General features: G+C 71.7%; 44 protein-coding genes and 1 riboswitch. Of the genes, 15 read left to right on the forward strand and 29 right to left on the reverse strand.

What is annotated here, in order from left to right; genetic code table 11:
• Positions 1 to 129: 129 nt before the first annotated feature.
• Both tuf and AC0666_RS26420 read right to left on the reverse strand, forming a co-directional pair.
• Complete coding sequence (gene tuf, locus AC0666_RS26415) at positions 130 to 1,308, reverse strand: elongation factor Tu (RefSeq protein ID WP_468972044.1); 1,179 nt, start codon at positions 1,306 to 1,308, stop codon at positions 130 to 132.
• A gap of 90 nt (positions 1,309 to 1,398) precedes the next feature.
• Complete coding sequence (locus AC0666_RS26420) at positions 1,399 to 1,521, reverse strand: hypothetical protein (RefSeq protein WP_468972046.1); 123 nt, start codon at positions 1,519 to 1,521, stop codon at positions 1,399 to 1,401.
• 284 nt (positions 1,522 to 1,805) lie between these two features.
• Between AC0666_RS26420 and AC0666_RS26425 the strand changes: the two genes are divergently transcribed.
• From AC0666_RS26425 to lnt, 5 genes are all read left to right on the forward strand, one after another.
• Positions 1,806 to 2,555 carry a TVP38/TMEM64 family protein gene (locus AC0666_RS26425; RefSeq protein WP_468972048.1) on the forward strand — a complete coding sequence of 250 codons (750 nt, stop codon included), beginning with the start codon at positions 1,806 to 1,808 and terminating at the stop codon, positions 2,553 to 2,555.
• A 47-nt stretch (positions 2,556 to 2,602) separates the two neighbouring features.
• Entirely contained in the window at positions 2,603 to 3,475 is an 873-nt protein-coding gene (locus AC0666_RS26430; RefSeq protein WP_361722841.1) for an undecaprenyl-diphosphate phosphatase, read from the forward strand.
• A gap of 134 nt (positions 3,476 to 3,609) precedes the next feature.
• The gene (locus AC0666_RS26435; protein ID WP_468586318.1) at positions 3,610 to 3,786 is read left to right on the forward strand and encodes a hypothetical protein; all 177 of its coding nucleotides are present in this window, start codon (positions 3,610 to 3,612) and stop codon (positions 3,784 to 3,786) included.
• A 67-nt stretch (positions 3,787 to 3,853) separates the two neighbouring features.
• Positions 3,854 to 4,324 (forward strand): nuclear transport factor 2 family protein, encoded by a 471-nt coding sequence (locus AC0666_RS26440; protein WP_478708407.1) that lies wholly within the window; start codon positions 3,854 to 3,856, stop codon positions 4,322 to 4,324.
• A gap of 48 nt (positions 4,325 to 4,372) precedes the next feature.
• On the forward strand, positions 4,373 to 5,998 hold the full coding sequence (gene lnt, locus AC0666_RS26445; RefSeq protein WP_478708408.1) for an apolipoprotein N-acyltransferase: 1,626 nt from the start codon (positions 4,373 to 4,375) through the stop codon (positions 5,996 to 5,998).
• On the opposite strand, the gene AC0666_RS26450 is transcribed toward lnt, so the two are convergent.
• Positions 5,943 to 6,848: a Gfo/Idh/MocA family protein gene (locus AC0666_RS26450; protein ID WP_468972053.1), complete on the reverse strand. Its 906-nt coding sequence runs from the start codon at positions 6,846 to 6,848 to the stop codon at positions 5,943 to 5,945. The two genes, lnt and AC0666_RS26450, sit on opposite strands and share 56 nt — an antisense overlap.
• 84 nt (positions 6,849 to 6,932) lie before the next feature.
• Between AC0666_RS26450 and AC0666_RS26455 the strand changes: the two genes are divergently transcribed.
• Together AC0666_RS26455 and AC0666_RS26460 are read left to right on the forward strand one after the other, a co-directional pair.
• Positions 6,933 to 7,454: a DinB family protein gene (locus AC0666_RS26455; protein WP_468972054.1), complete on the forward strand. Its 522-nt coding sequence runs from the start codon at positions 6,933 to 6,935 to the stop codon at positions 7,452 to 7,454.
• A gap of 116 nt (positions 7,455 to 7,570) precedes the next feature.
• Complete coding sequence (locus AC0666_RS26460; RefSeq protein ID WP_468972056.1) at positions 7,571 to 8,125, forward strand: hypothetical protein; 555 nt, start codon at positions 7,571 to 7,573, stop codon at positions 8,123 to 8,125.
• Between the two features lie 92 nt (positions 8,126 to 8,217).
• Here the strand turns inward: AC0666_RS26460 and AC0666_RS26465 are convergent, their stop codons facing one another.
• From AC0666_RS26465 to AC0666_RS26500, 8 genes are all read right to left on the reverse strand, one after another.
• Positions 8,218 to 8,787, reverse strand: coding sequence for a hypothetical protein (locus AC0666_RS26465; RefSeq protein ID WP_468972058.1), 570 nt, complete (start codon positions 8,785 to 8,787; stop codon positions 8,218 to 8,220).
• A gap of 49 nt (positions 8,788 to 8,836) precedes the next feature.
• Positions 8,837 to 9,505: a uracil-DNA glycosylase gene (locus AC0666_RS26470; RefSeq protein WP_468972110.1), complete on the reverse strand. Its 669-nt coding sequence runs from the start codon at positions 9,503 to 9,505 to the stop codon at positions 8,837 to 8,839.
• A 112-nt stretch (positions 9,506 to 9,617) separates the two neighbouring features.
• Positions 9,618 to 11,201 (reverse strand): ABC transporter substrate-binding protein, encoded by a 1,584-nt coding sequence (locus AC0666_RS26475; RefSeq protein WP_468972060.1) that lies wholly within the window; start codon positions 11,199 to 11,201, stop codon positions 9,618 to 9,620.
• Positions 11,202 to 11,353: 152 nt separating this feature from the next.
• Positions 11,354 to 12,115 (reverse strand): SDR family oxidoreductase, encoded by a 762-nt coding sequence (locus AC0666_RS26480; RefSeq protein WP_468586334.1) that lies wholly within the window; start codon positions 12,113 to 12,115, stop codon positions 11,354 to 11,356.
• Between the two features lie 20 nt (positions 12,116 to 12,135).
• The gene (gene fabG, locus AC0666_RS26485; protein WP_361722871.1) at positions 12,136 to 12,897 is read right to left on the reverse strand and encodes a 3-oxoacyl-ACP reductase FabG; all 762 of its coding nucleotides are present in this window, start codon (positions 12,895 to 12,897) and stop codon (positions 12,136 to 12,138) included.
• Between the two features lie 144 nt (positions 12,898 to 13,041).
• The gene (locus AC0666_RS26490; RefSeq protein ID WP_361722873.1) at positions 13,042 to 13,425 is read right to left on the reverse strand and encodes a DUF3037 domain-containing protein; all 384 of its coding nucleotides are present in this window, start codon (positions 13,423 to 13,425) and stop codon (positions 13,042 to 13,044) included.
• Positions 13,422 to 14,261 carry a HipA family kinase gene (locus tag AC0666_RS26495; RefSeq protein ID WP_468586338.1) on the reverse strand — a complete coding sequence of 280 codons (840 nt, stop codon included), beginning with the start codon at positions 14,259 to 14,261 and terminating at the stop codon, positions 13,422 to 13,424. Before AC0666_RS26495 ends, AC0666_RS26490 begins: the two co-directional genes overlap by 4 nt.
• A gap of 18 nt (positions 14,262 to 14,279) precedes the next feature.
• Positions 14,280 to 14,894 (reverse strand): cysteine hydrolase family protein, encoded by a 615-nt coding sequence (locus tag AC0666_RS26500; RefSeq protein WP_478708409.1) that lies wholly within the window; start codon positions 14,892 to 14,894, stop codon positions 14,280 to 14,282.
• A gap of 75 nt (positions 14,895 to 14,969) precedes the next feature.
• On the opposite strand from AC0666_RS26500, the gene AC0666_RS26505 reads away from it, so the two are divergent.
• Entirely contained in the window at positions 14,970 to 15,428 is a 459-nt protein-coding gene (locus AC0666_RS26505) for a pyridoxamine 5'-phosphate oxidase family protein (protein ID WP_468972065.1), read from the forward strand.
• Positions 15,429 to 15,443: 15 nt separating this feature from the next.
• On the opposite strand, the gene AC0666_RS26510 is transcribed toward AC0666_RS26505, so the two are convergent.
• A complete protein-coding gene (locus tag AC0666_RS26510; RefSeq protein ID WP_478708410.1) occupies positions 15,444 to 16,343 on the reverse strand; it encodes a LysR family transcriptional regulator in 900 nt (299 codons plus the stop codon).
• 74 nt (positions 16,344 to 16,417) lie between these two features.
• On the opposite strand from AC0666_RS26510, the gene AC0666_RS26515 reads away from it, so the two are divergent.
• Entirely contained in the window at positions 16,418 to 17,419 is a 1,002-nt protein-coding gene (locus AC0666_RS26515) for a DMT family transporter (protein ID WP_468972069.1), read from the forward strand.
• Positions 17,420 to 17,483: 64 nt separating this feature from the next.
• Here the strand turns inward: AC0666_RS26515 and AC0666_RS26520 are convergent, their stop codons facing one another.
• A complete protein-coding gene (locus AC0666_RS26520) occupies positions 17,484 to 18,815 on the reverse strand; it encodes an aminotransferase class I/II-fold pyridoxal phosphate-dependent enzyme (protein WP_478708411.1) in 1,332 nt (443 codons plus the stop codon).
• A gap of 37 nt (positions 18,816 to 18,852) precedes the next feature.
• Between AC0666_RS26520 and AC0666_RS26525 the strand changes: the two genes are divergently transcribed.
• On the forward strand, positions 18,853 to 19,563 hold the full coding sequence (locus AC0666_RS26525; RefSeq protein ID WP_468972071.1) for a pyridoxamine 5'-phosphate oxidase family protein: 711 nt from the start codon (positions 18,853 to 18,855) through the stop codon (positions 19,561 to 19,563).
• Here the strand turns inward: AC0666_RS26525 and AC0666_RS26530 are convergent.
• Complete coding sequence (locus AC0666_RS26530; protein WP_478708412.1) at positions 19,545 to 20,603, reverse strand: DMT family transporter; 1,059 nt, start codon at positions 20,601 to 20,603, stop codon at positions 19,545 to 19,547. The two genes, AC0666_RS26525 and AC0666_RS26530, sit on opposite strands and share 19 nt — an antisense overlap.
• 152 nt (positions 20,604 to 20,755) lie before the next feature.
• On the reverse strand, positions 20,756 to 21,715 hold the full coding sequence (locus tag AC0666_RS26535) for an EamA family transporter (RefSeq protein ID WP_468972075.1): 960 nt from the start codon (positions 21,713 to 21,715) through the stop codon (positions 20,756 to 20,758).
• A gap of 171 nt (positions 21,716 to 21,886) precedes the next feature.
• On the opposite strand from AC0666_RS26535, the gene AC0666_RS26540 reads away from it, so the two are divergent.
• On the forward strand, positions 21,887 to 22,315 hold the full coding sequence (locus AC0666_RS26540; RefSeq protein ID WP_468972076.1) for a type II toxin-antitoxin system Rv0910 family toxin: 429 nt from the start codon (positions 21,887 to 21,889) through the stop codon (positions 22,313 to 22,315).
• Positions 22,316 to 22,398: 83 nt separating this feature from the next.
• On the opposite strand, the gene AC0666_RS26545 is transcribed toward AC0666_RS26540, so the two are convergent.
• On the reverse strand, positions 22,399 to 23,019 hold the full coding sequence (locus AC0666_RS26545; protein ID WP_468972077.1) for a PadR family transcriptional regulator: 621 nt from the start codon (positions 23,017 to 23,019) through the stop codon (positions 22,399 to 22,401).
• Positions 23,020 to 23,220: 201 nt separating this feature from the next.
• Here AC0666_RS26545 and AC0666_RS26550 point away from each other — a divergent pair, with 201 nt between their 5' ends.
• Entirely contained in the window at positions 23,221 to 24,039 is an 819-nt protein-coding gene (locus AC0666_RS26550; protein WP_478708413.1) for a PhzF family phenazine biosynthesis protein, read from the forward strand.
• A 16-nt stretch (positions 24,040 to 24,055) separates the two neighbouring features.
• Here AC0666_RS26550 and AC0666_RS26555 read toward each other — a convergent pair whose 3' ends face one another.
• Both AC0666_RS26555 and AC0666_RS26560 read right to left on the reverse strand, forming a co-directional pair.
• Complete coding sequence (locus AC0666_RS26555) at positions 24,056 to 24,874, reverse strand: CPBP family intramembrane glutamic endopeptidase (protein ID WP_468586360.1); 819 nt, start codon at positions 24,872 to 24,874, stop codon at positions 24,056 to 24,058.
• Positions 24,875 to 24,950: 76 nt separating this feature from the next.
• Positions 24,951 to 26,486: a glutamate-cysteine ligase family protein gene (locus AC0666_RS26560; RefSeq protein WP_478708414.1), complete on the reverse strand. Its 1,536-nt coding sequence runs from the start codon at positions 26,484 to 26,486 to the stop codon at positions 24,951 to 24,953.
• Positions 26,487 to 26,981: 495 nt separating this feature from the next.
• On the opposite strand from AC0666_RS26560, the gene AC0666_RS26565 reads away from it, so the two are divergent.
• Both AC0666_RS26565 and AC0666_RS26570 read left to right on the forward strand, forming a co-directional pair.
• Positions 26,982 to 27,602 carry a hypothetical protein gene (locus AC0666_RS26565; protein ID WP_361722916.1) on the forward strand — a complete coding sequence of 207 codons (621 nt, stop codon included), beginning with the start codon at positions 26,982 to 26,984 and terminating at the stop codon, positions 27,600 to 27,602.
• Between the two features lie 279 nt (positions 27,603 to 27,881).
• Positions 27,882 to 28,088, forward strand: coding sequence for a DUF5999 family protein (locus tag AC0666_RS26570; RefSeq protein ID WP_356852505.1), 207 nt, complete (start codon positions 27,882 to 27,884; stop codon positions 28,086 to 28,088).
• A 160-nt stretch (positions 28,089 to 28,248) separates the two neighbouring features.
• Here the strand turns inward: AC0666_RS26570 and gcvP are convergent, their stop codons facing one another.
• Positions 28,249 to 31,134 (reverse strand): aminomethyl-transferring glycine dehydrogenase, encoded by a 2,886-nt coding sequence (gcvP, locus tag AC0666_RS26575; RefSeq protein WP_468972081.1) that lies wholly within the window; start codon positions 31,132 to 31,134, stop codon positions 28,249 to 28,251.
• Positions 31,135 to 31,333: 199 nt separating this feature from the next.
• A riboswitch (glycine riboswitch) is annotated at positions 31,334 to 31,432 on the reverse strand.
• Between the two features lie 113 nt (positions 31,433 to 31,545).
• On the opposite strand from gcvP, the gene AC0666_RS26580 reads away from it, so the two are divergent.
• Entirely contained in the window at positions 31,546 to 31,950 is a 405-nt protein-coding gene (locus tag AC0666_RS26580; RefSeq protein WP_468972083.1) for a PRC-barrel domain-containing protein, read from the forward strand.
• On the opposite strand, the gene AC0666_RS26585 is transcribed toward AC0666_RS26580, so the two are convergent.
• The 10 genes from AC0666_RS26585 to clsA form a co-directional block, all read right to left on the reverse strand.
• Entirely contained in the window at positions 31,947 to 33,344 is a 1,398-nt protein-coding gene (locus AC0666_RS26585) for a DNA polymerase IV (protein ID WP_478708415.1), read from the reverse strand. The two genes, AC0666_RS26580 and AC0666_RS26585, sit on opposite strands and share 4 nt — an antisense overlap.
• A gap of 79 nt (positions 33,345 to 33,423) precedes the next feature.
• Positions 33,424 to 34,062 (reverse strand): MerR family transcriptional regulator, encoded by a 639-nt coding sequence (locus tag AC0666_RS26590; RefSeq protein ID WP_468586369.1) that lies wholly within the window; start codon positions 34,060 to 34,062, stop codon positions 33,424 to 33,426.
• A 191-nt stretch (positions 34,063 to 34,253) separates the two neighbouring features.
• A complete protein-coding gene (locus AC0666_RS26595; protein WP_030009777.1) occupies positions 34,254 to 34,727 on the reverse strand; it encodes a bifunctional nuclease family protein in 474 nt (157 codons plus the stop codon).
• A 52-nt stretch (positions 34,728 to 34,779) separates the two neighbouring features.
• The gene (ftsR, locus tag AC0666_RS26600) at positions 34,780 to 35,544 is read right to left on the reverse strand and encodes a transcriptional regulator FtsR (protein ID WP_468972087.1); all 765 of its coding nucleotides are present in this window, start codon (positions 35,542 to 35,544) and stop codon (positions 34,780 to 34,782) included.
• 68 nt (positions 35,545 to 35,612) lie between these two features.
• Positions 35,613 to 36,554: an FHA domain-containing protein gene (locus AC0666_RS26605; protein WP_361722949.1), complete on the reverse strand. Its 942-nt coding sequence runs from the start codon at positions 36,552 to 36,554 to the stop codon at positions 35,613 to 35,615.
• A gap of 82 nt (positions 36,555 to 36,636) precedes the next feature.
• The gene (locus AC0666_RS26610; RefSeq protein WP_468586373.1) at positions 36,637 to 37,446 is read right to left on the reverse strand and encodes a DUF881 domain-containing protein; all 810 of its coding nucleotides are present in this window, start codon (positions 37,444 to 37,446) and stop codon (positions 36,637 to 36,639) included.
• Positions 37,447 to 37,451: 5 nt separating this feature from the next.
• Complete coding sequence (locus tag AC0666_RS26615; RefSeq protein WP_030158423.1) at positions 37,452 to 37,784, reverse strand: small basic family protein; 333 nt, start codon at positions 37,782 to 37,784, stop codon at positions 37,452 to 37,454.
• Complete coding sequence (locus AC0666_RS26620) at positions 37,781 to 38,686, reverse strand: DUF881 domain-containing protein (protein WP_468972091.1); 906 nt, start codon at positions 38,684 to 38,686, stop codon at positions 37,781 to 37,783. The genes AC0666_RS26615 and AC0666_RS26620 overlap by 4 nt, the downstream gene beginning before the upstream one ends.
• A 112-nt stretch (positions 38,687 to 38,798) precedes the next feature.
• On the reverse strand, positions 38,799 to 41,294 hold the full coding sequence (locus AC0666_RS26625; protein ID WP_468586377.1) for a sugar phosphate nucleotidyltransferase: 2,496 nt from the start codon (positions 41,292 to 41,294) through the stop codon (positions 38,799 to 38,801).
• A 100-nt stretch (positions 41,295 to 41,394) separates the two neighbouring features.
• Positions 41,395 to 41,985, reverse strand: coding sequence for a cardiolipin synthase ClsA (gene clsA, locus AC0666_RS26630; protein WP_468972093.1), 591 nt, complete (start codon positions 41,983 to 41,985; stop codon positions 41,395 to 41,397).
• Positions 41,986 to 42,148 lie beyond the last annotated feature (163 nt).

Consider the following 42,148-nt stretch of genomic DNA (forward strand, 5'->3'; position numbering starts at 1 on the left):
CGCGGCGGGTCTGGGGTGGGGGGGCCCCCGCGGCGCGGGGGGGGTTGGGGGGGGGGGGGGGGGGGCGCCGCCCCCCCCCCCCCCCCCCCCCCCCCCACGGCGGGGTGCGTCCGGCGACCCGGCGGGGGCTCAGTCGAGCACGGTCGTCACCGTTCCCGCGCCGACGGTCCGGCCGCCCTCGCGGATCGCGAAGCCGAGCCCCGCCTCCAGCGGGACGTCCCGGCCGAGCTCCACGGTCATGGTGACCGTCTCCCCCGGCCGGGCCATCCCGGCCCCGCCCAGGTCCACGTCACCCACCACGTCGGCGGTACGGATGTAGAACTGCGGCCGGTAGCCCGACGCGACCGGTGTGCTGCGCCCGCCCTCCCGCGCGGCCAGCACGTAGACCTGCGCCGTGAAGCGCCGCCTGGGCACGACGCTGCCGGGCGCGGCGACGACGTGGCCGCGGCGGACCCCGTCGCGCGGCACCCCGCGCAGCAGCAGCGCCACGTTGTCCCCGGCCTCGGCGGACTCCATCGGCTTGCCGAAGGTCTCCAGGCCGGTCACCACGGTCTCCGCGGCCTCGTCGCAGCCGAGCAGGCAGACCCGGTCGCCCAGCCGGACGCTGCCGCGCTCGACCGCGCCGGTCACGACGGTCCCGCGTCCGGTGATGGTGAGCACGTTCTCCACCGGCAGCAGGAACGGCGCGTCCGTGTACCGCACCGGCATCGGGACGTACGTGTCCACCGCGTCGAGCAGCGCCTCGATCGCCGCGGTCCACCGCGGGTCGCCCTCCAGCGCCCCGAGCCCGGAGACCCGTACGACCGGCGCGGCGTCACCGCCGTAGCCGTGGGCGGTGAGCAGCTCGCGCACCTCCAGCTCGACCAGGTCGGTCAGTTCCGGGTCCCCCGCGTCAGCCTTGTTCAGGGCCACAACGATGTGGTCGACGCCGACCTGCCGGGCGAGGAGCACGTGCTCGGCGGTCTGCGGCATGACCCCGTCGAGCGCGGAGACGACGAGGATGGCCCCATCGAGCTGCGCGGCTCCCGTGACCATGTTCTTGATGTAGTCGGCGTGGCCCGGCATGTCCACGTGGGCGTAGTGCCGGGTGTCGGTCTCGTACTCGACGTGCGTGAGGTTGATGGTGATGCCGCGCCGGGCCTCCTCGGGGGCCCGGTCGATGCGGTCGAACGGCACGAAGGAGGCGCCGCCGCGCTCGGCGAGGACCTTGGTGATGGCGGCGGTAAGGGTGGTCTTGCCGTGGTCGACGTGACCCATGGTGCCGATGTTGAGGTGCGGCTTGGTCCGCACGAAGGCCGTCTTGGCCATGATGTCTTTTCCCGTGGCTCGAAGCAGATCGGGACCCCTGGAACGAGCCGACCCTCCCCCTGCGGGGTCCGCCGGACTGTCCGGGAAGGGTCAGCTTCGTGCGCCGTCGAATGCGGCGGAGGCGTATGCCTCGAAGAGCTCGAAGGGCAGGACGGCAGCCTTCGGCGCGTCCGCGACTGCGGACGGCGCTGCGGGGAAGGCGTACCAGGACATGCCGACGATCCTGCCGGACGGGCCGCCGGGCGTCGACCGGATTTCCTTCCGGGCCGGGCCTCTTGACTCCCCCGGCCACCGCGGGAGGTGCCGCGGCCGGCGGACGGGGCGTCCGCTGCGCTGCGCTCAGGGCGCCGGCCGCGCCCGGGTCCGCCTCGGCAGTGCCACGGCACCTGGACCGCTGCCCGCGGCCGCCGGCGACCCGGCGGCCGGCCCGCACGCCGTGCGGCTGGGCGAGGCAGGCATCACGGCACGCGTGCGCCTGCGTCGGTTAGTCTCCCTAAATGTCCCTCCTCCTCGCGCCGTGGACCCGGCTGTCGCTGCTGGCCGTGCTGCTCGCGGCGGCCGGCGTCTGCGTGCTGCTGTACGAGCCGCAGCGCATCCTCTCGGAGGGCCGGCCCCCGGGCCTTCCCGTGGGCACGGCGGCCTTGCTCTTCGCCGCCGCGTACGGGCTCTGCACGGCCGCGCTGGTGCCCCGCCCGCTGCTGAACCTCGCGGCGGGGGCCCTGTTCGGTGCCCCGCTCGGGCTGGCCGCGGCGGTGGCGGGCTCGGTCCTCGGCGCCGGTATCTCCTTCGGCCTGGGCCGGCTGATGGGCCGGGACGCGCTGCGGCCCCTGATGCGGGGCCGCTGGCTGCAGGCCGCGGACAACCAGCTGGCCCGGCACGGGTTCCGCTCGATGCTGGCGGTGCGGATCTTCCCCGGCCTGCCCTTCGCGGTGGCCAACTACGGCGCCGCGGTGTCGCGCTGCCGCTGGGTGCCCTTCCTGCTCGCCACCGCGATCGGCATCGTCCCGAACACGGCCGCGTACGTCGTCGCGGGTTCCAGCGCCGCCTCCCCCGGCTCCCCCGCGTTCTTGGTGTCGTTCGGGTTCATCGCCGTCTCGGCGGTGGCGGCCGCGGTGGTCGGATGGCGCAAACGGCACCGGCTGGCGCCTGCGCCGGAGCCCGTACACGCGCTCGAACCGGCGCCTGACATGCGCCGGGCGACCCCTCAGCACCCCCCTGTGGTCAGCGCCGCTTCCCACGGGCCCTAGCATCGGAGCGAACTGCCCGACGATCACAAGGACGAGCGCACCCCGACATGAGCTGGTTCGAATCCCTAATCCTCGGTCTCGTCCAGGGGCTTACGGAGTTCCTCCCGATCTCCTCCAGCGCCCACCTCCGGCTGACCGCGGCATTCGCCGGCTGGGAGGACCCGGGCGCGGCCTTCACCGCGATCACCCAGATCGGCACCGAGGCGGCCGTGCTGATCTACTTCCGCAAGGACATCGCGCGGATCATCTCCACCTGGTTCCGCTCCCTCTACACCAAGGCGCTGCGTTCCGACCAGGACGCGAAGATGGGCTGGCTGGTCATCGTCGGCTCGATCCCGATCGGTGTGCTGGGCATCACGCTCAAGGACCAGATCGAGGGCCCGTTCCGGGATCTGCGGCTGACCGCCACCATGCTCGTCGTGATGGGCGTCGTGCTCGGCATCGCCGACCGTCTGGCCGCGCGCGACGAGGAGGGCGGCCGGCACCGCGCCATCCGCGAGCGCAAGACGCTCAGGGAACTGGGCGTCAAGGACGGTCTGATCTTCGGTCTGTGCCAGGCGATGGCGCTGGTCCCGGGCGTCTCCCGGTCCGGTGCGACGATCTCCGGCGGTCTGCTGATGGGCTTCACCCGCGAGGCGGCGGCCCGTTACTCCTTCCTGCTCGCCATTCCGGCCGTACTGGCCTCGGGCGGCATGGAGTTGAAGGACCTGGGCGAGGGCCACGTCTCCTGGGGCCCGACGATCTTCGCCACGGTCATCGCCTTCGTGGTCGGCTACGTGGTGATCGCCTGGTTCATGAAGTTCATTTCCAGCAAGAGCTTCATGCCCTTCGTGGTCTACCGGATCCTGCTCGGCATCCTGCTGTTCGTCCTGGTCGGCATGGGTGTGCTCAGCCCCCACGCCGCCGAGTCGGCCGGGTAGCCGCGCCGCCGTCACCGCTTCGCGTGAATCGGAGGCCGTTCGGGAACGTTCCCGGGCGGCCTCGGCGTCGTTGTGGCTGAAGAGACCTGTATGAGACCTGAAGAGACCTGAAGGCGAGCAGCAGGGGGTGTCCCATGGGCCGAGTGGTGTTGGAGCGGTTCCCGGCCGGGAGTCCGAGGGGAAGCTGGCCGGCCGAGGAGTACGCCGCCCAGCAGATGCGCGAGGGCGTGCCGGCCGAGGTGGTGATGGATCTGGCCACCGACGCGTTCCTGGTCGTGGTCAGACAGCGGGAGGCGCATTCCGGTTACTGACGTCCTCCGGTGGATCCGGCCGCGCACGCCCCTTGGCCTGGCGGCCCGGCGCCCCCACACTGTCCCGATGACGCAGCGTGTGGATCTCGCGACGGTCACGGACCGGATGGCGATCGACGAGGTGGTCTCGGGGTACGCGGTGGCCGTGGACGACGGTGACTGGGCGGCCTACCGCGCGCTCTTCACCGCGTCCGGGCGCGCCGACTACCGCTCGGCGGGCGGCATCGAGGGCCCGGCGGCCGAGGTCGCGGACTGGCTCGCGCAGACCATGGCGCTGTTCCCCGTGCGCCAGCACCTCATCGTCAACCGGCTGGTCCGGCTGGAGGCCCGGTCCGGCTGGCCCGCCGAATCCGCGGAGGTCCGGGCGGACTTCCTGAATCCCATGCGCCTCGCGGGCCCCGAGTTCGACGGGTCGGTCACCGCGCCCAACTTCGTCGCGGCCGGGCGCTACACCTTCGCGCTCGCCCGCACCGCCCGGGACGGCTGGCGGCTGAGCCGGGTCACGGTGCACGAGAAGTGGCGGCACGTGTCCGCCTGAGCGAGCCGGTGGTCCGGCCCTGTCCCACACTGGAAGCGGAGGCGCGTCATGCTGCTCGCGAAGCGGACCCCGTGGTGGCGTGCGGCGGCGGCGGTCGCCGCGGGAACTCTGCCCTGCCTGGCCTTCCCCGCCCCCGCCCTGTGGTGGTTCGCGTACGCCGCGCTCGTGCCCTGGATGCTGCTGCTGAGGTCGGCCCCCACCGGGCGGCGGGCCGCTCTGGAGGGCTGGCTCGGCGGCTGCGGGCTCATCCTCGCCGTCCACCACTGGCTGCTGCCCAGCCTGCACGTGTTCCTGGTGCCGCTGGCGGCGCTGCTGGGTCTGCTGTGGATCCCCTGGGCGCTGCTGGTGCGGGAGTTCCTCGGCGGAACGCCCGCGGGCGGCCGGGCGGGCGCCGCGCTGGTCCTCGTCCCGGCGGGCTGGCTGCTGGCGGAGCAGGCGCGCTCCTGGCAGGGGCTGGGCGGGCCGTGGGGGCTGCTGGGGGCCAGCCAGTGGCAGGTGACGCCCGCGCTGCGTCTGGCCTCGGTGGGCGGGGTGTGGCTGGTGAGCCTGGTGGTGGTGGCGGTCAACTGTGCGCTGGTCCTGCTGGTCGCCGTGCCCGGGGCCCGGGTGCCCGCCGTCGCGGGGGTGACGGGGTGCGCGGTCCTGACGGGGGTGGTGTGGCTGTGGGTGCCCCGGCCGGAGGTGTCCGGGACGCTCCGTGTGGCCGTCGTACAGCCCGGACTCGTGGCGGACGGGCCGGACAGCGCGGACCGGCGGTTCGCCGCCGGCGAGCTGCTGACGCGGGAGCTGACCGGACAGCCGGTGGACCTGGTGGTGTGGGGCGAGAGCAGCGTGGGCGCCGACCTTGCGGCGCGGCCGGACCTGGCCCGGCGGCTGGCGGCGCTCTCCACGGAGGTCGGGGCTCCGCTGCTGGTCAACGTGGACGCCCGGCGCCCGGGCGGCGCGGGCGCGGGCACGCGCACGGGCCCGGAGGCGGAGGCGGCCGCGCCGTCAGGAGCGGCGGCGGTTGGCAGCGGCGGCATCTACAAGAGCTCGGTGCTCGTCGGCCCCGGCGGCCCGACCGGCGACCGGTACGACAAGATGCGGCTGGTCCCCTTCGGAGAGTACATACCGGCCCGGCCGCTGCTCGGCTGGGCCACCTCGGTCGGCCGGGCCGCCGGCGAGGACCGCCGCGGCGGTGCGGGCCCGGTCCTCATGGACCTGCCCGGAGGCGCAGGCATCCGCCTGGGGCCGCTGGTCTGCTTCGAGTCGGCCTTTCCGGACATGAGCCGCCACCTCACCCGTGAGGGCGCCTCCCTGCTCCTCGCGCAGTCGGCGACCTCCACCTTCCAGAACAGCTGGGCCCCCGCGCAGCACGCCTCGCTGGCCGCCCTGCGTGCCGCGGAGGACGGCCGCCCGGTGGTGCACGCGACCCTGACCGGCATCAGTGAGGTGCACGGTCCCTCGGGCGAGCGGATCGGCCCGGCGCTCGCCACCTCGGAGAGCCGGGCGCAGGTGTACGAGGTCCCGCTCGCCCGGGGAACGACCTTCTACGTGCGCTTCGGGGACTGGCCGGTGGGCGCGGTGCTCGCCCTGCTGGCGGCGTACTGCACGGCCGAGGGCGCCCGCTCGCTCGGGCTCAGGAAGCCTGCCCCAGAGCCGACAGCACCACCCGCTCGCACAGCTCGTGGGTGAGCAGCGCGTCGCGGGCGCTGAGGGTCCGCCCGGCCTCGACGGCCTCCAGGAAGGCGTGCACCACCTGTTCGATTCCGCGCTGGCGGGCGACGGAGACCCAGTCCCCGCGGCGGCGCACGGTCGGCTGGCCGCGGTGGTCGATGACCTCGGCGAGGTTGACGACCTGCCGCTTGGTGTCCTGACCGGAGACCTCCAGGATCTCCTCGGTGGAGCCGGACAGGCGGTTCATGATGCCGAGCGCGGTGAAACCGGTGCCCGAGAGCTGGAGCACCACCTGGTACATGAGGCCCTCGCGCAGCTGGGCCCGGACGTCGACGCGGTCGGCTTCGCCGGGCAGCAGGAAGCGCAGGGTGTCGACGACGTGGATGAAGTCGTCGAGGACGAAGGTCCGCGGATCCTCGGGCAGGCCGACCCGGTTCTTCTGCATGACGATCAGCTCGCGCGGGTGGTCGGCGCACTGCGAGTAACCGGGCGCGTGGCGGCGGTTGAAGCCCACGGCGAGTGAGACCCCGCGCGCCTCGGCCAGTTCCACCAGCCGCCGGGAGTCGGCGAGTTCGTAGGCGAGGGGCTTGTCCACGTACGTCGGCACGCCCTCCTCCAGCAGCCGCGTGACGATCTCGGGGTGCACGGTGGTCGGGGCGTGCACGAACGCCGCGTCCAGGCCCTGGGCGAGGAGTCCGTCGAGCGTGGCGTGTCGGCGGCCGGCCGGGATGTGGTGGACCTCGCCGATCCGCTCCAGCGTGGCGGGGGTGCGGGTCTGCAGGTGCAGCTCGACGCCGGGGCGGGTGGTGAGGACGGGCAGGTACGCCTTCTGGGCGATGTCGCCGAGTCCGATGACGCCGACCTTCACCGAGGGCCTCCAGGTGTGCTGCTTGCGGGACGCCCGCAGCTTAATCCCTGGTGGCGGGCGCCCGGTTCGCCGAGGATGTCGACCATGACCACTTCGGGATCACACCGCACCGAACCGTCCACATCCGCGAACGAGCGGGACATGCTCGACGGCTGGCTCGACTACCACCGGGCCACCCTCGCCTGGAAGTGCGAGGGGCTCACCGACGAGCAGCTGCGCCGCAGCCCGCTCGCTCCCTCGGAACTGAGTCTGCTGGGCCTCGTACGGCACATGGCGGAAGTCGAACGCTACTGGTTCCGCGAGGTGATGCTGGGCGAGGAGCTGCCCGAGCTGTACTGCACGCAGGAAGACCCGGACGGGGACTTCCACTTCACCGACCGGGCCACCTGGGCCCAGGCGGAGCAGGTGTGGCAGACCGAGGTCGAGCTGGCGCGCCAGGCTGCCGCGGGCCGTTCGCTGGACCTGATGTCACGGCCCGAGAGCCACCACCGGGGCGAGGCGTTCAGCCTCCGCTGGGTCTACACGCACATGATCGAGGAGTACGCGCGCCACAACGGGCACGCGGACCTGCTGCGCGAGCAGATCGACGGCGCCACCGGCGACTGATGCCAGGGCGCGCGGGCGGGCGCGGGCGGGTGTCCGGCGGATCCGCGTCACCCGTGCGGGGTCAATATCGGCTCCCGGTTTTCACAACGGGGTCCTCGCACAGCAGAGTTGCGCGAGTGCACCCAACCCGAACCACGACGAAGCTGCTGCTCGGAGTCGCCTGCGCCGTGTCGGCCGTCTCCGGCTGTGTGAATGTGACCCCCGCCCCGATGCAGCCGGCGGGCGCCCCCGGCGCTGCGGGGACCGCGCCGCGCCACGAGCCGCGCGGCGGTCCGGGGGCCGCCGCGGTGGAGGTCCGGGCGCCCGCACTGGAGGCCCTCAAGGCGGTACCGGAGCAGAGCGCCCGGCCGGTGTCCTCCGCGGCCCCGGACGGCCGGCCGGCCGCTGCGCAGGGCACGGCGGGGGCGGCCGGTACGGCGGCGGAGGGCGGCCGCTCGGAGGTCGTGCCTCCGGTGCCGGACATCCCGGAGCCCCGCCAGCCCGCCGGACGCGCACCGGCGGGCAGGGGCGGGCGCCACGACCCGAAGGAGACGGGAGCCGAGGTGCCCCGCGAACTGATGCGGGAGCTGCCGGTCCGCCCAGCTGACGTGTGCGCCCTGGGCCGCCGCCACGGCCGCTGGCGGCCGGACAGCCCGGAGGCCCGGATCTGCGCGGGCGTCCACGGCGACTGAGGCACCCTGCGGCGTCCACGGCGGCTGAGGCATCACGCGGCGTCCACGGGCGGCTGAGGCCCCTGTGGGCGTACGCGCCCCGTGGGGCGCCCTTACGGATACTGCTCCGGGAAGCGTCGGGGCGGCTCGGCCGGCTCTGCGGCCAGGCTCCGCTCCAGCCGGGCGATGGCGGCGCGCACGCCGTTGCCGTAGCCGTCGTCGGACAGCGCCCCGGCGGCGGCCCTGGCCCGCGCCAGATGGGCGCGCGCCGCCTCGCCGCGCCGCAGTTTGGCGTAGTCGGCGGCCAGGTTGAGGTGCAGGGACGGGTAGAAGACGCGCACCGCCGGATGCGGCTCCTGCTGGGCGGGCCGCCCGTCCCGCCGGCCGGGCCGCAGTGTGTCGGCGGCGGCCAGGGCCCGCAGGTCCCAGGCCAGTTCGTCGGCGGGATCGTCCTGGGCGTCGGCCAGGTAGTGCGCGAGCGTGCACCGGTGGAGCATGTCGCCGTCCTCGCCGATCTCGTTCCAGAGCTCGCCGAGGCGGTTGCGGGCCTCCTCGCGGTCACCGGCGTGCAGCAGGATGACCGCCTGGCCGATCCTCGTCATGACGGCGTCCTCCGACGCCTCCTGCTGCTCGGTCACGGCGGCCTCCGGCTTGCTCTGCCAGACCTGCTCCGGTCTGATCATCAAACGCTAGCCGGAGGCACCGGCAATGGCGCCGAGGCGCGGTGGGGCGTCAGCCGAGGTCCGGGATCCGCCAGTCGATCGGCGCATGGCCCTGCGCGGCGACCGCCTCGTTGATCTGCGTGAAGGGGCGGGAGCCGAAGAACTTCTTCGCCGAGAGTGGGGACGGGTGGGCGCCCTTGACGACCGCGTGCCGCTCCTCGTCGATCAGCGGCAGCTTCTTCTGGGCGTAGGCGCCCCACAGGACGAACACGGCCGGGTCGGGGCGCTCGGCGACCGCGCGGATCACCGCGTCGGTGAACCGCTCCCAGCCCCTGCCCTTGTGCGAGTTGGGCTCGCCCTCGCGGACGGTGAGGACCGCGTTGAGCAGCAGGACGCCCTGCTCGGCCCACGGCATCAGATAACCGTTGTCCGGGATCGGCGTGCCCAGCTCGGCGTGCATCTCCTTGTAGATGTTGCGCAGGGAGGGCGGGGTCTTGATCCCGGGCCGCACGGAGAAGCACAGCCCGTGCCCCTGGCCGGCGCCGTGGTAGGGGTCCTGGCCGAGGACCAGGACCTTCACCTGGTCGAAGGGAGTGGCCTCCAGAGCCGCGAAGACCTGCTCGCGGGGCGGATAGACCGGCCCGTTCGCCCGCTCCTTCTCGACGAACTCGGTGAGCTCTTTGAAGTAGGGCTGGTCCAGCTCCCCACCGAGGACGGGGAGCCAGGACTCGGGCAGCATCTGGGTCACGTCGACAACCTCCGGTACAAGTGTGCGCAACTGCGTGGTGCAGTGCTCAGAACCTACCGGGGGCCACTGACAGCGCCCCATCCGCCCGGCTCCGCGCGGACGGTCACCAGCTGGTCTTGCGGTACAGCTCCCACATCTGGAAGACGGTCTGCGGGTCCAGGGCCCGCTCGCCGCCCGCGATGTCCTCCCGCGCGGCGACGTACAGCTTGCCCTGCCACAGCGGCAGCAGCCGGACGTCGTCGGCGAAGATCTGCTGCGCCCGCTCGAACTCGCGCACGCCCGCGGCACGGTCACTCTCCCGGCGGGACTTGGGCAGCAGGTCGCCCAGGATCTCGGCGTTCTCGTACGGGGTGCCGACCGCGTTCTCCTTGCCCACGAAGGGGGCGATGAAGTTGTCGGGGTCCGGGAAGTCGGGGAACCAGCCTCGGCCGAAGACGGGGTACTCGCCGTTCTTGTAGCCCTCCTGGAACGCCTTCCAGGGCTGGCCGCGCAGGGTGACCTTGAAGAGGTTGGTCTCGTCCAGCTGGCGCTTGATCTCGGTGAACTCGTCCGCGGTGGAGGCGCCGTACCGGTCGGTGGTGTACCAGAAGGTCAGCTCCACCTGCTGGGTGATGCCGGCGTTCTTGAGGATCTTCCTGGCCTTCTCGACGTCCGGCTGGCCGTAGGTGTCGTAGAAGGGCGTCTTGTGGCCGACCACGCCCTTGGGGACCATCGAGTACAGCGGCTCGGCGGTGCCCTGGTAGACCTTGGAGACGAGCGCGCCGCGGTCGAGGATCTGCGCGATGGCCTGGCGGACCGGAAGCTTGTTGACCGCCGGGTCCTTGGGGTTGAAGACGAGGTAGCGGATCTCGGCGCCGGTGTTCTCGACGACCTGGACGCCCTGCGCGTGCGAGGCGGGGGTCTGGAGGTCCTTGATCTGGGGAGCCGACAGACCGCGGTAGGTGGCGTCGATCTCCTTGTCCTTCAGCGCGGCGACCATCTTGCCGGCGTCCGCGAAGTAGCGGATGGTCACGCCGTCGTTACGGCGGTTCGCGAAGCCGTTGTAGGTGCCGTTCTTGTTGAGCACCGCCTCCTTGCCCTCGTCGTACGAGTCGAGCACGAAGGGGCCCGAGCCGGTGACCTTGCCGTCCTCGCGCACCTTGTCCGCGGGGTAGTCCTTGGGCGCGACCAGGGAGGCGGCGGGCGAGCCGAGGACGAAGGGGAAGGTCGCGTCGGGGGTCTTCAGGTGGAAGACGACCGTCAGGGGGTCCGGGGTCTCGATCTTGTCCAGGGTGCCGAAGAGGTCCTTGGGGCCGGTCTTGGAGCCGATGGTCCGGATCCGGTCGAGGGAGTGCTTGACGGCCTTGGCGTCGAGTACCTCGCCGTTGGAGAACTTCAGGCCCTTGCGCAGGGTGCAGCGGTAGGACTCGTTGGCCGAGTCGGTGAACTCGCAGTTCTGTGCGGCGTCGGGCTGGGGCTTGGTGGAGCCCGTGGGGAAGGCCAGCAGGGTCTGGTAGACGTTCCGGTACAGCTCCCAGGAGCCGTCCCAGGCCGCGGCGGGATCGAGGGTGGACGGTGCGCTCGTCGTGCCGACGACGATTCTCTTCGCGGCGTCACTGCTGTCGTCCGAAAGCAGACCGCATCCGGCGAGCAGGGATATGGACGCAAGGGCCGCAGTGATCTGCAGGCATCTGGTCCGGTTGAACACGTGCACGCTCCTCGATCAGCCAGGGGTGCGGCAGACCCTACCGCAGTGCATCACAAAACCAATGGGCAGGTTTCATGAGGCACTTGACCGATTACGTGCACATTAGGTACGCATTTGCCTCCCTCCTGGAGGCAAATGCGTCCGATTATCGGTCAGTGGACTCCGGCATTGAGGAACATTCCTCCGTCAACGACCAGAGTTTGGCCGGTGATCCATTCCGCTTGTGCAGATGTAAGAAAAGCCGCAGCTCCGCCGATGTCCTCCGGGACCCCGAGCCGGCCGAGCGGATAGGCCGCCGAGGCCTCCTGCTCCCGGCCCTCGTAGAGCGCCTGGGCAAATTTGGTCTTGACCACCGCGGGGGCGATCGCATTGACCCGGACCCCGGGCGCCATCTCGTGGGCGAGCTGCAGCGTCAGGTTGATCATCGCTGCCTTGCTCATCCCGTACGCCCCGATGAAGGGCGAGGCGGAGACGCCGGCGATGGAGGCGATGTTCACGATCGCCCCGCCGTTGTCCTTCTGCCAGGCGTGCCAGGTCCGCTGGGCGAAGCCGAGCGCCGAGATCACATTGGTCTCGAAGACCTTGCGCGCCACCCCCAGGTCCAGGTCCGCGATCGGCCCGAAGACCGGATTGGTGCCCGCGTTGTTGATCAGGAAGTCGACGCGCCCGAACGCCTCCATCGTGCGCTCGACCGCGGCGGCCTGATGGCCCTCGTCGTGCGCCTTGCCCGCGACACCGATCACCCGGTCCGCGCCGAGTGCCTCGACGGCCTCCTTGAGGGCGTCCTCGTTCCTCCCGGTGATGCACACCCGGTCGCCCCGGGCGACCAGCGCCTCCGCGATGCCGTAGCCGATGCCCCGGCTCGCGCCGGTGATCAGCGCGACCTTCCCGCTGTCCGTTCCCTCGTACGCCATGACGTGGAACCTTCCTCTCGTCAGTTGAGCGGGCCGCCGGCCACGTACAGGACCTGGCCGGAGACGAAGCCGGCGGCCTCGCCCGTGAAGAAGGCGATCGCGTTCGCGATGTCGTCCGGACGGCCGACGCGCTGCACCGGGATCTGGGTGGCCGCGGCGGCCTGGAACTCCTCGAAGCCCATGCCGACGCGGGCGGCCGTCTGGGCCGTCATCTCCGTGACGATGAAGCCCGGGGCGACGGCGTTGGCGGTGACGCCGAACTTGCCCAGCTCGATGGCCAGGGTCTTGGTGAAGCCCTGGAGGCCGGCCTTGGCGGCGGAGTAGTTGACCTGGCCGCGGTTGCCCAGCGCCGAGCTGCTGGAGAGGTTGACGATGCGGCCGAACTTCGCGTCCACCATGTGCTTCTGACACGCCTTCGACATCAGGAACGCGCCGCGCAGGTGCACGTTCATGACGGTGTCCCAGTCGTTCTCGCTCATCTTGAAGAGCAGGTTGTCGCGCAGCACGCCCGCGTTGTTGACCAGGATGGTCGGCGCGCCGAGGGTGTTCGCGACCCGCTCGACGGCCGCCTCCACCTGCGCCGCGTCGGATACGTCGCAGCCGACGGCCAGGGCCGTGCCGCCGGCCGCCGTGATGGCCTCGACGGTGTCCTTGCAGGCCGCCTCGTCGAGGTCGAGTACGGCCACGGCGCGGCCCTCGGCGGCCAGGCGTACGGCGGTGGCCGCGCCGATGCCCCGGGCCGCCCCGGTCACGATCGCGACGCGCTGCTCGGTGGTGGACATGGTGGATCTCCTCGCCCTCGGAATCCTGGATCGGCGGTGCCCGGTAGGTGAGCAACCGCTTAGTAGCTTCAGCTGAGGAGACGCTAGGAGCCCTGGCACCCGGTGTCAACGGCACCGGGCCCCAGGGCCCCCAGGTCGTACGGATCAGCGCACCAGCAGGTCGAGCAGGCGTTCCACTTCGGCCTCCGGATCGGCCGTCAGGCCGGTGTGCACCGGACCCGGCTGGACCACCGTGCTGCGAGGTGCGATCAGCCAGCGGAAGCGGCGCCCGGCGTCGTCACCCGCCGCCTGGCCCGCCTGGTCGCCGCCGGTGCACACGCCCTCCACCCCGTGCAGCGCGGCCCTCACGCCGGTCACATCGGCCTCCGGGTCCAGCGCGAGGAGCTTCGCCTCGTCGAGGTGGGTGCGCGCGGCCACGTACGAACGCGCCCGGCAGTAGACGATCACACCCGCGTTGAAGCACTCGCCGCGCTCCACCCGGGGCACCACGCGCACCAGCGCGTACTCGAACACATCCCGCTTGGTCACTCGCTGTCGCTCTTCTTCTTCCGGGGCTGGGGGGCGAGGCGTTCGGCCAGCCAGCCGGGCGGACCGGACCGGGCCTTCACCTCGGCCTCCATCGAGATCCTCTCGTGGATCGCCGCCGCGCGCGGCAGCAGCACGTCCACGTACGCCCGGCGGAGGGCGTCCGTCGAGTCGAAGCCCGGCTCGTCCACCAGCCACTCGTCGGGTACATCGGCGGCCACTTCGGTGAGCAGTTCCCTGGTGACCAGGGGCGCGAGCTCCTGCGCGGCCGCCGCGACGTCCGGGCCGAAGGGGGCCAGCACGTGGTCGGAGGCGTTGTAGGGCTTGGCGGCGGCGGCCTCGGCGGTGGGCCAGTTGTGGTGCCAGATCATGGTGGCGCCGTGGTCGATGAGCCAGAGGTCACCGTGCCAGACCAGCATGTTCGGGTTGCGCCATGACCGGTCGACGTTGTTGATCAGGGCGTCGAACCAGACCACGCGCCCGGCCTCGGCCGGATCCACCTGGTACGCGAGCGGGTCGAAGCCGATCGAGCCGGGCAGGTAGTCCATCCCGAGGTTGAGCCCGCCGCTGGCCTTCAGCAGCTCCTGGACCTCCTGGTCGGGCTCACCGAGCCCGATCACGGGGTCGAGCTGCATCTGCACCAGCCTCGGCACCCGCAGGCCGAGCCGCTGGGCGAGGCGGCCGCAGATGACCTCGGCGACGAGCGTCTTGCGCCCCTGGCCGGCTCCGGTGAACTTCATGACGTAGGTACCGAGGTCGTCGGCCTCGACGATTCCCGGGAGCGAGCCGCCCTCACGCAAGGGCGTGACGTAACGGGTCGCGATCACTTCGGACAGCATCCGCCCAGGTTACGGGGGTCAGGGCGCGGAAGCCCACTGAGTAAGGAGGGCTTCGGTCGTGGTGATGGCCGCGACCAGCGCGAGGGAGTTGCGGATCACCTCGGCGGTGTAGGCGGCGGGCACACCGGTGACGGCGTCGGAGGGGACCACCACGTCGTAGCCGAGGTTCACGGCGTCGAAGACGGCGTTGGGGATCGCGATGTTCGAGGAGACCCCGGTGACGACGAGCGTGCGGATCCCGAGGTTGCGCAGCAGGGCGTCGACCTCGGTGCCGGCGATCGGCGAGAGCCCGTGCAGCCGGCGGACCACCAGGTCGCGGCCGCCCACCACGATGGGCGCCGCCACCTCGACCGCCCTGCTCCCCGTCAGCTGCCGCACCGGCAGCTTCCCGGCCGCCCGGAACAGGCGCGCGTTTACGTTCGCGCCGAGGCCGTCGGGCCGCCGCTCGGCGACCGCGTGCAGCACCTGCACACCGGCCCGGTGCGCGGCGTCGACCAGGGCGGCCACCCGTCCGAGCATGCCCGAGCCGCGCGCCTCCTTGGCGAGTTCGGGCAGGGCGCTCTCCTCGCCGACGACACCGTTCTGGCATTCGACGGTGAGCAGCGCGGTGGTGGCGGGATCGAGGTACGGCATGACTCCCCCTGGTGCGACGGCCCAAGAGGCCGCATGATTCCTGACACACAGTCAGATGTGAAGGGGTGCGAACGGATGGACGGCACACAGCGGCGGGGCCGCCGCATCATGATGACCGGCGAGGAAGTGGACGTCTTCCTGCGCGAGCAGCGCACCTGTCGGGTGGCGACGGTCTCCCCGGACGGCAGTCCGCACGTGGGCGCCCTGTGGTTCGCCTGGGACGGCAGCTCACTGTGGCTGTACTCGATCACGCGCAGCCGCCGCTGGTCCGATCTGCGCAAAAACCCGCGGATCTCGGTGGTCGTGGACGCAGGTGAGGCGTACGGCGAACTACGCGGGGTCGAGCTGTCCGGCAGCGCCGTCTTCGTGGGCGAGGCCCCGCGCACGGGCGAGCCGTGCGCGGAACTGGAGGAGGTGGAACGCCTCTTTCCGGCCAAGAACTTCGGCATCACGGAGATGCCCCACGACGGGCGGCACGCCTGGATCCGGCTGACACCCGAGTCCGTCGTCTCCTGGGACTTCCGCAAGCTGTAGGAGATCCGGGCCGCATCAGAGCTGCGCGGCGACCTGCCGGAGGGCCGTGACGGCAGCCCGGATCGAGGGCCGGCGGTCGGCGTCCGCCCGCCAGACGACGTACACGTGGCGGCGGACGGCGTCGCTCACCGGCAGCAGCCGCACCCCGGCCGGCACCGGGCCGCGCCCGAGCCGCGGCGTCACGCACACCCCGAGCCCGGCCTCGACGAAGGCGAGCTGCGTGTGGTGCTCCTCCGCGATGTGCGCGATGCGGGGCTCGATGCCGATGCCGCGCAGGGTGAAGACCAGCCACTCGTGGCAGAACTGGCCCTCGTTCCAGGAAATCCATTCGTCCTCGGCGAACTCGGCCAGGGAGATCTTCTCCCGGCGGGCGAGCGGGTGCCCGTCCGGGACCGCGATGTCGCAGGAGTCGTCCAGCAGGTGCGTGCGCGTGAGCTCGGCGGGCACCGGCATCCGCTTGTTGTGCCAGTCGATGGCCAGCGCCAGGTCGAGGTCACCGCGTACGACCGCCGCCATGCTCTCCTCGGGCTCCTGCTCCCGCACGTGCGGGCGCAGCTCGGGGTGTTCACCGCGCAGCACGTTCAGCGCCTGGGGCAGCAGTCCCCGCATGGCGGTGGGGAAGGCCCCGATCCGCAGCGCACCGACCGCGCAGCCCCGCTGGGCCTCGACGTCGGCCTGGGCGAGTTCCACCTGGGAGATGATCCGGGCCGCGTGGTCGGCCAGCAGCCGGCCGGCGTCCGTGAGCCGGACGCCCCGCCCGTTCTTGGCCAGGAGGGGCTGGCCGACCTCGCGCTCCAGCTTGGCCATCTGCTGGGACACCGCGGAGGTGGTCACGTGCAGTCCGTCGGCCGCGCCGCTGACGGAGCCGTGGCGGGCGAGGGCATCGAGGGTGCGCAGGCGCTCCAGGTTCAACATGTAAGCGATGCTACGCCGTCACCGCGAAGGAATCTCGCTTGTCCTACGAAGTCGGGCGGAGCAGAGTACACCCCATGAGCGCACCCACCCTGCCCCGCACCGCCCTCCCGCCCACTGCCTCCACCTCCCGGACGACCCGCCTCGACTGGCGGCTGCGGTTCGCCTTCCTCTCGGTGATCTGGGGCTTCAGCTTTCTTCTGATCAAGGTGGGCACGCAGGGGTACGCCCCCTTCCAGGTCGCCTTGGGGCGGGTCCTGTTCGGGGCGCTCGCCCTGCTCACCGTTCTGCTGGTGCGCCGCGAGCCGCTCCCCCGCGGTCGGCGCACCTGGGGCCACCTCGCGGTGGCGGCGCTCCTGCTGAACACGGCCCCGTTCTCCCTCTTCTCGTACGCCGAACTGAGCATCCCCTCCAGCCTGGCCGGCATCTGCAACGCCACCTCGCCGCTGTGGGGCATGGCGCTGTCGCTGGTCGCGCTGTCCGAGGACCGCCCCACCCGCCGCCGGTTCGCCGGGCTGGGCCTGGGCTTCCTCGGGGTGCTGACCGTCCTCGGCGCCTGGCAGGGCTTCTCCGGCATCGACGCCAAGGGCACCGCGCTCGCCCTGCTGGCCTCGCTCTGCTACCCCGTCGGTTGGATCTACGTCCGCCGCACCCTGGCCGCGACGCCGAGCTCGCCGGTGGCGCTGACCGGCGCGCAGCTCCTGCTCTCCACGGGCCAGCTGCTCCTCGTCAGCGCGGTGTTCACCACCGCTCCCGCGTCCTTCCCGCTGTGGCCGACCCTCTCGGTCGTGGCCCTGGGCGCCCTCGGTACGGGTCTGGCCCTGCAGATGCAGTACGGACTGGTGGCGGAGGTGGGTCCGACCACGGCCCAGATGGTCACGTACTTCATCCCGGTCATCGCCACCACGGCGGGTGTGCTGCTCCTCGGCGAACACCTCCACTGGAACACCCCGCTGGGCGCGGCGATCGTCCTGGCGGGCGCGGCCCTCAGTCAGACCCGGCCGAGTGCGTCGACGGAGGGGCGCCGGGCGGACCGGCCGAAGCTGTCGGGCCGGTTCCGCCGGCGGGTACAGGGCTGAGCCCCCTCCGGCTCGGGGCTCCGGGCCCGGCCCCGGGCCCGGGGTTCCGGGGCCGGGCACCGGTTCACTCGAAGCGGCGTCCCGGGGACGGGCGGACCGCCGCGGCCACGGCGTCGGCGAGGGAGGCCACCTCGCCGATCCCGATCCCCGACACCGTCACGCGTACCCCCGGCCCCGACTCCACGCGGAACCGGCCGCCGGGAGCCACCGCCCAGCCCGCCGCCAGCAGCCGCGTCACCACCGCCGTCTCGTCCACGACCGGCACCCACACGTTCATCCCGCTGCGCCCGTGCGCCCGCACCCCCCGCTCCCGCAGCGCCGCGACCAGCCCGTCGCGCCGTTCCCCGTACGACCGCGCCACCGCCGCCCGGTCCACGGCGCCCGAGGTCCACAGCTCGATCACGGCGTACTGGAGCAGCCGGCTCACCCAGCCCGGGCCCAGCCGCTGCCGGCCCCGCACCCGGTCCAGCGTCACGGAGTCACCGGTCAGCACCGCCAGGCGCAGGTCCGGCCCGTACGCCTTCGCCGTCGACCGCACCAGCACCCAGTGCCGGGTCACCCCGCCCAGCGGGTGCAGGGGGAGGTCGACGATGCCGTGCCCGTGGTCGTCGTCGATGACCAGCACCTCGGGATGGCGGGCCAGCACCTCCCGCAGCTCCCGCGCCCGGGGCCCGCTCACCGCCGCGCCCGTCGGGTTCTGCGCCCGCGCCGTCACCACCAGCGCCCGCGCACCCTCGTCCAACGCCCGCTCCACCGCCCCGACCAGCGGGCCGTCGTCGTCGACCGCCACCGGCAGCACGCGCAGGCCGAGCGCCGCCACCAGGTCCAGCGCGCTCCCCCACCCGGGGTCCTCGACGGCCACGGCGTCCCCCGGCCGCAGATGCGCGGCCAGCACCCGCTCGATCGCATCGAGCGCGCCGGAGGTCACCGCCAGTGGCCCGGCCGGCACCCCGTCCGCGTCCAGGTCCGCCCGGGCCAGCTCCGCGAGCTGCGGCACCACCGGGTCCTCCCCGTACAGGGTCGGCGCCTGCGCGGCGCGCCGCGCGGCCGCGGCCAGGGCCCCGTCCAGCGGCGGCAGCAGCCCGAGATCCGGATTGCCCTCCTGGACGTCCCGTACGCCCGCCGGCACCGCCACCCGCAGCGCATCGCGCGGGGCCGTGGCGGGCCGGGCCAGGACCCGGCTGCCGCGCCGCCCGTCGGTCTCGATGACCCCGCGCTCGCGCAGCGTCCGGTACGCGGCGGCCACGGTGTTCGGGTTCACCCCGAGCAAGCCCGCGAGCTCGCGCATCGGAGGCAGCAGCGCCCCCGGCGCGAGCGCGCCCGATCCGACGCCCGCTTCGACGCTGGCCGCGATTTCCGATGCGCGACGCCCTACGATCCGATACTCTCCTAGCACAAAGCCAATTATGCACTAGTACAACGGAGCTCGCGCCATGACCGCCACGACCGAGACGCACGAGACGAACGGGACCCACGGGACCCCCGAGGCGGCCGCCGCCTACGAGCCCACCGACCGGACCGTCCCGACCCGCTCGCGCGAGCGGGCGAGCTACGACCGCGAGACGGTCCACGCGATACTCGACCAGGCCTACGTCTGCCACCTCGGCTTCGTCCGCGACGGCGCCCCGGTGGTCCTGCCGACCCTCTACGGCCGCGTCGGCGAGACCCTCTACGTCCACGGCTCGACGGGCTCGCGCCCCCTGCGCGCGGCGGGCCAGGCGGACCCCGGGCTGCCCGTCTGCCTGACCGTGACGCATGTCGACGGCCTGGTGCTGGCCCGCTCGGCCTTCCACCACTCCATCAACTACCGCTCGGTCGTGGTGCACGGCACGGCCTACCAGGTGACCGACGAGGACGAGCGCCGGATGGCCCTCGACGCCCTCGTCGACCACGTGGTCCCGGGCCGCTCGGCCGACTCGCGGCCCGCCAACGCCAAGGAACTCGCCGCCACCGCGGTGATCCGCCTCGATCTGGCCGAGGTGTCCGCGAAGATCCGCACCGGCGGCCCCAACGACGAGCCCGAGGACATGGACCTGCCCTACTGGTCGGGTGTGGTCCCGGTCGCGCCGGTGCACGGATCTCCGGTCCCGGCCGACGACCTGGCCCCCGGGATCCCCGCGCCGGACTACCTCGCGGCGCTCTGAGCCGGCGCGGCGGCGGGCCTGTCCTCGGGCCCGCCGGCAGCAGGCCCGCCGTCCGCCGGCCCGTCGACCGCGGGCCCGTCGGCCGCGGGCCCGCTCCCGGCCGGCCTGCGCGCCTCGGCCGCGATGAGCGCTCCGACCGAGCTCAGCAGGAGCACGGTGCCCAGCACCACCGATCCCGTCAGCCGCTCGCCCAGCAGCAGAACGGCCAGCACCGCCGCACTGACCGGCTCGATCAGCATGATCACCGACACGGTCGCGGCCCGTACGGCGGCGGCCCCGGTGAAGTACAGCGCGTACGCCAGCGCCGTCGGGACGGTGGCGACGTACACCAGCAGCCACAGCACCCGCCCCGGTTCGGCGGTGTGCGGCAGCAGCCCCTCCAGCGCGGCGAGCGGCAGCAGGCACACGGCGCCGACCCCGACCGACCAGGCGGTGGTGACCAGCGGATCGCCGCCCGCCCCGCGCCGCCCGAGCAGGCGGGCCCGCAGGGTCATCCCGGCGTACCCGGCGGCCGACAGCAGCGCCAGGCCGACCCCGAGCGGCCGCACCTCACCGCCCCCGCCGCCGAGCACCAGGACCGCGAGCCCGCCGAGCGCGCCGGCGACGGCGGTCACCCCGCCCCGGCCGAGCCGCTCGCCCATCCAGTACCGCGCCCCGAGCGCGATCAGCACGGGACCCGCGCCGAGGGTGACGACCGTGCCGACCGCGAGGCCGGTCTCGCTCACGGAGCCGAAGTACGCGGACTGGAACAGCGTGAACATGAGGCCGGTCCCGATGAGCGACCCCACCGAGGGCCGCTCCCGCTCCCGGCCCTGCCCCCCGCCCCGGCCGGGCCGGCGTACGGCGAGCACTCCGAGGAGCACCACCAGCCCGCCCGCGCAACGCCAGAAGGACAGGGCGAGGGGGCCGAGGTCACTGGCCAGGAAGAGGAGGGAGGCGACCGCCCCGGCGGTGCCCCAGGCGGCTCCGGCGACGACGAGATACAGCAGACTGCGCCCGGCAGCGGGCGAATGGTTCGACACGAGAAGTGCTCCGCGCATGCGTGTGAAGGATGAAAGAGGCAGGTCATCGCTTCGCGGGCAGCGCGAACCAGCCCGGGGTCCGCCCGGGCCGGGTCTTGGCTTGGTGGCAGCCGCCCGCGCTACGCGGCGGCGGGAGGCGGAAGCACGGCAGTCGAAGGCATGCCGCCACCCTAGGCGGTGGTCGCCTCCCGGTCCAACGCGGCGGCGGCGTCGCCGGCCCCGGGCGGAGTCGGCCGCGAGGACTGCGCGATGAAGGCGCCGCCCAGCACCAGCGCGCCGCCGACGATCTGCGGGGTGGAAAGGTGCTCGTTCAGCAGCACCCACGCGAACACGGTGGCCACGACCGCTTCGAGGCAGGCCACCACACCCGCGACCTGCGGCGAGAGCTTGCGCACCGAGACGACACCGGTCAGGTACGCGAAGACGGTCGCGACCAGCACCACCCAGCCGAGCAGCAGCAGCGCGGGCACCGTCAGAGCGCCCATCCGGGCCGGTCCGCCCAGCACCTGCCAGTCGATCTCCCACGGCCGGGCGATCACCGTCATCACCAGCGCACCGACGAGCATGCCGTACGCGATGACGCCGAGCGGGTCGGGCACGTCCTCCCCGTCGGCGCCCTGGTCGGCGAAGACGAAGTAGAAGGCCTGGCAGCAGGCGGCGGCGAGGCCGAGCAGCACCCCGAGCGGGTCCAGGCTCAGGCCGGACCAGATCTCCACCACGCAGGCCAGCCCCACGACGGCCACGGCGGCCCCGGCTGCGGCCGCGCGCGTCACCGGCTTGCGCTGCACGAACCGGATCCAGCCGAGCAGGAGGGCGGGGCCGAGGTACTCCAGCAGCAGGGCCACGCCCACCGGGATCCGGGACAGGGAGGCGAAGTAGAAGGCCTGCACGCCCGCGACGGCGACCAGGCCGAATCCGGCCAGCAGCAGGGGCTTGCGGAAGACGAGGTCGCGGTGGCGCCAGGCCAGCGGGGACAGCACCAGCGCCGCCCCGGCCACCCTGAGCCACACCATGTGCAGCGGATCCAGACCCGCTTCGATGAGCGGCTTGGCCGCCACTCCCGAACCGCCGAACGCGACCGCCGAGACCAGTGCGAGGCCCAGTCCGGCGTTTTTCCCTGAGGCTTGCATCCGGCCATCATGACAGGGCCCGTCAGGACCGTCACGGCGGTGACGCCTGTTGAGACGCACCCGGTACCCGCCGTGACCGGGCCGATGGTTTCTGACAGGTCGTCAGTATTGAATGTTCCACCCGCCGGGGCTACGTTCCGCCGCACGTACCCGACGAGAAGGGGTGGTCGCATGGCTGAAGTCACCGCGGAATCACGCATCGAGGCGCCCGCCGCGAAGATCTGGGCCCAGCTGACGGACTGGGCGGCGTACGGACAGTGGAGCACGACCCACACCAGCTTCCCGAACGGCGGCCCCGAGACCCTCGCGGTCGGCGCCACCTTCGCGGAGAACATGAAGATGATGGGCTTTCCGGCCGAGGTCGTCTGGACCGTGTCGGAGCTGGAGGACGAGCGGCTCTTCGCCATCACGGGCAAGGGCCCGATGGGCGTGGCCGTCCTCACCCGCTACACCCTGGTTCCGGACGGCGCCGCCACCACCGTGCGCATCGACGGGGAGTTCACCGGGGCGGCCGTCTCCCTGATGGCGGGCAAGCTCAAGGACTCGGCCACCGCCGCACTGAACGAGTCGCTGCGCAAGCTGGCCGGCCTGGTCGCCTGACCCCTCCGAGCACGTCCGCACGTACGCCGGCGCGCCCCGCGGGATGACTCGCGGGGCGCGCTGCGACGGGGGGAGCGGTCGGCTCAGTGCTCGTCGGCCAGGATCAGGTAGAGCTTCTTGCGGGCGTCGTTGATGACCGAGAGGGCCTTTTCGCGCTGCTCGGGCGAGCCGGTCTTGAAGACCTGCCCGAAGGCCTCCATCAGGCCGAACCCGGCCGTCCGGATCTCGTGCATCGCCTCGAAGTCGAAGCCGCGGCCGGCCTCGGCCCACGGGGCCCCGGAGCCCGACTCGGCCTCCGTGCGGCCCGCGTCCGTGAGCGTGAACAGCTTCTTGCCGCCCTCGCTCTCGCTGGTGATCAGACCCTCGTCCTCCAGAAGCTGGAGGGTGGGGTACACCGAGCCGGGGCTGGGCTTCCAGGCCCCGCCACTGCGCTCGCCGATCTCCTGGATCATCTCGTAGCCGTGCATCGGGCGGTCCTTGAGCAGCGCCAGGATCGAGGCGCGCACATCGCCCCGCCGGGCCCGGCCGCGCGGTCCGCCGCGTCCGCCCCGCCCGCCGAAGGGTCCGCCTCCGAAGGGCGGCCCGAAGGGGCCGAAGGCGGCGCGCAGCCCCCTGAACTCCTCCCGACGATCGGGCCCGCAGTGGCCGTGGCCCCGTCCGTGCTCATGTCCGTGGCCGTGTCCGTGCTGTCCGTGTGAACGCATGACTGCGCTCCTTTCGCCTGTGTCGTGTCGTGTGTCGTGGTCGTCGCCCCGGCGGTCGCCGTTGCGATGCCTCAACTATCGCCGACCAATCGCGATGCGTCAACGATATATCGGAAACTCATACCGAACACAGGGCTGACCAGGCCAGTCCTCACGGATTGGCCTTTGTCGACGATCACAACCGGCCCCTACGGTCGGGGCATGCGCCTCCGAATCGTCGATGCCTTCACCGACCGCCCCTTCGGCGGCAACCCCGCCGGAGTCCTGCTCCTCGACGGTGCGTTCCCGCCGGACGCCTGGCTGCGACAGGTCGCAGCCGAGGTCAACCTCTCCGAGACGGCCTTCGCGCTTCCGCTGCCGGCCGGTGAGGACGCCGACTGGGCGCTGCGCTGGTTCACCCCGACCGCCGAGGTCGACATGTGCGGCCACGCGACCCTCGCCACCGCCCACGTCCTCACGGCCGCCGGCCTGGCCCGGGGCCTGATCCGGTTCAGGGCGCGGTGCGGCATCCTCACGGCGGAGGCCGCCGCGGACGGCACGATCACCCTGGACTTCCCGACGTCCTCCCTGACGCCGGTGGCGACGGTCCCTGCGGTGCAGCGCGCCCTGGGCGCCGAGATCGTGTCCGTCCACGACACCTCGGCGCACATCGGCGACCTGGTGGTCGAGCTGGCGGACGAGCGGACCGTACGGGAGCTGCGCCCCGACTTCGCCGCCCTGCGCGGCTACGCCCGGCGCGGGGTGATCGTCACCGCGGCCGCCGAGGACCCCTCCCGCGGGTACGACTTCGTCTCCCGCGGCTTCTTCCCGGCCGTCGGGATCGACGAGGACCCGGTCACCGGCAGCGCCCACACGGCGCTCGCCCCGTTCTGGGCGGCCCGCCTGGGCCGTACCGGGCTGACGGGCCTGCAGGGCGGGGACCGTACGGGCCTGGTCCGGGTCACCCTGTCCGGCGAGCGCACCCTGCTGACCGGCCACGCGGTCACGGTCGTCGACGGGGAACTCCTGGCGCGTCCCTGAGCCGGACGGCCCGCCTCTAGGGGGTCGGGAGCCAGCCCACCTTGCCCGCGAGCAGCGCGTACCCGCCGAAGGCCACGATGTCGAGCAGGGCGTGCGCGACGACGAGGGGTCCGACCCGGCCCCAGCGGCGGTAGGCCAACACGAAGACGACGCCCATCACCACGTTGCCCAGGAACCCTCCGATCCCCTGGTAGAGGTGGTACGAGCCGCGCAGCACCGAGCTGGCCACCAGCGCTCCCGTCGGCGACCAGCCCAGCTGGTCGAGCCGGCGCAGCAGGTAGGCCAGCACGATGACCTCCTCCACCACGGAGTTCTGCACCGCGGAGAGGACCAGTACGGGGAACTTCCACCACACGTCGGGCAGCGCCTCCGGCACGACCGTCAGGTTGAAGCCGCCCGCCCGCGCCGCCAGGTAGAAGGCCAGCCCCGCACTGCCGATCCCGGCCGCGACCACGGCGCCCCGGCCCAGGTCCCAGGCCGGCCGGGTCCGGTCGAGGCCGAGGACCCGCAGGCCCGGCGCCCCCTCCCGGGTCAGCAGGTGGGCGACCAGCAGCACCGGAACCAGCGCGGTGGCGATCCCGAACAGCTGCCAGGCCAGGTCCAGCCAGGGCCGGCCCGGGGCGTACGAACCGTTCAGCGTGGCGGCCTGGTCCTTGAGGCCGCCGGGCTTGGTCAGCGAGCCGATGAAGCTGATCAGCGCGGAGACGGCGCTCGCGCCCAGCGACAGCGCCAGCACGAGCAGCGTCTCGGCGCGCAGTACCCCTCGCCCGCTGCCTGGCGCCGCCTCGACCACCGGCTCCGGCTCAGCCCGCACGTCCGCCTCCCGTCCCGCCATCCCGTTCCGACCACCCCATACTGCCTCTTCACCGGGGGAACGGGATCACGGGCCTCGCGCGCCGGGCGGCCCCGGCTCAGCGCCGCAGCGGCAGCGGGGCGTCCACCTCCTCCTCCACCACTCCGACGGGCCAGGTGTGCACCGGTTCGCCCCGGTGGCTGAGCTCGCTGTAGCGGCGGGTGACCGCGGCCAGCGCGGCGTCCCGCTCCATCCCTGACGCGAGTGCCCGGTGATAGGTGTCCACCTGCCAGGTCGCCCCGTTCACCCGCCGCTGACAGCGCTCCTCGATGATGCCGAGGTAGCGGTCCCGGTCGGCGGGCTCGATGCCCCAGGCGTCCAGCCCGGCCGCCGCCATCGGCAGCAGCTCGTCCAGGACGAGGCGTACGGCGGACACGCCGGCCAGCCCGCCGCCCCGGCCGCGGCGCGGCCACCTCAGCCGGGCGTCGATCCCGTACCGGCACGCCGCGTCGAAGTTGGCCTCCGCCTCGGCGAACGGCAGCCGGGTCCACACCGGCCGCGGCTCGTCGGCGAGGGTGCGGACGAGCCCGTAGTAGAACGCGGCGTTCGCCACCACGTCGGCGACGGTCGGCCCCGCCGGCAGCACCCGGTTCTCCACCCGCAGGTGCGGCACCCCGTCGGCGACCCCGTACACGGGCCGGTTCCAGCGGTAGACGGTCCCGTTGTGCAGGACCAGCTCCTGCAGGCTCGGCACCCCGCCCTCCGCCAGGACGCGCAGCGGCTCCTCCTCGTCGCAGATCGGCAGGAGCGCGGGGAAGTAGCGGACGTTCTCCGCGAAGAGCTCGTACGCCGACTCCACCCAGCGCTCGCCGAACCAGGTCCGCGGCCGCACCCCCTGCGCCTGCAGTTCGGGCGGGCGGGTGTCGGTGGCCTGGGTGAACAGCGGCGGCCGGGACTCCCGCCAGAGCTCGCGCCCGAACAGGAACGGCGAATTGGCGCCGACGGCTATCTGCACGGCGGTCACCGCCTGCGCCGCGTTCCACACGTCGGCGAAGCGGCCCGGTGTCACCTGCAGGTGCAGTTGTACGGAGGTGCACGCGGCCTCGGGGACGATCGAACCGGTGCTCCACGTCAGCCGCTCGACGCCGTCGATGTCCAGCCGGAAGTCCTCGCCGCGCATCATCAGGATCTGCTCGTTCAGCAGCGAGTAGCGGTCCACCGCCGACAGATTGGCGGTGACGAGGTCGGAGCGGGTGATCGTCGGCAGGATGCCGATCATCACCACTCCGGCGTCGACGTCCGCGGCCTGCCGGTGGGCATAGGCGAGCCCCGTGCTCAGTTCCTCGGCGAGCTGGTCGAATACCCGGCCGCCGAGCCGGTGCGGAAGTACGTTCACCTCCAGGTTGAACATTCCGAGTTCGGTTTGGAAATCAGTGCTCGCAATCCTCTCCAGCACCTGTGCATTCACCATGCGCGGCAACCCGTCAGCGCCCGCGAGATTCAGCTCGATCTCCAACCCCATCATGTTCTTGGGTCGATCGAATCTCTTCTCTGCCAGGAGCCGCTCCAGCCCCTCCAGGCACTCGTGGAGCTTCCTGCGGTACCGATGCCGATCGGACAGGTCGAATCCGCCCGCCACGACCTTCTCCCCCATCGAAGCGTCCCCTCCTCAAGTGGCCTGGCCCCGCACACCCAGGCTCGCGTGTACGGTCGATGATGCCCCGCGGGCGTGATCCATAACGCCCGGGGAAGCGTGCGTGGCGGGGAGCGTGCGCCGGTTTGGCCGACGGGCGCTATGGCACATTCACCTGGCAAGCCGTCGACTGCAAATTCCGCGTTGGTTTTGCCGGTTCCAGATTATGGGCGCTTTCCAGCCGAGCCCCTTTCCGGTAGCCTCCGAGGTCAGCCCGACTTGTTCGCGGCTATCCGGCATGAAAGCCATCGCAGCGGGACCGGTAAGCGCCTTGTCCGCAATAGGTGGGACAGCTAGCCGAAACACTGGGTGAACACATGTCGTATAAACTCCGCAAACGAGGCAGAGAGTTGGCGCGCGGCCATTGCCCCTCAGCCCCCCTCTGGCCCCAGAATGCGACAGCGCCGTCCGCACCTGCCCCGTTCCACAGGTCTCCCAAGTGAGAGGCGACCCACCATGCCGCTGCATGTCCCTCCGGCTCCCGCGCCCGCCCTGCGCAGCGTCCTCGCGGCACTCGGTTCCCCCACCGCCGTGCACGAGGCGCACACCCCGTCCCTGCGCGCGCTGCAAGGGCCGCTGACCGCCGAACTCCCCTTGCCGGTCCACGTCCTCGACCGGCTGAACATCTCCCAGCTCGCTGCGGGAGGCCGCCCGCCCCGCACCCGGCTGACCGGCTGGCGGTTCCTGATCCGCAGCGGCGACCGCTACGTCGCCGCCGCGGACACCCGGCTGACGCCGGACGGGTGGGCCTTCTCCCATTTCTTCGAGGGCCCCTACGTGGCAGCCACCGAACGCGCCCTGCGCCAGGCGGAGTCGCTCGGCAAGAGCTACCAGCCGCGACTGCTGTCCGTACCGGAGCTGTACATGCTGACCCTGTGGCTGCACGGGGCGGTGGGTGCGGACGCCTCCGCCGGCCTGCCGGCCGCCGCGGACCTGCTGGTGCCGCTGGCGCCGGCGCCGCCCGGCATCGCCGCGTACCGGCCGCATCCCGTGTCCGAACTGCTGCCGGTGCTGACCCACCGGCTGACTCCGCCCGCCCCGCCGCTCCCCCCGTCGGTGGCCGCACCGGCCGCCTGAGCAGGCCTGATACGGGCACTGACCCGAACGACCCATTCGGTCTAGCCCACTCGGGCCACCTGCGAACCACCCGAAATGACAGGGGAGTTGACCTGAACCGCCCGCACGAGTGATGCGTCATCAATGTATGAGGACAGCTGCCGGGAAATCCCTGCGGACTCCGGTCCGGAGGGCAACACTGGGATCCTGACCAAACCAAGACGTTGAAAACGGGGGGCGGCCATGAACAAGGCATCGAGCCGCAGCACACAGACCACACCGCAGCGAAAGAACGCATCCATGTGCCAGCACCAGCCAGCATGCCCGTCAGCCGACTCCGCCGACCGGGAGGCCGCCAAGCCGGTGGCAAACCACCCGGAGCAGGGCTGGAGCCTGCTGTGCAACGGTGTCCTGCTCTTCGAGGACACCGGTGAGCTGCTGCCGGACGGCCAGATCATCGCACCGCACCGTCCGCTCGCGGCGGCGCACGTGGTGAAGGCGGCCTGACCGGCGACCGCACGCAAGAGCACCACGGAACCGCAGGGAACAGCACGGAACCGAGAAGGGGCCGGCCCGGGACTCATCATCCCGGACCGGCCCCTTCTTCATACGGTCATGTCATACGAATATGTCAGGTCGCCGTACGGCAACCCGCTCCGGCAGCCGCTCAGTTGTCGTACTCGTCCAGCGGCGGGCAGGAGCAGACCAGGTTGCGGTCGCCGAAGGCACCGTCGATACGGCGCACCGGCGGCCAGTACTTCTCCGCGGCCGTGACCCCGCCGGGGAAGACGGCCTCGTCACGGGTGTACGGGTGGTTCCACTCCCCGCCGAGCGCGGCCGCCGTGTGGGGGGCGTTCGCCAGCGGGTTGTCGTCCACCGGCCACTCGCCGCCCGCGACCCGCTCGATCTCGGCGCGGATGGCGATCATCGCGTCGCAGAAGCGGTCGATCTCGGCGAGGTCCTCGGACTCGGTCGGCTCGATCATCAGCGTGCCGGCCACCGGGAAGGACATGGTCGGCGCGTGGAACCCGTAGTCGATCAGACGCTTGGCGATGTCGTCCACGCTCACGCCCGTCGCCTTCGACAGCGGGCGCAGGTCGATGATGCACTCGTGCGCGACCAGGTTGCCCGGGCCGGTGTAGAGCACCGGGTAGTGCGGCTCCAGGCGCTTGGCGATGTAGTTCGCGCCGAGTACCGCCACCTGCGTGGCGCGCTTGAGGCCCTCGCCGCCCATGAGGCGCACGTACGACCAGGAGATCGGCAGGATGCCGGCCGAACCCCACGGCGCGGCCGAGATCGGGCCCACGCCCGTCTCGGGACCGGCCGTCGGCTGCAGCGGGTGGTTGGGCAGGTACGGGGCCAGGTGCGCCCGGACACCGACCGGACCGACACCCGGACCGCCGCCGCCGTGCGGGATGCAGAAGGTCTTGTGCAGGTTCAGGTGCGAGACGTCGCCGCCGAAGTGACCCGGCTTGGCCAGGCCCACCAGGGCGTTGAGGTTGGCGCCGTCCACGTAGACCTGGCCGCCGGCCTCGTGCACCTGGGCGCAGATGTCGGCGACGTGCTCCTCGAACACGCCGTGCGTCGAGGGGTACGTGATCATCAGCACCGCGAGCTCGTCGCGGTACTGCTCGATCTTGGCGCGCAGGTCGTCGGTGTCGACCTCGCCGTCGTCGGCCGTCTTCACCACGACCACCTTCATGCCGGCCATCACGGCGCTGGCGGCGTTGGTGCCGTGCGCGGAGGACGGGATGAGGCAGACGGTGCGCTGCTCGTCGCCGTTGGCCCGGTGGTATGCGCGCACGGCCAGCAGGCCGGCGAGCTCGCCCTGGGAGCCGGCGTTCGGCTGGATGGAGACCTTGTCGTAGCCGGTGACCTCGCAGAGACGTTCCTCCAGCTCGGTGATGAGCGTGAGGTACCCCTCGGCCTGGTCGACCGGGGCGAACGGGTGCAGCTGGCCGAACTCGGGCCAGGTGACCGGCTCCATCTCGGTGGTCGCGTTGAGCTTCATGGTGCAGGAGCCCAGCGGGATCATGCCGCGGTCCAGCGCGTAGTCCTTGTCCGCGAGCTTGCGCAGGTAGCGCAGCATCGCGGTCTCGGAGCGGTGCTGGTGGAAGACCGGGTGCGCGAGGTAGTCGTCGGAGCGCAGCAGGCCCTCGGGCAGCGCGTCGGCGGTGGTCTCGTCCAGGGCCTCGATGTCGGCGCTGACGCCGAAGGCGGCCCAGACGGCCTCGATGTCGGCGCGCAGCGTCGTCTCGTCGCAGGACAGGGAGACGTGGTCGGCGTCGACCTGGAAGAGGTTGACCCCGCCCTCGCGGGCGGCGGCGACGACCTCGGCGGCCTTGCCGGGAACCCGCGCGGTAAGGGTGTCGAAGTACGAGCCGTGGACGATCTCGACCCCGCCGGCCGTCAGACCGGCCGCGAGCAGCGCCGCGTAGCGGTGGGTGCGGCGGGCGATCGTCCGCAGGCCGTCCGGGCCGTGGTAGACGGCGTACATGCCGGCCATGACGGCGAGCAGCACCTGCGCGGTGCAGATGTTGCTGGTGGCCTTCTCACGGCGGATGTGCTGCTCACGGGTCTGCAGCGCCAGGCGGTAGGCCTTGTTGCCGTCCGCGTCCACGGAGACGCCGACGAGGCGGCCCGGCAGCGAGCGGGCGTGCTTGTCCTGGACGGCCATGTAGCCGGCGTGCGGGCCGCCGAAGCCCATCGGGACACCGAAGCGCTGGGTCGTGCCCACGGCGATGTCGGCGCCCAGCGAGCCCGGGGAGGTCAGCAGGGTGAGGGCGAGCAGGTCGGCGGAGACGGCGACGATCGCGCCGAGCTCGTGCGCCTGGTCGATGACCGGCTTGATCTCGCGTACGGCACCGGAGGCGCCCGGGTACTGGAGCAGCACACCGAAGACGCCGCGCTCGGCGACCTCGGCCGGAATGCCGGCGGACAGGTCGGCGACGACGACCTCGATGCCGATCGGCTCGGCGCGGGTCTCGATCACGGCGATGGTCTGCGGCAGCGCGTCGGCGTCCACGAGGAAGACGTTGCCCTTGGCCTTGCCCACGCGGCGGGCCAGGGTCATGGCCTCGGCGGCGGCCGTGCCCTCGTCGAGCAGGGAGGCGCCGGAGGTCGGCAGGCCGGTCAGGTCGGCGACGACGGTCTGGAAGTTGAGCAGCGCCTCCAGGCGGCCCTGCGAGATCTCCGGCTGGTAGGGCGTGTACGCCGTGTACCAGGCCGGGTTCTCCATGACGTTGCGCAGGATCACCGGCGGCGTGAAGGTCCCGTAGTAGCCGAGACCGATCATGGAGGTCAGGACCTGGTTGCGGTCGGCGAGCCGACGCAGCTCGGCCAGCACCTCGGCCTCGGTCCGTGCCCCGGGCAGATCGAGCGCCTCGGCGCTCTTGATCACGTCCGGCACGGCGGCGGCGGTCAGGTCGTCCAGCGAGCCGTAGCCCACGTGGGCGAGCATCTTGGCCTGCGCCTCGGCGTCCGGGCCGATGTGGCGCTGCTCGAAGGGGATGCCTCGCTCCAGCTGGGAGAGCGGAATGCGGTTGGCGGTCATGTACGGAGGCCTCCTGGGTCGTACGACCTGCGAGGGGCACCACGGCGCGGGCACCCGGACGGCCTCCCCCTCTGTCATCTCAACCTGAGAGCTTCACCGGGCCCTGCGGGATGTCTTCCGCACGATCCGGCTTTCACCGTCGGTGAGGAGGGGAACCGGCACTGCGCGCCCGGTACCCGCCCCTGCTTTCCAGAGTGGCCTCGTCCGTGCGGTACGTATGCCTGAGAGATTCCGGGGAGGATTTGCTCCTTCGGCGCCTCCGTCGAACTCACTCGGAGGACTCTCCCGCACAGGGTCAACAGCCGGTACCCAGCCTACCAGCGAGGTTCCGGGACCTCTTTCGAGTGGCCCCCACCCCGGAAATGCACTTTTGTAGTCATTACGGAGGAGTTGCGATCACATGGAGGTACCGTGCAGACCGACATCGATCCGCGCAGCCTGATCGGCCGCAAGGCGTTCGACCGCAACGGCACCAAGATCGGAACCATCGACGAGGTCTACCTCGACGATGCCACAGGCGTGCCGGAATGGGCGGCCGTACGCACAGGGCTCTTCAGCCGCGACGCCTTCGTGCCCCTGGAACCGAGCGAGCTGGTCGGCGACGGCCTCCGGGTCCCCTTCGAACGCTCCCTGATCAGGGACGCCCCGGACTTCGGCGTCGGCCGCCACCTCTCCCCCGAGCAGGAACTCCAGCTGTACCACCACTACGGCCTGGACGTCTCCCTCCCCTCCGACTTCCGGCCCGCGCCGCAGGACCCCGGGCCCGAGAACCGCGATTTCGGGCGGCTCGCAGGCGACGAGAACCACCCCGGCTAGCCGGCCGTCCCGCCCACCAGTGGCAGCGGATCGGTCGGTTCCAGCTCGGGATCTTCCACCCGGAACGTGCGCACCCGCCCGGGCGGCGATCCCGGCTGCTCGAACCGCACGGTCACCCGCCCGACCCCGCTGCCCTGCACCCAGCCCGGCCCGTAGACCGCATGCCGTACGTCGCTTCCGGCCGCCCAGTGCCGCTGCCGGACGGGCCCGCTGCCGGGCTCCACGGGCGGCTCCGCCGCATCCCGGTCGCCCTCGGACCCTCCGGGACCACCGGGCTCGGCGGCGGCGTCCGGCCCGCCGGTGCCCGGCTCCGGCCCGGCCGCCAGCGACTGCGCGAACAGGTCCTCCTGCGTGTAGTCCGCCAGCCCGCTCACCCCCACCCCCAGCAGCCGCACCCCGCCCGTGGTGTCCACGCCCTCCAGCAGCCGCCCCGCCGCCTCCCGCACCACCGCCGGATCATCGGTGGGCCCCCGCAGCGTCTCGGAGCGCGTCAGCGTCGAGAAGTCGTAGCGCCGGACCTTCAGCACGATCGTGCGCCCCGAGTGCCCGGACGCCCGCAGCCGCTGCACGCACCGCTCGGCGAGGCGCTGCACCTCGCCCCGGATCCGCACCCGGTCGTGCAGGTCCACGTCGAAGGTGTCCTCCACCGACACGGACTTCGCGTCGCGCTCCGCGACCACCGGCCGGTCGTCCAGCCCCAGCGCCATCCGGTACAGGCCCACCCCGTGCGAACGCCCGACCATCCGGATCAGCTCGTCCTCACCGGCCTCCGCCAGCTCCCCCACCGTGGTGATCCCGGCCCGCCGCAGGTGCTCCCCGGTGGCGGGCCCCACTCCGGGCAGGGTCCGTACCGACATCGGCGCGAGCAGCTCCCGCTCCGTGCCGACCTCGATCAGCAGCAGACCGTCGGGCTTGGCCTCTTCGGAGGCCACTTTGGCCAGCATCTTCGAGCCGGCGAGCCCCACGGAGGCGCTCAGCCCGGTCGCGGCCAGGATCTCGGCCCGCAGCCGCTCACCGGCAGCACGGGCGCTCACCGCGTCGAAGGCGGCGCCGCCCGCCTCCAGGTCCACGAAGGCCTCGTCCAGGCTCAGCGGCTCCACCAGCGGCGACAGCTCCCGCAGCAGGGCCATGACCACATCGCTGACCGCCCGGTACAGGGTGAAGCGCGGGATCAGGTAGGCCCCGTTCGGACACAACCTCCTGGCCTGGGCCATCGGCATCGCCGAGTGCACCCCGAAGCGCCTGGCCTCGTACGAGGCGGTGGCGACGACCCCGCGCGGTCCCAGCCCGCCGACGATCACGGCCTTCCCGCGCAGGCTCGGCTTCGACGCCTGCTCCACGGAGGCGTAGAAGGCGTCCATGTCCAGGTGGAGGATGGTCGGCGCGGATCTCACAGCACCGATGCTGCCTCACACCACTGACAATGCGGGAGTCCGTACGGGTGCGGGCCGGCCGGCGTCGGCCGGACGCCGGCTAGCCGGCCCGGTTGCGCCGCGCTGCCAGCTCGTCGGCCGGGTTGTGTCCGAGGACCGTCTCGCCGGTGTCGACCCGCTCCCCGTGGAGCTGCGACAGCGCCTTCTCCACGTCGCGCCAGACCACCCCCACGGCGATGCCGAAGATGCCCTGACCGCCCTCCAGCAGGCTCACCACCTGGTCCGGTGAGGTGCACTCGTACACGGTGGCGCCGTCGCTCATCAGCGTCATGCGCTCCAGGTCCGAGAAACCCCGGTCGCGCAGGTGCTGCACGGCGGTGCGGATGTTCTGCAGCGCCACCCCGGTGTCCAGGAAGCGCTTGACGATCTTGAGGACGACGACGTCGCGGAAGCTGTAGAGGCGCTGGGTGCCGGAGCCGAACGCGGGGCGCACCGTGGGCTCCACCAGCCCGGTGCGCGCCCAGTAGTCCAGCTGCCGGTACGTGATGCCCGCCGCGGCACATGCCGTCGGTCCGCGGTAGCCGACCTGCTCGGGTGCCGGATCGCCACCCGCCGGGCCGGCCGGGGCCGCCTCCGGCTGACGGCGCGCGGGTCTGGCCGCACTGCCGTGGAGCGGGTACGGCCCACTGTCACTCCGTGCGGGGATGCCCCCGGTCGTACCGTCGCCCGTGACTCTCACGCCGACCCTCCGTCCTTGACCTGCCCCCTCGAAGGTAGGCAGTCACCAGGGGTGCGTCAACGATCGCCACACTCGGCACGCCGAGTGATAATCACCCTGAGAGTGGTTTCCCGTGCCCCGTACCGGGGAAAGGCTACTCGAATGGGCTGTCAGCGCTTCGTGGGCGACCACCGGACGGCACGGCCGAGGTTCTACTGCGGGCCGGTTCCGAAGTCCTCGGGGGAGATCTGGTCGAGGAACTCGCGGAACTTCTCCACCTCGTCCTCCTGCTCGTCCGGAATCGCGATACCGGCGTCGTCCAACACGCCGTCGCTGCCGTAGATCGGCGTTCCCGTGCGCAGGGCCAACGCTATGGCATCCGAAGGCCGCGCGCTCACCTCCACCCCACTGGCGAAGACCAGCTCCGCGTAGAAGACGCCCTCCCGCAGGTCCGTGATCCGGACCTCGGTGAGCTCCTCGCCGATCGCCTCCAGCACGTCCTTGAAAAGGTCGTGCGTCAGCGGCCGGGCAGGGGCCATGCCCTGCTGCGCGAAGGCAATGGCGGTCGCCTCCCCAGGTCCGATCCAGATGGGGAGGTACCGGTCGCCTCCCACTTCACGCAGGAGCACGATCGGTTGGTTGGAGGGCATTTCCACCCGGACACCCACAACGTCGAGCTCGTTCACACAGCAACCCTAGGACCTGCCCGGCAGGTTTGGGTAGTCGGGCCCTCGCCGCTCAGCGCAGACGGACCCCGAGAGCGGTCTCCACGAGGGCCTCGTGCAGGCGTACGGAGAGCCCCGCGAGCTCCTTCATGGTGGCCTCGGCATGGGCCCGGGTCTGCGGATTGCGGTGCCGCCGCAGCGGCGCCACGACCTGCTCCACCAGGCCCGCCTCCCGGTCCGCGGCGGCCTTCATCGCCCTCAGGTGCCGGGGTTCCAGCCCGAAGCGGCCCAGATCGGCCACCAGGCGGGCCACCGTGACCGTCTCGCCGTCGAATCCGCCGCCGGGTTCCTCCGCGATCAGCCCGTACGACTCCCACTCGGCCAGCTGCGCCTCGTCCACCTCGGCCGCGGCGATCAGCTCGGCCCGGCCCACCCGGGCCGCGGCGGGCCGTTCCCGAGCCGCCTCCGGGTATCCCGCGGAGGCCGCCGACGGGTCGGCGGCGTCCCCGTGCGCCGTGGGCGCCGGGATGCGGATCTGCTCACCGCGGTCGAGCGCGTCCAGCTGCTCGCGGATCACCTTCAACGGCAGGTAGTGGTCGCGCTGCAGCCGCAGGATGCGGGCGAGGCGCTCCACGTCCTCCGTGCTGAACTTGCGATATCCCGAAGGCGTGCGCCGCGGCTCGACGAGCCCCTCCGCCTCCAGGAAACGAATCTTCGAAATCGTGACTTCGGGGAACTCGTCGCGCAGCATCGTGAGCACCGTGCCGATGCTCACCAGCCGCCCGGCCGAGCCGGCGGTGCCGTTCTTCTCGGCACCGCCGGTCGTGGTACGCAGCATGGGACCTTCCCTGGTGGGTCCCCCCTGGGACACCTCCCGGCATGCCGGGGGCGGGGTCTGGGGGAGGGTCAGATACCCCGCAGACTCGCGTAGAAGACCAGTCGGTACTTGCCGATCTGCACCTCGTCGCCGTTGTGCAGGGCGACGGAGTCGATCGGCTCGCGGTTCACGTACGTGCCGTTGAGGCTGCCGACGTCGGAGACGGTGAAACCGCCGTCCTGGCTCCTGCGGAACTCGACATGCCGCCGGGAGACGGTGACGTCGTCCAGGAAGATGTCGCTCTGCGGGTGCCGGCCCGCCGTGGTCAGCTCACCGTCCAGCAGGAAGCGGCTGCCCGAGTTGGGACCGCGCCGCACGATCAGCAGGGCGGAACCCGGGGGCAGTGCTTCCACCGCGGCCTGGGCCTCGGGGGACAGGGAGGACGACACGTGCTGTCCCGACGCCTCGGCCTCGTAGGCCTCAAGGCCCGAGATCGAGATCGTGGACGTGGTCTCCGAGGCACGCTCCGGCGTCAGGCCCGCCCGCAGCGGCGCCCCGCAGTTCGAGCAGAACCGGCTCGCCGCATCGCTGCGGTGCCCGCACCTGCTGCACACCTGCTCGGCCGACATGGACGGCTCCTCGCGCCGCGGCTGCCCCGCGGAGGCATTGGTGGCGTACGGGTCGGGGGCAAACCCTCCACCCGTGGTTGAGGTCGATGGTTCACCGAAACCTATGCGGCCGGAACCGGCAGGGTCAACAGCCGACCCACCCTGCGCACCCGGAACATCACCCGGGCCGGCGACCTCGTCCCGGAAGAGCGGCCGGTCGCCCTGCCCTTCCACCTCCCCCTGCCCCGCACGGTGCCTGGCCGCACCGCTTTCCTCACGGCTCTTCTTGCCGAACAACTTCTCAAACAACTTCACGGGCGATTCCCCTTGACCGAAACAGACCCGCCCGTGGGGCAGGACGAACTCCGAATGCACACACCTGCCGACCCGGACATTCTCACAACGTCCGTAACCACCAGACAGTTTCCACCACGCACCGCGACTTCGGCGCGTCGACCCCCCGCAGGCACCCGCCCGCGTGGGCCCATCCGCTCTCCGTCCCGCATCACGACGATGACGACCGAGCGTAGTCAGGCTGCTTCGCAGGCCGCAAGGCGTCCACAACGATCTTCGCCGACCGTGTGACGGCGACGGTGGCCTGCTCCTTCTCCAGCGTCTGCACGACACCTCCCGGGATGTTCAGCGCCGGCTCCAGATCCTGCGGCTTGCCGATCACCCTGAACTCGTAGGGTTGTGTGATCTTCTTACCGTCGATGCCGATGCCGCCGCCCTCGTCCGAGAAATACGAGCCCGCCACGATGCGCACCCCGTTGACCTGGATCGCCTCGGCCCCGGCCGCCCGCAGCTCCTGGAGCGTGTCCAGCAGCTGGTCGGACTGCACCTGATTCCCGGGATCGGTGATCCGCAGCGTGATGCCGGGCCCCTGCGCAGCCACCGTACCGGCCAGGATGCCGAGTTGGCGCTCCTTCTCCACGGTCTGCCTGCGCGCCTCCTCGGCCTGGTTCGAGCTGCTCTCCAGCTCCCTGCGCTGATCCTCCAACTGCTGCTTCTCGTCCTCCAGACGCTTCGTCCGCCCGTCCAGCTCGTCAAGGATCCGTACGAGGTCCTCCTGACGGGCCCCCCGCAGGGAGCTGTTGTCACTGTTGGACCGCACCTGGATGGCCAGCCCCAGACCGAGGACGAACAGCAGCAACGCGACGATCAGTTGGGCCCGGCTCACCCGCGGCGGCCACAGACCCGCCGCCAGCCGCTGCCGACCTGTCTGCGGGGGCTCGGCGACCTGCGACGCCTTCCCCTCTTCCAGAGGCTGCTCGGGGACGTTCGGTTCCTCGGGCGGGGTGTCATTCGTACTCATCGGCCTCACGCCCGGAACACGTGCCGGCGGATGGCCGCGGCGTTGGAGAAGATGCGGATGCCCAGGACGACGACCACACCGGTCGACAGCTGGGAGCCCACGCCCAGCTTGTCACCGAGGAAGACGATCAGCGCGGCCACCACCACGTTCGACAGGAACGACACCACGAAGACCTTGTCCACGAAGATGCCGTCCAGCATCGCGCGCAGACCGCCGAACACCGCGTCCAGCGCCGCCACCACGGCGATCGGCAGATAAGGCTCCACCACGGCCGGCACCTCGGGCCGGACGAGAAGTCCGACCACCACTCCGGCCACGAGGCCCAGTACCGCGATCACGATGCACCCTTCTTCGGCTCTTCTGCTGTAGCTGTACGTACGGTCAGGCTCGACGCGGCAGGCAGCCGCACCTCGTCCACGGCGGACAGCGTGTAACGAATCCCGTAGCTCTCCTGCAGCACGTGGAGGTACTGGCCGTCCGCCGAGTCCTGGAACGCGGTCCCCAACCGCTTCTTGTCCCCCACCGCCAGCACCTCGTACGGCGGGACCAGCGGCCGGTTGTCGACCAGTATCGCGTCACCCGCGGCGCGGATCGCCGACAGTGCCGTCAGCCGTTGTCCGTTGATCGAGATCGCCTCCGCCCCGGACTGCCACAGCCCGTTGACGATCTTCTGCATGTCCCGGTCCCGGAGCCGGCCGGTGTCGGAGAAGCCGGCGTTCTCCCGAGGCTTGCCCCCGCCGCCCGTGGAGGATCCCTTGGCGTCGTCCACGACCAGCTTGACCCCCGGACCCCGTACCTCCGTGGCACCCGACAACAGCGCCACCAGCTGTCCCTGGTCACCGCCGTGCTGTTTGAGCGCCTCGCGCTGGCGGCTCGCCACGTTCTCCCGTAGCCGCTCGATGTCCTGCTCCAGGCCGTCCGCGTGCTCGTCGGCCCGCTGCACCCGGTCGATCAGCTCCTGGCGCTCCTTGGCCAGCACGGGCGCCGCCACGCGCGCCTGGGCGGCACCGAGCGTGACCACCATGGCCGCGAGGACGAGGCCGGCGGCGAGCGCCAGCCTGGCTTTGAGGGTCCGCGGCAGTCCCGCCGTGCCCTCGGCCTCCCGCCGGGCCGACGCCTCCGCATAGCCCTCGTCGAGACTGTGGTCCATCACATGCGTCAGCAGCGACATGGACGCGTCCGGGCGCGCGGGCGGCGAGGCCGAACCCCGGTGGTTGAACGGCTGCGACATGCCGCTCATCGTCGCATGACGCCCCCGCCCCGACCGAATGCACCCGTCCGGCGGGCCGGGGGCGCAGCTGTGGCGCTCCCGGCCCGCCGGACCTGGCCGTACGTGTTCCGGTACCCGGCGGTCAGTGCCCGGCGCCGTCCACCACCCCCGCCCACTCGTCCAGCAGCGCCTGCGCGGACGCGTCGTCGGGCCCCTCGGCCCACAGGTGCGTCACGGCCTCCGCCGGGTCCGGCAGGACCAGCGCCCAGCGCCCGTCCGCCTCCACCACCCGCACACCGTCGGTGGTGTCGACCTGACGGTCACCGGCGGCTTCCACGACCCGCCGCATCACGAGCCCCTTCACCGCCCACGGGGTCGGTACATCGCGCTTGAGCACATGGGCGCGTGGTATCCGCGCATCGATCTGGCTCAACGTGAGCTGCGTACGGGCCACCAGCCCGATCAGCTGGACGAAGGCCGCCGATCCGTCGAAGACGCTGCTGAACTCGGGGACGATGTAGCCTCCCCGCCCGTCACCGCCGAAGATCGTGTTCTCCGCCCGGCCCACCCGGGTCAGGTCGTCGGGCGAGGTCGTCGTCCACTCCACCTGCGTGCCGTGGTACGCCGCCACCTGCTCGGCGATCCTGGTCGTGGTCACCGGCAGCGCCACCTTGCCGCTGCGCCTCTCGGCGGCCACCAGGTCCAGCAGCACCAGGAGCGCCCGGTCGTCCTCGATGATCCGGCCGCGCTCGTCCACCAGGGAGATCCGCTCCCCCACCGGGTCGAAGCGCACACCGAAGGCGGCGCGCGCCGAGGCGACGATCTCGCCGAGCCGCACCAGCCCGGCCCGCCGGGATTCCACGGTCTCCGTCGGCCTGGACTCGTCCAGGCCCGGATTGATCGTCAGCGCATCGACCCCGAGCCGGCCCAGCAGGCTGGGCAGCACGAGACCGGCGCTGCCGTTGGAGGCGTCCACGACCACCTTCAGCCCGGAATCGGCGATCCCGGTGATGTCCACGTGCCGCAGCAGTGAACCGGTGTAGGAGTCGAAGACGCTCGACGGGAACTGCAGGTCACCGATCTCGCCCGGGAAGGCGCGCCGGTACTCCTGGCGCGCGTAGACGCGATCCAGCTTGCGCTGCTGCGCCTGCGAGAGGTCCGCGCCCCGCTCGTCCAGGAACATGATGTCGACGGAATCCGGCACACCGGGCGAGGTCCTCAGCATGATCCCGCCCGCACTGCCCCGGGCGGTCTGCTGCCGCGCCACGGGCAGCGGTACGTTCTCCAGGTCCCGTACGTCGATGGCGCTGGTCTGGAGCGCCGAGATCACGGCCCGCTTCAGTGCGCGGGCGCCTCGGGAATGGTCACGTGCCGTGGTGACGATGGCGCCCTTCTTCAGCATCGTCGCGTAGGCCCCGGCGAGCCGGACCACCAGCTCGGGGGTGATCTCCACGTTCAGGATCCCGGAGACTCCCCGGGCACCGAAGAGGTGCGCCTGCCCGCGGGACTCCCAGATCACCGACGTGTTGACGAAGGCGCCGGCCTCGACCGTCTTGAAGGGGTAGACCCGCACGTTCCCCTGGACGATCGATTCCTCACCGATCAGGCACTCGTCACCGATGACGGCGCCGTCCTCGATCCGGGCGGCCCGCATGATGTCGGTGTTCTTGCCGATGACACAGCCGCGCAGGTTGCTGTGCTGGCCGATGTAGACGTTGTCGTGCACGACGGCCTTGTGCAGGAAGGCCCCGCTCTTGATGACGACGTTCGACCCGACGACCGTGTGCTCGCGGATCTCGACGCCCGCCTCGACCTTGGCGTAGTCACCGATGTAGAGCGGCCCGCGCAGCACCGCGTCGGGGCTCACCTCGGCGCCTTCGGCCACCCACACCCCGGGCGAGATCTCGAAGCCGTCCATGTCGACCTGGACCTTGCCTTCGAGTACGTCGGCCTGAGCCTTGACGTAGCTCTCGTGGGTGCCGACGTCCTCCCAGTAGCCCTCGGCGACGTAGCCGTAAATGGGTCGGCCTTCCTTCATCAGCTGCGGGAAGACGTCACCGGACCAGTCCACCGGAACATCCGGGTCCACGTAATTGAAGACCTCGGGCTCCATGACGTAGATACCGGTGTTCACGGTGTCCGAGAAGACCTGGCCCCACGTCGGCTTCTCAAGGAAACGCTCGACCTTCCCCTCTTCGTCCACGATGGTGATGCCGAATTCCAGCGGGTTCGGCACCCGGGTCAGGCACACCGTGACCAGTGCGCCCTTCTGCTTGTGGAAGTTGATCAGGTCAGTGAGGTCGAAGTCGGTGAGCGCATCGCCGGAAATGACGAGGAACGCGTCATCCTTCAAGGCCTCCTCGGCGTTCTTCACACTGCCGGCAGTGCCGAGTGGCTTCTCCTCGTTGGCATAGGTGAGCTCCATTCCGAGCTCTTCGCCGTCACCGAAATAGTTCTTGACGAGGGACGCCAGGAACTGGACGGTCACCACGGTCTCGTTGAGCCCATGCCGCTTCAGCAGCCTGAGCACGTGCTCCATGATCGGCCGGTTGGCCACGGGCAGCAGCGGCTTCGGCATGCTTGAGGTCATGGGGCGAAGACGGGTGCCTTCGCCACCGGCCATCACGACGGCCTTCATGTCGGAAGAGTCCTCCTTGAGAGACGACGTTCTCGCCGACTTCGCCCGTCCCGTACGGAGACTCCGCAGATACTGCGTGTCAGCCCGGCACCGAGCGAGCTCAATCGGCCGCGGTGTCCGCCTTCACGAGTCGGCGGACCTGCACCACGTAAAGGATTCCTGCCCACCAGTAGAGGGTTGTACCCCATCCGGCGAACGCCCATCCGAAAACTGACCCCATCCAGGCCAACCAACCCGTACCGTCACTGAGCAGCAGCAGCGGGAAGGCGTACATCAGGTTGAAGGTCGCGGCCTTGCCGAGGAAGTTGACCTGCGGCGGCGGATAGCCGTGACGGCGCAGGATCCAGACCATCACCAGCAGCATCAGCTCGCGGGCGAGCAGGGCCCCGGTAAGCCACAATGGAAGGATGCCCCGATAGGTCAGGCCGAAGAGCGTGGAGAGGATGTAGAGCCGGTCCGCAGCGGGATCCAGCAGCCGGCCGAGGCTGCTGATCTGATTCCAACGCCGCGCGAGCTTCCCGTCGAGGTAGTCACTGACCCCGCTGAGCATGAGGACGACCAGCGCCCAGGCGTCGTGCTTCTCCAGGATCAACCAGAGGAAGAGGGGCACACCGACGAGGCGAGCCATGCTCAGGATGTTCGGAATGGTGAAAATTCGGTCAGTCTGAACCCGAGTCTCCTGGACCTCCACCCGGGGGCCTCCACTGTTGAACGTGCGAACGATGCCTCCTGACCCTACAGGACCCCCGCACGGGACCAGAACGCAGAAAAGCCCCGCACCGAGCCCGGAAGGGCTGGTGCGGGGCTTCCCGCAATGATTGTTCGGCGGCGTCCTACTCTCCCACAGGGTCCCC

The organism is Streptomyces sp. NPDC043680 (assembly GCF_056436685.1).

What these genes read in the sequence shown, in the direction of transcription:
- tuf (WP_468972044.1), bottom strand. Translation starts at nt 1,308, where the DNA reads ATGGCCAAGACGGCCTTCGTGCGGACCAAGCCGCACCTCAACATCGGC.
- AC0666_RS26420 (WP_468972046.1), bottom strand. Translation starts at nt 1,521, where the DNA reads ATGTCCTGGTACGCCTTCCCCGCAGCGCCGTCCGCAGTCGCGGACGCG.
- AC0666_RS26425 (WP_468972048.1), top strand. Translation starts at nt 1,806, where the DNA reads ATGTCCCTCCTCCTCGCGCCGTGGACCCGGCTGTCGCTGCTGGCCGTG.
- AC0666_RS26430 (WP_361722841.1), top strand. Translation starts at nt 2,603, where the DNA reads ATGAGCTGGTTCGAATCCCTAATCCTCGGTCTCGTCCAGGGGCTTACG.
- AC0666_RS26435 (WP_468586318.1), top strand. Translation starts at nt 3,610, where the DNA reads ATGGGCCGAGTGGTGTTGGAGCGGTTCCCGGCCGGGAGTCCGAGGGGA.
- AC0666_RS26440 (WP_478708407.1), top strand. Translation starts at nt 3,854, where the DNA reads ATGACGCAGCGTGTGGATCTCGCGACGGTCACGGACCGGATGGCGATC.
- lnt (WP_478708408.1), top strand. Translation starts at nt 4,373, where the DNA reads ATGCTGCTCGCGAAGCGGACCCCGTGGTGGCGTGCGGCGGCGGCGGTC.
- AC0666_RS26455 (WP_468972054.1), top strand. Translation starts at nt 6,933, where the DNA reads ATGACCACTTCGGGATCACACCGCACCGAACCGTCCACATCCGCGAAC.
- AC0666_RS26465 (WP_468972058.1), bottom strand. Translation starts at nt 8,787, where the DNA reads ATGATCAGACCGGAGCAGGTCTGGCAGAGCAAGCCGGAGGCCGCCGTG.
- AC0666_RS26470 (WP_468972110.1), bottom strand. Translation starts at nt 9,505, where the DNA reads ATGCTGCCCGAGTCCTGGCTCCCCGTCCTCGGTGGGGAGCTGGACCAG.
- AC0666_RS26480 (WP_468586334.1), bottom strand. Translation starts at nt 12,115, where the DNA reads ATGGCGTACGAGGGAACGGACAGCGGGAAGGTCGCGCTGATCACCGGC.
- fabG (WP_361722871.1), bottom strand. Translation starts at nt 12,897, where the DNA reads ATGTCCACCACCGAGCAGCGCGTCGCGATCGTGACCGGGGCGGCCCGG.
- AC0666_RS26495 (WP_468586338.1), bottom strand. Translation starts at nt 14,261, where the DNA reads ATGCTGTCCGAAGTGATCGCGACCCGTTACGTCACGCCCTTGCGTGAG.
- AC0666_RS26500 (WP_478708409.1), bottom strand. Translation starts at nt 14,894, where the DNA reads ATGCCGTACCTCGATCCCGCCACCACCGCGCTGCTCACCGTCGAATGC.
- AC0666_RS26505 (WP_468972065.1), top strand. Translation starts at nt 14,970, where the DNA reads ATGGACGGCACACAGCGGCGGGGCCGCCGCATCATGATGACCGGCGAG.
- AC0666_RS26510 (WP_478708410.1), bottom strand. Translation starts at nt 16,343, where the DNA reads ATGTTGAACCTGGAGCGCCTGCGCACCCTCGATGCCCTCGCCCGCCAC.
- AC0666_RS26515 (WP_468972069.1), top strand. Translation starts at nt 16,418, where the DNA reads ATGAGCGCACCCACCCTGCCCCGCACCGCCCTCCCGCCCACTGCCTCC.
- AC0666_RS26525 (WP_468972071.1), top strand. Translation starts at nt 18,853, where the DNA reads ATGACCGCCACGACCGAGACGCACGAGACGAACGGGACCCACGGGACC.
- AC0666_RS26530 (WP_478708412.1), bottom strand. Translation starts at nt 20,603, where the DNA reads ATGCGCGGAGCACTTCTCGTGTCGAACCATTCGCCCGCTGCCGGGCGC.
- AC0666_RS26535 (WP_468972075.1), bottom strand. Translation starts at nt 21,715, where the DNA reads ATGCAAGCCTCAGGGAAAAACGCCGGACTGGGCCTCGCACTGGTCTCG.
- AC0666_RS26540 (WP_468972076.1), top strand. Translation starts at nt 21,887, where the DNA reads ATGGCTGAAGTCACCGCGGAATCACGCATCGAGGCGCCCGCCGCGAAG.
- AC0666_RS26545 (WP_468972077.1), bottom strand. Translation starts at nt 23,019, where the DNA reads ATGCGTTCACACGGACAGCACGGACACGGCCACGGACATGAGCACGGA.
- AC0666_RS26550 (WP_478708413.1), top strand. Translation starts at nt 23,221, where the DNA reads ATGCGCCTCCGAATCGTCGATGCCTTCACCGACCGCCCCTTCGGCGGC.
- AC0666_RS26555 (WP_468586360.1), bottom strand. Translation starts at nt 24,874, where the DNA reads ATGGCGGGACGGGAGGCGGACGTGCGGGCTGAGCCGGAGCCGGTGGTC.
- AC0666_RS26560 (WP_478708414.1), bottom strand. Translation starts at nt 26,486, where the DNA reads ATGGGGGAGAAGGTCGTGGCGGGCGGATTCGACCTGTCCGATCGGCAT.
- AC0666_RS26565 (WP_361722916.1), top strand. Translation starts at nt 26,982, where the DNA reads ATGCCGCTGCATGTCCCTCCGGCTCCCGCGCCCGCCCTGCGCAGCGTC.
- AC0666_RS26570 (WP_356852505.1), top strand. Translation starts at nt 27,882, where the DNA reads ATGTGCCAGCACCAGCCAGCATGCCCGTCAGCCGACTCCGCCGACCGG.
- gcvP (WP_468972081.1), bottom strand. Translation starts at nt 31,134, where the DNA reads ATGACCGCCAACCGCATTCCGCTCTCCCAGCTGGAGCGAGGCATCCCC.
- ftsR (WP_468972087.1), bottom strand. Translation starts at nt 35,544, where the DNA reads ATGCTGCGTACCACGACCGGCGGTGCCGAGAAGAACGGCACCGCCGGC.
- AC0666_RS26610 (WP_468586373.1), bottom strand. Translation starts at nt 37,446, where the DNA reads ATGAGTACGAATGACACCCCGCCCGAGGAACCGAACGTCCCCGAGCAG.
- AC0666_RS26620 (WP_468972091.1), bottom strand. Translation starts at nt 38,686, where the DNA reads ATGAGCGGCATGTCGCAGCCGTTCAACCACCGGGGTTCGGCCTCGCCG.
- AC0666_RS26625 (WP_468586377.1), bottom strand. Translation starts at nt 41,294, where the DNA reads ATGAAGGCCGTCGTGATGGCCGGTGGCGAAGGCACCCGTCTTCGCCCC.